Source organism: Roseibium sp. (genome assembly GCF_048260565.1).
Classification (GTDB): Bacteria; Pseudomonadota; Alphaproteobacteria; order Rhizobiales; family Stappiaceae; genus Roseibium.
On record NZ_JBLXGP010000002.1, the window covers coordinates 399,962 to 456,696 of the forward strand.

Genomic DNA, 56,735 nt, shown 5'->3' on the forward strand with positions numbered 1-56,735 from the left:
AGCAACAGAGAAGGCCGGGAAAACGGCTGAGAGTGTTACATTCTGGAGTGGAGTTGAAATCATGATCAAGACCATCCTGTCGGGCGCCGCCCTGCTGAGCCTTCTTGCCGGCTCGGCCATGGCGCAGGACCGCGTCGTCAACGTCTATAACTGGTCGGACTATATCGACGAGTCGATCCTTGAGGACTTTACCAAGGAGACCGGCATCAAGGTCGTCTACGACGTCTTCGACAGCAACGAGATCCTGGAAACCAAGCTGCTCGCCGGCGGCACGGGCTATGACGTCGTGGTCCCGACCGGGTCCTTCCTGTCGCGCCAGATCAAGGCCGGCGTGTTCGAGAAGCTCGACAAGTCCAAGCTGCCCAACCTGAAGAACATGTGGAAGGAAATCGAGGAGCGGGTCCAGAAATACGATCCGGGCAACGATTACTCCATCAACTACATGTGGGGCACCACCGGTATCGGCTATAATGTCGACAAGGTGAAGGCCGCCCTCGGCGACGATGCGCCGGTCGACAGCATGGCAATCGTCTTCGATCCGAAAAACATGGAGAAGCTGAAGGACTGCGGTGTCTTCATGCTGGATGCTCCGACCGAATTGATCCCGGCTGCACTGAACTATCTCGGCATGGACCCGGACAGCAAGGACCCGGCGGACATCGAAAAGGCCGGTGAACTCCTGAAAAGCGTTCGTCCCTACATCCAGAAATTCCATTCGTCGGAATACATCAACGCCCTTGCCAACGGCGACATCTGCCTCGCCATTGGCTGGTCCGGGGACGTTCTGCAGGCGCGTGACCGTGCGGCGGAAGCCGACAACGGCGTGACCGTGGAATATTCGATCCCGAAGGAAGGCGCGCTGATGTGGTTCGACCAGATGGCGATCCCCGCCGATGCGCCTCACAAGGCGGAAGCGCTTGAGTTCCTGAACTACATCATGCGTCCGGAAGTCATGGCCAAGGCATCGAATTATGTCTACTACGCCAACGGCAACAAGGCCTCCCAGGAGTTCCTGAACGAAGACGTGATCGGCGATCCGGCGATCTACCCGAGCGAGGAGACGGTGAAGAACCTTTACACCGTGACCGCCTATCCGCCGAAGGTGAACCGCATCGTGACCCGCGTCTGGACGTCGGTCAAAAGCGGTCAGTAACACGCATCCGGACAGGGCCTGCATTTTGCAGGCCCTGTCTTTTTCGGGGATAAAATCGGGGGCAGGATTTTGGCCAAGAAACCGATCGGTCCGGTGCGTCGCGTGTTCGCGCCGTGGAATGACGCCAATGCGGTGCCGTTCATCGAGTTCCGGAATGTCACCAAGCGGTTCGGTGATTTTACCGCCGTCAACAATCTGAGTCTGAAGGTCTACGAGCGCGAGTTCTTTGCTCTGCTCGGCGGATCGGGCTGCGGCAAGACCACCCTGATGCGCATGCTCGGCGGTTTTGAGACGCCCACGGAAGGCCAGATCCTCCTGGAAGGTCAGGACCTTGCCGGCGTGCCGCCGTTCCGGCGGCCGACCAACATGATGTTCCAGTCCTATGCCCTGTTCCCGCACATGAGCGTGGAGGCGAATATCGCCTTCGGCCTGAAGCAGGACAAGATGGCGAAGGCGGATATCGAGGAGCGGGTCCAGGAAATGCTGCGGCTGACCAAGCTGCAGCCCTTCGCCAAGCGCAAGCCGCATCAGCTTTCCGGCGGCCAGCGCCAGCGCGTGGCGCTCGCCCGGTCTCTTGCCAAGAAGCCGAAGGTGCTGCTGCTCGACGAACCGCTCGGCGCGCTCGACAAGAAGCTGCGCGAGGAAACACAGTTCGAGCTGACGGCCCTTCAGGAAAGCCTGAAGATGACCTTCATGATCGTCACCCACGACCAGGAAGAGGCCATGACGGTGGCGGACCGCATCGCGGTCATGGAAGCCGGTGAGATCATTCAGGTCGCCACGCCCTCCGAAATCTACGAAACCCCCAATTCCCGCTTCGTGGCCGACTTCATAGGCGATGTGAACCTGATCGAGGCGAAGGTCATGGAGACCTCCGACGCGGGGACGAAACTCCAGGCGATCGCGGAGGATTTCCGGATCGAGACCAGCCAGTCGGTCGACGTGAACGTCGGTGACACTGTCTGGTACGCGATCCGCCCGGAAAAGATCCGGATCGCTCTCGGCGAGGAGCCGCTGAACAAGGTCAACGCCACCGGCGCCGTCGTCTGGGATATCGCCTATCTGGGCGACGTTTCCATCTTCCACAGCAAGGTGGGCACGGACCACACGCTGCGGTCCACGGTCGCCAATGTCACACGGCTCGTCGAACGCCCGATTTCCTGGGACGAAAAGGTGGTCCTGTCCTGGGATGGCGACGCCGGCGTGATCCTGACATCGTGACGGGCCGGAGGGATCTCAGGATGCAGGGCTTGGCCGAATCGACTTCGTCATTCCAGACAAGCGCAGCGAAGCCGCGTACCGATCTGGTATCCAGATATCAGCCGCGCTTTAGCGCGCCGGATCTCAGTTTGAAAGCGGTGCTCCCTTGCGCTCGCTCTGTCAGCTGGATCCCGGATCTCGCGATGGCGCTTGCGCGCCACACGGTCTGGAATGACGGGATAATGATGGCTTCGCAAAACGGGGGGAGGGCGCGACCATGAGCATCGACACATCCGCCAAACCGAAGCGCTCCATCAGCGGCAGGCTGCTGATCGCCGTCCCTTACGCCTGGCTGCTGGTGTTTTTCCTGGCGCCGTTCTTCATCGTCTTCAAGATCTCCCTGTCGGAAGTGGCGATCGCGATCCCGCCTTACCTGCCGACCTTCGACATCGCGGCCGGGTGGCGGGATTTTTGGGACGGTCTGTCCCAGCTTTCCTTCGAGAATTACATCTGGCTGACCGAGGACGCGCTTTACTGGAAGTCCTATCTTTCCAGCGTGACCATCGCGGGCATCTCGACCCTGTTGACGCTCCTGGTGGGGTATCCGATCGCCTATGGCATGGCCCGTTGCCCCAAGGCGTGGCGGCCGACGCTGCTGATGCTGGTGATCCTGCCGTTCTGGACCAGCTTCCTGATCCGGGTCTATGCCTGGATCGGCATTCTGAAGAACGAAGGGCTGCTCAACCAGCTTCTGCTTTGGCTCGGCGTCATCGATGAGCCGCTCGTCATCCTGAACACCAACATCGCGGTCTATATCGGCATCGTCTACTCGTACCTGCCGTTCCTGGTGCTGCCGCTTTATGCGAACCTGGAAAAGCTGGACGAGAGCCTCCTGGAGGCGGCCGAGGATCTCGGCTGCCCGGCCTGGAAGGCCTTCTGGAAGATCACCCTGCCGCTGTCGCTGCCCGGTGTCATCGCGGGCTGTTTCCTGGTGTTCATTCCCGCGGTCGGCGAATTCGTGATCCCGGATCTCCTAGGCGGATCCAACACGCTGATGATCGGCAAGACCCTGTGGGTGGAGTTCTTTGCCAACCGCGACTGGCCGGTGTCGTCGGCGGTCGCGGTGATCCTGCTCCTGCTTCTGGTGATCCCGATCGTTCTGTTCCAGAACCAGCAGCAGAAATTGGGGGAGAAGGACGCATGAGAAACGGCCCGACCTGGTTCAACGTCACCTCCATCGCCCTCGGCTTTTCGTTCCTCTATCTGCCGATCGTGCTGTTGGTGATCTTCTCGTTCAACGTGTCCCGTCTGGTGACCGTTTGGGGCGGGTTCTCCACCAAGTGGTATGGCGAGCTCCTGAAGAACGATCAGTTGCTGTCGGCCGCCTGGGTGACCCTCAAGGTGGCGTTCCTCTCGGCCTCGCTGGCCACCGTTCTCGGCACTATGGCGGCCCTGGTCCTGGTCCGTTCGGGCCGGTTCACCGGCCGGTCCCTGTTTTCGGGAATGATCTTTGCGCCGCTGGTGATGCCGGACGTGATCCTCGGCCTGTCGCTGCTGCTCCTGTTCGTCGCCATGGACCAGTCCCGCGGGTTCTGGACGGTCATGCTGGCTCATACGACCTTTGCCATGTGCTATGTGGCGGTCGTGGTCCAGTCGCGCCTCGTCGGCTTCGACAAGAGCATCGAGGAGGCAGCCGAGGACCTGGGCTGCCCGCCGGCAAAGACATTCTTCCTGATCACCCTGCCGATCATCCTGCCCGGCGTGATCGCCGGCTGGATGCTGGCCTTCACCCTGTCGCTCGACGATTTGGTGGTGGCGAGCTTTACGACGGGGCCGGGCGCGACCACGCTGCCGATGAAGATCTATTCCCAGGTCCGCCTTGGCGTGACGCCGGAAATCAACGCGGTGTGCACGATCCTGGTCAGTCTGGTGACCCTTGGCGTCATCGCCGCATCGATCGCGAGCAAACGCCAGCAGATCCAGCGCGAGCAGGACGAGCGGGCCGCCTTCGGCGCGGATTAGAAGCAGGTTCTATGCCCGCGGCGGGCGGACGACATAGATCAAGAGCCAGACCGGCACCACGATGAAGGCGCCGAGCACGATGTTGGGAATGGCCCAGTCGATGAAAAGCTGCAGGTAGATCCAGAGCTGCATCGGGCTGAGGCCGACGGTGTTCAGGATGGTTTCGGCGGAAATATTGAAAAAGGTCAGAATGGCGCCGACGATCAGTGAAGCCAGTGCGATCTTGAAAATGGTCGACAGGAACTGGATCACAGCAAGCTCTCGGGGCCTTCGGGTCTATGCAACATTCCGCACGTTAAGACATTACATACCATAACGCAGCGGCCTGAAAATGCTGCATTGCCGCCAATCCGGCTCTTCGAGAGTCTAAAAAGGTGAATTGGTAAATCCCGGCAGAGCCTGAATTTTTGGGCCGGCGCCTTTCGCAACCGCGAAGGAGGCCTTGACGGCGGGCGCCGCCTGCGGTCAATTGCCGGAATCCTGCCATGGAGTCTTCTGGGAGATTGGTATGAACAAGATATATCCGGACGCAGCCGCTGCGCTGGAAGGACTGGCGTTTGATGGGATGACCATCATGGCTGGCGGTTTCGGTCTGTGCGGCATTCCGGAGAACCTGATCACCGCGCTGCGGGATTCAGGCGCAAAGGACATCACCGCCATTTCGAACAATGCCGGTGTCGACGATTTCGGTCTCGGGCTGCTGCTCCAGACCCGCCAGATCAAGAAAATGGTTTCCTCCTATGTTGGCGAGAACGCCACCTTTGAGAAACAGTATCTGAACGGCGAGCTGGAACTGGAATTCAACCCGCAGGGCACCCTTGCCGAGCGCATCCGCGCCGGCGGCGCCGGGATCCCGGGCTTCTACACCAAGACCGGTGTCGGCACGCTCATTGCCGAAGGCAAGGAGCACAAGGACTTCAACGGCGAGACCTACATCATGGAGACCGGTCTGGTCGCCGATGTCGCGCTCGTGAAGGCCTGGAAGGCCGATGCGGAAGGCAATCTCGTCTACCGCAAGACCGCCCGCAACTTCAATCCGATGATGGCAACCGCAGGCAAGGTGACCGTGGTCGAAGTCGAGCAGCTGGTGGAAACCGGCAGCCTCGATCCGGATCACATTCACACGCCGGGTATCTTCGTGGACCGCATCATTGTCGGCACACACGAGAAGCGCATCGAAAAGCGCACCACGCGCGAAGCCTGAACGAGTTGAGGAGAAACGACAATGGCCTGGACACGTGACGAAATGGCCAAGCGGGCTGCGCAGGAGCTGCAGGATGGCTTTTATGTCAACCTCGGGATCGGTATCCCGACGCTGGTATCCAACTACATTCCCGAAGGCGTCCATGTGACGCTGCAGTCGGAAAACGGCATGCTCGGCATGGGCCCGTTCCCGACCGAGGACGAAATCGACGCCGACCTGATCAACGCCGGCAAGCAGACGATCACCGAACTGCCGCAGACGAGCTTCTTCTCGTCCGCCGACAGCTTCGCCATGGTCCGCGGCGGTCACATCAACCTGTCCATCCTGGGCGCCATGGAAGTCTCCGAAAAAGGCGACCTGGCCAACTGGATGATCCCGGGCAAGATGGTCAAGGGCATGGGCGGCGCCATGGACCTGGTGGCCGGCGTCAAGCGCGTGGTGGTGATCATGGATCACACCTCCAAGGCCGGCGATCCGAAGCTCCTGAAGGAATGCACCCTGCCGCTCACCGGCGTGCATTGCGTCGACCGGATCATCACCAACCTCGGCGTCTTCGACATCACCCCTCACGGCCTGTCGATCGTCGAACTGGCTCCGGACGTGACCGTGGAAGAGGTCAAGTCCAAGACGGAAGCGACCATCGTCTGAGCTTTAGTGCTTCGCTGAAAATGAAAGGCCCGCCGGCTTCGGCGGGCTTTTTTTTACAAGACGTCCGCTCAAATCCTCGACTTTGTCGCTCAGATAAAAACGAGATATGCGGATCACCCAAACCTCTCGGGCGTCATCAACTCTGTTTTGCGAGTCCGTCTCTGAGTTTTGCATTTAGGATGACGATGATGTTTCGCATGACGGCGGATATTGCGACGATCGGTTTCTTACCGTTTTCGACAAGGCGTTGATAGAACTGGCGTAAAGGTCCCTTAGCGCGGCTAGTGGCCAGGGCTGCCATGAACAGGGCGGTTCGGACATTCGCCCGCCCGCCGCGCATTTTCCTGTAGCCTTTGAGCGTTCCGCTGTCTCTTGGGTGCGGGGCCACACCGGCCAGGGAGGCGGCCTGCCTGCGGGTGAGGGTTCCCAACTCCGGCATGGTTGCGGCCAGGGCCACGGCCGTGCGCGGCCCGACACCGGGCAAAGATAGACAGATTTGGACTCTCCGCTTGAGGAACTGACAGCAGTCGATCAGTGCGTCGATCTCTTGATCGATACGTTCCAGAGCTCGGGCAAGGCTTCGCAACAAGACCCTGCAGGAGGCCTGGATCACGTCCTCGCCCGGGGCTTTGAGACGGTTGGTCTCCGCCACCTTGAGGTCGATGAGATCCTGACGCCTGGCCACCAAGGCGGTCAGTCTTTTCTGCTCGGCCTGGACGGGAGCGAACAGGGGCAGCGATGCCCACCGCTCCTGGCCGTAGCGCGCCAGCGCCCTGGCATCGATGGCATCGGTCTTGGCAAGCGTGCCGTAGGAGCGCGAAAAGGCTTTGACTTTCAATGTATCGGCCCGGTGACAGGCAATGCCGGCAGCCGTCAGCTCGTCGATAAGCCGGGCCTCGTGACCTCCGGTCGGCTCACAGACCGCCAGGCTGTCGGGCTCGAGGCGGGCAATCAGTTTACGCAAGGAGCTTCGGTTGTTGTCGACCGTGTTCACCTTGCCGGCTGCACTGTCGAACACGGTGATCGTGTCCTTGGCAACATCGAAGCCAACAACACGCACAGGAGCTTGCTGCAAAACCGCCATGACGATGGTATCCTCTGCATGCTTCGGATTGTTTGCGGGCGTGGTTCAGGCCAGAGGCCCAATCAACTCTCCAAGCGGGAAAAGGAAGCGACAGGGAACCTTGATGACTACGGGCGAAAGCCCGATCCCGGCACGGTCGCCTGTCACTGGTCTCCCGGAATTCCGCTCCGGGAGACCAATCCCATCATAACATCGCTCAAAACAAACAATCCCGGACGAAGCGTCAGCGGAGATCCGGGACCGGCGAGCCCCAGATTGTCCGGTTCTGATCCGATTTCCCACGACAGTCCCCCCGGTCCCGGCTCGCGCTTCGCTTGGCCAGGATGACGATGGAGAGGGCGCGGCCTACTGCGCCGCTTCCGTCTCGCCGGCCTGCCGTTTCGACATCGGGCTGATCGGCGGGAAGTCCTCGCTCGTGATGGTCTCGTGTTCGAGAAGGAGCTGGGCGCCTTTCTCCAGATCCTCATGATGGCCTTTCAGGATCTTGATCGCGTTCTCGAAGGCGGCCTCGACTCGCTCGCGGATGGCGAGATCGACCTCGCGCATGGTTTCCTGGGAAACATCGACCATGTCAGCCACCGGCTGTCCCATGAACTGCTGGCGCTGCTGGGCGTAGATCCGGTTGCCCAGCTTGGCGTCCATGCCGTAGCGGGCGACCATCTCGCGGGCGATTTCGGTCGCCTTTTGCAGGTCGTCGGAGGCGCCGGTCGAGATCTGCTTGAAAATGATCTTTTCCGCTGCCCGGCCGCCCATCAGCACGGTCATCCGGTTTTCCAGGTCCATGGTCGACAACAGGAACCGGTCTTCGGTCGGCCTCTGGATCGTGTAGCCGAGAGCGCCGATGCCGCGCGGAATGATGGACACCTTGTGTACCGTATCGACGCCTTCCAGGTTGGCCGCAACCAGCGCATGACCCATCTCGTGATAGGCGACCGTCTTGCGTTCCTGAGCCGACAGGACCCGGCTCCTCTTTTCGAGCCCGGCAATGACCCGCTCGATGGCTTCGGTGAAATCGGCGAGCGTCACCGAATTCGCGTTTCTGCGGGTTGCCAGAAGCGCGGCCTCGTTGATCAGCGTGGCAATATCCGCGCCTGTGAAGCCCGCCGTCAGCTGCGCCACCTGATCGAGATCGGCCGACGGATCCACCTTGATCTTCTGGATATGGACATTAAGGATCGCCCGACGCCCCTTCTTGTCCGGACGGTCGACCAGCACCTGCCGGTCGAAACGGCCGGCGCGCAACAGGGCCGGGTCGAGGATTTCGGGGCGGTTGGTGGCGGCCAGCAGGATCGTGCCGACCGACGGATCGAAGCCGTCAAGCTCGGTCAGCAACTGGTTCAGCGTCTGCTCCTTCTCGTCGTTCGCCATCATCGGGTTGGACCCGCGGGCGCGGCCGAGCGCGTCGAGCTCGTCGATGAAGATGATCGCGGGGGCCGCCTTGCGCGCCTGCTCGAACAGGTCGCGGACGCGGGCCGCACCGACACCGACGAACATTTCCACGAACTCGGAGCCGGAAATGGAGAAGAACGCCACATTGGCCTCACCGGCAACCGCCCTTGCCAGCAGCGTCTTGCCGGTTCCCGGAGGGCCGACCAGCAGGATGCCCTTCGGCACCCGCGCGCCCAGCCGGCCATAGGCCTTCGGATCGCGCAGGAAGTCGACCACTTCCTGCAGCTCGCGCTTGGCCTCGTCGACGCCGGCCACATCGTCGAACGTGGTCTCGATGCCGCGTTCCACATAGACCTTGGCCTTGGATTTGCCGACGGTCATCATGCCGCCGAGCCCCTGCTTTTCGGCGATGCGGCGGATGAAGAACGCCCACAGGCCGAACAGGAGCAGCATGGGTACGATCCACGACAAGAGGTCGCGCACGAATGTGGACTGGATCACACCGGTGAACTTGACGTTGTATTTCGTCAGCTGCTCGGCAAGCGGCAGATCCACCCGGGTGGTGGTGAAGTAGTCCTTGTTGTTGACCGGCTCGCGGAACTTGCCCTCGATGGTGTTTTCCTTGACCGCGATCTCGTCGATCTTGCCGTCTTTCAGATACTGCTCGAACTGGCTGTAGGGGATCGGTTCGATCGTCTTGTAGGCTTCCCACCAGCTCTGGAACAGGAACAGCGCCATGAGCGCGGCGAACGCGTACCAGAGATTGATTTGATGCTTTTTTTCCATTCCATTCACCGGTTCGTTCCTGGGGCCGCCCCGATAGAGGAACGGACGCCGCCGCTTGTCAATAACGCTGCTGTCCCGGAAGCGGGCTGGCCGGTCAGGCGGTCACGGCGCGTTCGCGCCGGGAAATCCTGGTTCTGAAGGACGATGCGCTTGTGCGCGCCAGATAGACCACCGGCAGCAGGCCGACCAGCACGATGGCGAGCGATGGCAGGGCCGCGTCCTCGAAGGCTTCTCGTGAAGCGGCCTCGAACACCGTGGTTGCCAGTGTTTCGAAGTTGAAGGGTCTAAGCAGGATCGTCGCCGGCAGTTCCTTCATGCAATCGACGAAGGTCAGAAGCAGCGCCGACAGCAGCACGGGGCGGATGATCGGCAGATGGATCTGGGTCAGCGTTTTGGTCGCGGTCCGTCCCAGCGTTCTGGCGGCCATGTCGAGATGGGGCGAGATCTTGCCGAACCCGCCCTCGACCTGGCCATATGAGACAGCCAGAAAGCGGACCATGTAGGCATAGATCAGCCCGGCTCCGCTGCCGAGTAACAAAAGACCGGTGCCGAAGCCGAACAGGGCCTTCATCTGTCCGTCGACAAAATTGTCGAGCGCTGCCAGCGGCACCAGAATGCCGACCGCCAGCACGGTGCCCGGAATGGCGTAGCCGATGGCGGCCAGCCGCACACCGAAACGCAGCACGGGGACGGCCTTCAGCCGCAGGGCATAGGCGAGCGCGACACTGACGATGACCGTCACTACCGATGCGATGGATGCAAGGCTGAGGCTGTTCCACATGGCGCTCAGGAAGGTCTCGCCGAAGAGATCCTCCAGCCGCCGGCTCGCCCGGTCCGCCAGCAGCAACCCGGGAATGACGAAGCCGGCCAGAACCGGCAAAAAACAGAGCAGGAACGCGCCTGCCGCCCGCCATCCGGTCAGGTCGAAGCGGGCGGGCTGGCGGTGCTTGCTGCCGCCCTGGTCGAAGCGCTGCTTCCGCCGGCCGAACCGTTCCACCCACAGGAGCGCGAACACCATGACCAGCATGGCGAGCGCTAGCTGGGCCGCGCCGCCAAGGCTCGATCGGTTGAGCCAGGTGTCATAGACGGAAAAGGTCAGGGTCTTGACGCCGAAGAAGGTCACCGCGCCGATATCGTTGAGGCATTCCATCAACGCGAGCGAGACGCCGACGGCCGCCGCCGGACGGGCGAGCGGCAGGGCGATGCGAAAAAACAACCGGAAAGGGGAGGCGCCGAGGGTGCGCGACACGTCCAGGATCGAGGCGGACTGGATGAGGAAGCTCGCCCGCGTGGTCAGATAGACATAAGGATAGAGCACGGACCCCATGACGAAGATGGCGCCGCCGAGGGACCGGATTTCGGGAAACCAGTAGTCCCGGGACGTCTTGAACCCGAACAGGGCGCGAAGGGCCGACTGGACCGGCCCGGTATAGTCGAGCACCTCCACATAGGCGAAGGCGATGATGTAGGTCGGCACCGCAAGCGGGATCAGCAGAACCCAGTCCATGATCTTCTGGCCGGGAAAGCGGCACATGGTCGTCAGCCAGGCCGTTCCGATGCCGGTTGCCGCTGTCGTCAGTCCCACCCCGAGCATCAGGAGCACCGTCGTCCGCAGCGAGCGCGGCAGAACGGTCTCCAGCAGGTGACCCCAGACCTCGCTGGTCGGCGTGAACGCGATCCAGACGATGGAGGCCAGTGGCAGAAGCACCAGGGCAGCCACCGCGATCGCACCGAATTGCCAGCCGCGTTCGGATAGGGATGTTGTCAAGGGCCGTCAGTCTCCGGCTGCACCGATGGATCTGTATTTCTTTTTACTCAAGCCTAGTTAGCTGGCCTGTCGCAGAAATGCAAAAGGAGCGGTCTTGATTGGCGCGATGACTCCGATTTCATTTCCCGTCATTCCGGACAAGCGCTGCGAAGCTGCGTGCAGATCCGGAATCCTGTGTATTGAAACTGTGCTTAGGTGTGTCCGGGCGGGAGGCCGTTGGAATCCTGGTCTTTTAAGACCGCTTGCTGGCTTGGCCCCCGCCCGTTCCACATACCCAACCTGAACAGTTGATAGAGGCCGTTGGCGCGGACCTCGTAGCACAGGGATAGGCACAATGACTTTACACCCTGACGTTATTGGATGCGACGTTTCAAAAGCGCATCTGGATTTGTTCGACACCGGCACGTGCATTCGGATCAGCAATACGGTCACTGAGATTACGCGTTGGCTCGGTCAGTTGAATGGACGTACGCCCTTCTTCGTTCTGGAGGCCACCGGGCGCTACGACCGGGTTCTGGTCAAGGCTCTGGAGGTTCATGGCATTGGCTATGCCAGGGTCAATCCGGCTCGTGCACGGGCCTTTGCCAAAGCCACCGGGCACCTGGCCAAGACGGACTGTATTGATGCACGCATGCTCGCCCGTCTTGGTCAAAGCCTTGCGCCCAAAGCTGCTTTGCCCAGAGATCCGGACCGTGTCCGCCTTGAAGCGGTACATCGTCGACGCGCCCAGTTGGTCGCCGTCCGGCAAAAAGACAAACAGCGTCTCTGTGAGGCAACCGCTGATGAACGGGACAGCTTGAGGAGACACATCACCTGGCTGGACCGGGAGATCGCGCGTCTGGAAGAAAAGGTGCGAGCGCTTCTGCACAACAGTGCAGTTCTTGCCCGTCAGGAAAAGCTCCTGCGCTCTGTTCCAGGCATCGGTCCGGTGACCGCTGTAACCTTGATGACCCTCTTGCCCGAGCTGGGCACCCTCTCGGCCAAGTCACTCGCCTCCCTTGCGGGGCTTACTCCATTCAACGCCGATAGCGGCCGCTTCTGCGGAAAACGCTCTATCCGTGGGGGACGCAAACCGGTACGAGATGCCCTTTACATGGCAGCTGTGACCGCTTCCCGCTCAAACTCAAGGTTCAAGGCCTTCGCAAACACGCTTGGAAATCGCGGAAAACCATTCAAAGTCAAAACAATAGCTGTCGCCAGAAAGCTGCTGACAACCGCGAACGCAGTCATTCGCGACGAAGTGCCGTTCACCCAGTGAAAACACAGTTGCCAGATATCAGCCGCGCGTGAGCGCGTCATATTTTATATTGAAGAAGGTCCTCGCTTCGCTCGGGCTGTCAGCTGGATCCCAGATCAGCGTTTGGCCGTGCCTCACTTGTCTGGGATGACGGGCTGAGGGGATCTCCCCGGCCCCGGCTCGCGCTTTCGCTTGGCCGGGGCGACTATGGAGAGGTTGAGGCTTGCTACAGCCTGACGGTCAGGTGGCCGGGCCGTCGTCGAAGCGGACGCGGTCGACCATCTCGCTGGCGGCCTTGCGGTATTTGGCAACGTCGCTGAGCGGCATGCTGTCCGGCTTCAGCGTTCCCCAGGCCTTGACCCGGTCGGAGACGGCGACACCTGGCGTGACCGGATATTCGAAGTTGGTCTCCGCATAGATTTCCTGCGCGTCGTGCGAGGTCAGGAATTCGATCAGCTTCAGGGCGTTGTCCTTGTTCGGCGCATGTTTCATCAGCACCACGCCGGAAAGGTTCACGTGGCTGCCGCGGTCTTCCGAATTCGGGAAGATGATCCGCACGGAGGCCGCCCATTCCTTCTGTTCCGGTTCCTTGTCGTTGGTTTCCATCTTGCCCATGTAATAGGTGTTGCCGAGCGCGATGTCGCATTCGCCGGCAAAAATGGATTTCACCTGCGCCCGGTCGTTCCCGGCCGGTTTGCGCGCCAGGTTGTCCCGGACGGCTTCCAGCCATTTTTCCGTTTCCGCTTCGCCGTGATGGGCGATCATCGAGGCGATCAGGCCGATCGTGTAGTCGTGCTGTCCGGAGCGGGTGCAGATGCGGCCCTTCCATTTCGGATCGGCCAGTTCCTCATAGGTGATCTCCGTCTGATCGACCCGGTCCTTCGACGCGTAGATCACGCGCGCGCGGCTGGTCAGACCGACCCACAGACCGTCGGGGTCGCGGAACTCGGCGGGGATATTCGTCGACACGACCGTCGAATCGATCGGCGCGGCGATGCCGAGAGCCCTGGCGCCGTCCAGGCGGCCGATGTCCACGGTCATCATGACGTCGGCCGGGGAATTTTCCCCTTCCGCGGCGATCCGCTGGCCCAGGCCCTTGGAGGAAAAGACCACATTCGTCTTGATGCCGGTCTCCTCGGTGAAGGCGTCGAGCAGCGGCTGGATCAGGAACGGCTGGCGATAGGAATAGATATTGACTTCGCCGTCGGCGAGCGCCGGTGCGGCGGAAAAGAAAGTAGAGGCAAGGGCGAACGCACCCGAAATTGCACACAGGTTCTTTTTCATCTTTGTCTTCTCTCAAGATCAAAGGACATCCAATCGGGTGTCCAAAGTTGATCGGTTTGCAAGTGTTGGAACGCCCTTCGTTCTGATGAACGCTGGATATTCCGTGCGCAGCCGCAGCCCCAACGGATGCGCGTTGATATTCTGGCCGCCGAGACTATGGAGTGGGGTCGGAGGAGAGTCAATAAACCTATTAAAATCAATAGTTTAGAATGATTCAAAACTAACAGGAGTATCAGACTCCGGTTTTCTGGATTTATAAATAAAAACAGGAGTTTGACACTCCTGTTTAAGTCTCGGAACCGTTTCAGATCCAGTCGAACACCCGTTTCAGAAAAGCCTGTCCGCCGGTCCTTTGCCATTCGCCGTGGGCCATGATCACCCGTTCCGGGTTCCAGGCGATCATCCGCTCGCGCGCGGCGCGGGCCTTGACCCGATCGGTGAACGACAGTCGCCATTCCAATGGTGCATAGCCTTTGGCCGTCGTGATGCCCCAGCGCCGGGCGATCCAGACCTGCCACGGCTTCCAGTGATGCTGCAGGAATGTCTCGCTGAAATTCTCCGAAAGGTCGGCGAGGATGACGGTTCGTGACGGGCGGTGGAAAAACACCAGTTCATCCATGAAGAACGAGCCGGAAAACCGGATCATCTCGATCACGCCCTGCCAGCTCTCGGGAACGTCCACTACAAGCGCCGGCTGGAACTTGAGATCCCGCCGTTTGTCGATGGTCGTTTTCGGGCCCCAAAGCAGCGCATCCGGCCATTCCGCGGCCCAGTCCTGCAGATAAATGTGGTGGATCTTGTTCGGGCTGACGAGATGGCGCGGCGCGCCGAGCGCGGACACGGCAGCGCGCAGTTCCTCCGTCAGCCGGATCGGCGACCAGATCCACAAATCACCGTCCGGCAGGCGGGCGATGACGCTCCGGGTCGGATAGGGAAGCCCGTGGAACGAGACGATCTCCCCCTCCGCAATCCAGATGTCGGTATCGACCTGGATAAGCGGTGACATGCGCTTCTCCTATTCGGCCAGAACGCGCTGGGACGGGAAGGAGATTTCCACCAGGGTGCCCTGACCGGGGGTGGAATCGATATGGAAGCTTGCCCGGTTGGCTTCCACCAGCGCTTTCGTCAGCGGCAGGCCCAGGCCGGTGCCGCCGCCGTGACGCGCGGTGTGAACCTGGCGGAACGGTTCAAGGGCCGCTGCCAGATCTTTCGCCGACATGCCCGTTCCCGTATCGCGCACGCGCAGGTAAACCTCGCCGGTGTCCTCCAGCGCGGTGGAGACGATGACCTGGCCGCCCGACTTGTTGAACTTGATGGCGTTGGACAGGAGGTTGAGCACGATCTGGCGCATGGACCTCGGATCGGCGACCACGCTCGGCACGGAGTCCGGCAGGCTCGCGCGGATGATCACCCGCTCCCGGTTCGCCTGCGGCTGCATCAGCGCGACGCATTCGTTGATGACGTCATTGGCCGATACCGCGGAGAACCTGAGATCCAGCTTGCCGGCCTCGATCTTCGACAGGTCGAGAAGGTCGTTGATCAGGCTCATGATATGCGAGCCCGACGTGCGGATGTCCTTCAGGTATTCCTTGTAGCGGTCGTTGCCGATCGCGCCGAAGCGTTCCTCCATCATGACTTCGGAAAAGCCGATAATGGCATTCAGCGGGGTGCGGATCTCGTGGCTGATCTTCGCCAGGAAATCGGATTTCTGCGAGCTGGCGTTTTCCGCCTGGCGCTTGGCCTCGGTGAGTTCCTCCTCGGCCTTTTTCCAGTGAGTGATGTCGCGCAGCACCGCGCAGAACTTGGCATCGCCGTTACCGGACGTGATCCGTCCGATGGTCATGAACAGCGGGATCAGCCCACCGCCGGAGACCCGTCCCAGAACCTCGCGGCCGTCATTGAGAATGCTTGCCACGCCGTTGCGGGCCAGCCCGTCCAGATAGTCCAGGGCCGCGCGATGGCTTTCCGGGGCCAGATAGTCGGTAAGTGGAGCGCCTACGATGTCGGTCCGGCTCGCACTGAACAGCGCCTCCGCGGATCGGTTCGCTTTCGTGATCGTGCCATGGGCATCGATGACGAGGACCCCGTCGGTCGCCGTCTCCAGAATGGCATCCATTTCGGAGATCAGAGCCTGCGCCTTCTGCAGTTCCGGTGTCGGTTCCTCCGGAACCAGTGCGGGAACCGCCATCGGCGCTGCCGGTTTTGCCGGGCGCTCGGTAATGGAAATCATCAGGCCGCGTCCGCCGTTCCAGGGAACGGAATGCATGCGCGCGTCGACGGCCCGGGACCCGCCGCCGGCCAGCCGGACCTTCAGCATTCCGTCGACAACGCCGTCCATGCCTTCCGCGTCGGGCAGGTTGTCTTCCGTATGGTCGGCGAAGACGGCTTCCAGTCCGCCGGCCTCGCCAAGCGCGGCCAGATCCGGGTAGCCGAGTAGATCGAGAAGCGTGTCGTTGGCGTAAAGCACCTCGCGGTCGCTCGCAATCGCAATGCCGATCGGCAGGCGGTCAAGCAGGCGCGGGTGGATCGGACCGGCCGATCGGTCCACGTTCAGTCCCGCCGCCGTTTCCAGCGCCTCCGCCTCTTCGTTCGGGCCGTCCTCCTCGAAGTCGCCTTCGAGCCGCGCCCCCAGGGCCTCCGCGATCTTGCGGAAAGCCTCCCGTTCCGGTTTGGACAGGCGCGAGGTGTCGACGGGCACGAGACGGGGCCGGCTGCGTCCGGTAAGGCGAACCACTTTGGCGTCGTCCTCGGCGACCGGAGCGGGCGGAGCCGCAGGGCCTGACGTTTCCTTCGGCGGTCCGTCGCCGGTGACCAGGGTCAGCTGTGCGGACGTCCCCTTGTCCTTTACGGGTTTTTCCTCTTCCAGGCCCAGATCGAGTTCGACCTCCTTGAAGGCCGCGGTTTCATCGAAGAACTGGCGTTCATCGTCGGCCACGGTCTCCGCCTCTGCCTCTCCGGTCCGGTTAGCAAGCTCTCCGGTCTGATCCTCACCGAGGTCTGCAGAACTTTCAGATATCGGTTCGGCCGGCTCTTCGTCCACGGTAGCGGTCGGTTCCGGTTCCAGGGGCGGGGTTTCATCCTCGATGGCGAAACGGCTGACGTCGGACATCTGCTTGCGCTTCTGGTCGTAGGACTTGGCAAGGGTCTTGACCGCGGTTTCGATTTCAGCCGGCTTCAGTGGGGACGGGCCGGAAATACCCAGCGGTTCGCCGTCGGCTGCGGGTTCGGAGGGCGTTTCCTCCCATTTGTAGTCCGGAACGGTTTCCTCCGAAACGGTCGCTTCGGGGTCCGCCGGGCTCTCTTCCGTGGCGACTTGCGCCGGGGCGGTCTCAGCCCTGTCGGCGGTTGCCTCACCTTCAGCCTCAAGGGCTGTTTCGTCTTCAGGTGCGTCTTCGTTGTCCTGGACGATTGCGGCGTCCGGTTCTTCCGTTTCCGTCGCTTCCGGCTGCGTCTCATCCGCCTTCGGCGTCAGTCCTCCGACAATGGCGGCGACACTGGAGCCGAGAGAGTTCTCGCCGGAAAAGGCGTCGGGCTGCGCAGCCGGTGCTGCGACAGCCTCGGTTTCTTCCGCCAGTTGAACCGTGGTTGTCTCCTCTTCCGCGGGCTCTTCAGCCTCGGCGGCCGGCTCGTCTTCCGAGGACACCGGTTCTGTGGCGGATTCGGCCGCAGCCGGAATTTCAGCTTCGGTCGCCTCGGTTCCGATTTCCGGAGCTTCAGCTTCAGGGACGTCAACTTCGACCGCTTCAACTTCCGGCGCTTCCGCTTCCGCCGCTTCAGCTTCCGGCGCGTTGCTCCCGGCTACGTCATGGAGCGGAGCTTCCGCATTGGCCGCCAAGGTTTCCGGCAACGCATCGGCAACCGGAAGGGAAGCGGGCAGCACCGGACCGTCCGGATCCTCGATGACGTCCGCACTCCGGCAGACGCCGAAACCGCGATAGCCTTCGAAGGCGCGGTTTCGGTTGAAGGCCGGCAGGGCGGCCATGTCGACGGGGACCCTCAGGGCCGCGCCGGAGACCGGCCAGTTGACGGTCTTGCCGCTCCAGGTGTCACGACGGTCGAGCGCTTTTGCGATCTTGCCGTTCTGGTCGATGCCAAAACTGTCGGAGATTTCCGCCCAGGTCCGGCCGACGATATCGGCAGCCGCCGGTCCCATCGTTTCGGCGAATTCATCGGAAATGAAGGTGACCCGCTGGTCGATATCCATCTGCCAGGCAAAACGGACCGGCCTGCGCCGGGCGACGAAATGAAAACTGTTGTCTTCCCTCGCTACCGGTGCGGCTTCTTTTGCCACCGGCGCTTCCGGAGCGGGTGCTGCTTCCTTTAAATACTCCGCCGAAGCTTCGGCGTTCATTTCTACGGCTGTTTCGCCGTCGCCGTCTTCTTCGCCGTCGATTTCGTCTGGCTCGTCCTCCAGCACGTCCTGGGCCCGCACCCAGAGGTTTCGGTCTTTGGAACTGTCTTCGGTTTGGTCAGCAGTCGCGTCTTGGGCTTCCGGAGCGGGAACCTCCGCGTGTGTTTCGCTGACGGCCGGTTCTTCGGACACCGCTGCAACGGCGGGCGGCATGTCTTCCAGGATACCGTTTTCGACAAGCGCGAGCGTGCGCGACGGATCGAGGCGGAAGACGGCGCCATCGTGATAGCCGTCATCCAGGCGCACAGGCGCAAAGCGGACGGTCTCGGAGCCTTCAAGCTTGGCCAATTCCGGCGCACCGGTCAGATCGCCGCTCCGGGCGCCGACGCTGCCGTCCGCTTCGATCAGAAAGGCGCTCCGGTCTGTTCCCGCCATCAGGTTCAGGAACGCCGGGAAGGGCGGTTCGGTCAACGCCAGCCCCTTGTCGCCGCAAACGATCAGGGCGGTGTCATGTCCGTCCGGCAGGACCAGCCGCTGGCACTGGCAGGTCAGAAGCAGGACCCGCAGGCCCCGGTAGAACCGGAGCCGGTCGATGCTCATGCGTTCCGTGTCGCCGGAGGTGGCTATGCGCGCGATGTGCGGGCGCGCGGGGGAGCGCGCCAGACCGCTCAGCCTCGAAAGTCCGGCGACGTCACGCACGGAAAAGAAAGATGCCCCGGCCGCATTCGCCCACAGGATCCGTCCCCCGTCGGCCGACCAGACCCATGCCGCGCGCGCATCCCCCGTCAGTTCCGAAAGTGCAGGAAGCGTGCTGAGCTCTATGAAGGTCTGCAGCTGGTTGTCCAAGGCTCAACTCCACGCGAGTTCGAGAGACGTCTGCGGGCGGTCAGGAGCTCCCGCACCTTACAAGTGGTAAACTCCCCGTTAATACCGCTAAAGGCCGGGGGCGTCCACGCCAAGTGCCGGTCATAAGGCACCCGAGTGAAGGCGTAGTTAATTGACATTGTCGGATTTGCCGTCGCCGCCGCGCCGTGCTACCAAAAATTGCGATGCGCCCGCTCCGGCGGGGGACGTTTCGCAAGGGCACGAGTTTTGAGGACCAGATCCATGGCGGCAGGTAAGAGTGGTTTTGAAATTCCCGAGCAGATGCGTGATTTCGCCGAAAAGAGCGTCGATCAGGCGCGCAAGGCTTTCGATGACTTCATGAACGTCACCCAACAGGCGGTCTCCAAGGTGGAGGATTCCGCCAGCGCGATGCAGACGGGTACGACCGACGTAAACCGCAAGGCGCTCACCTTTGCCGAAGAGCAGGTGGATGCGGCTTTCAAGTTCGCCCAGGATATGGTTCGGGCAAAGGACGTGGAAGAAATGATGTCCCTGCAGCAGGGCTATCTGCGCAAGCAGATGGAAACGCTCGGCGAGCAGGCCCGCGATCTCAGCGATTCTGCGACCAAGGCTGCTCAGGATGCGGCCAAGTCCGCCAAGAGCTGACGCTTTATACCGATCCGGTTTTCAGCGGATCCGATGAATGAACAGATGCGCCGGTTCGACCGGCGCGTTTGCGTTTTAAGGGCGGAAATTTTTTTCTGAAAAGAGCGCGCGGAAAATTCAGCCGCTATTTCAACTCCTTGAGCGCTTGCCAGATAGAAAATTCGGCGGAATTCCGCTAAAAAATAAATTGTGCAGTGCAATATATGTTGCAATGCAACAAGAGATACCCTATCTTGAGGATGCGGATGACGACATGAGCTCGCCACGACACGTTCGGCGGGCAACACGAGATTGTAGATGATCGCATCCGAACATTTAGGAGATGAGATCATGACTGACACAACGACAGCAGCAAAGGCTGCTCCGAAGACCCGTTCGACCAAGACGACCAAGTCTGGTCCGGACTTCGCTTTCCCGAACTTCGAGGCTTTCGCGATGCCGAAAATGGAAATTCCGGCAGCTTTTCGCGAAGCGTCCGAGAAGAGTATCGAACAGGCCCGCGACGCCTATGCCAAGGTGAAGACGGCTGCTGAAGACGCAACCGACCTGATGGAAGACACCTTCGAAACGTCCCGTCAGGGCATTGTCGAATTCAACCACAAGGCTGTCGATGCGGCTAAATCGAACGCCGACGCCACCTTTTCCTTCATGAAGGACCTGATGGCTGCCAAGTCGCTCGCTGAAGTCATCGAACTGCAGTCGACCTTTACCCGTCAGCAGTTCGACGCTCTGAGCACCCAGACCAAGGACATGCAGGAGTTCGCAACCAAGCTGAGCTCCGACGTGACCGCTCCGGTCAAGGAAGCCGTCGAAAAGAACTTCAAGGAAATGAAGGCCGCTTGAGGCGCCTTTCGTTAAATTGAGAAATGCCCCGGCGCCAAGGCGCCGGGGCATTTTTTTGTCTGTCGCGATCCCGCCTGCTGCCGGCGTTGAGGACTTTTTGCTTCCGGAGACAGGTCCGGACCTCACGCAGGCTCTTGATAAAATTCCCGCTTGTGGACAGACTGAAAGCCGGTTAGAAGACCCCCTTGAAACGGGCGCCCGAACCCAATAGGGTCCGCGCCACTTCGACATTTGCAGACGTAGCTCAGTAGGTTAGAGCGTCGGATTGTGGCTCCGAAGGTCGGTGGTTCGAATCCACCCGTCTGTACCACTTCTCAAAAATTATTATTCCTTCGCCCCCGCCGCGTTTTCCGCGGCAAGCCGCTTCACTTTGCCTGCGTCGATACCGGCCGCTTGTCTGTCCGGGCCGAACACCGGCTTGAAGGTAAAGGCCGTGGGCGAGGGGCCGTGGTCGCCGAGGTGTTCCAGGCGGCTGACGGCTTCGCTCCAGTCCGGCCGATGGTCGCCGGCCACCCACCACGCCACATAGTTCGGCCAGCCGTCCGGCTTGACGTTCCAGTCCCGTCCGCGTTTCAGCGCTTGTCCGTGAAGGCCGTGATAGCAGGCGGCCAGGGCGGCCTCGATGCTCTCCCAGAGCGACAGCGTGGAGGGCGCAAAGCCGTCGCCGTTGTCCTGCCAGTATTTGGGAAACACCTGTTCGCCCCACATGGGGATGTCCGGCTCGTTCTCGTAGCCGGACCGGCCGAGAAACCCGGATGCGTTTTCGATTATTGCGAACACATGCGGTTCCGCTTCCCGGAAACCTTTTATTTGTTCGCTTTCGTAAGGGGCCACGAATTGGCCGAAGGTGTAAAGCGCAAGCCGGGGCTCAGACATGGTGCATGACGGTGGTGGTCCTGAAGATAAAGGCGGCGGCCGGCAAGATCGTCGCAATTCAAATCGGCTGCAACCCACCTTGGTACAACCGTGGATCATTCCCGGTCGTTTGTTCTGAAATGGCAACAGTACTGTGTGCTGGCGTTTTGGCCGGTCTCGCCTGTATGGTGCGCGCAAATTCTGGAATTGTGAATCGGAAAGCAAATGGCTGACTTCAGCATGTTCGAGCTGGCGCTTCTGGCGGCGGCACTTCTGGCAACGGGCGTTGTGGCCGGGATCGTTGCGGGACTTCTCGGCGTGGGCGGCGGCATCGTCATCGTGCCGGTGCTCTATTACATGTTCACGGCCCTCAAGATCGACCCGTCCGTCCTGATGCATGTGGCGGTCGGTACGTCTCTGGCCACCATCCTGGCGACGGGAACCTCGTCTGCGCGCGCCCACTGGAAGCGCGGCAGCGTGGACATGGATCTGTTGAAGCGCTGGTGGTGGGCGATCGGCCTCGGCGTGATTGCCGGCGCAACGCTTGCAGGCAACATTTCCGGCGGGTCCCTGACCCTCATTTTCGGGATCGTGGCGCTTGCCGTTTCGGCGAACATGCTCTTCCGAAAGGACGGGGTCGCCCTCACCGAAAAGCTGCCCGGGTCCCCGCTCAAAGAAGTGATCGGTTTCATCATCGGCGGCATCTCGGTCATGATGGGCATCGGCGGCGGTACGCTCGGCGTGCCGACCCTGACGCTGTTCAACTACCCGATCCGCAAGGCCGTCGGCACCGCCGCCGCAATCGGGCTGATCATTGCCGTGCCGGGCACCTTGCTGTCGATCTATTTCGGCCTGGGCGAACCGGGAAGGCCGCCGTTCTCCCTCGGCTACGTCAATCTGATCGGCTTCCTGCTGATCATTCCGGCGTCGACCTTTGCCGCTCCGCTGGGCGCGAAGATCGCCCATACGATCGATCCGTCGAAGCTGAAGCTGGTCTTCGCCCTGTTCCTCGGCTTCACCGGCTTGCGCATGATTTACGGCGTGCTGTTCTAGGCCGCAGCGCATTCTGCGCCGATCCGCTCCAGCAGTGCCGTGAATGATCGGATCACAAGATTTCATTGGTCCGCGGCAGGCCCGCGGGCCATGGTGGTGGGATAATTCCTGCCGGTCCCTCCGCCGGCGCTTCTCTCGATAGAAATCGGAATGACGGACAAACGGATATCTCTGACCGCCAGCGGTTGCGTGCGTGGCGCCCTTTTGTGCCTGCCGATCCTGCCCGGGGTGATCGCCTTCGGTGCCGCCTTCGGCACGGTTGCGGCCCAGAAGGGGCTGACCTTTGCCGAAACGCTGCTGATCAACTCCTTCGTCTATGCCGGCGCCTCCCAGTTCGTGGCCATGGAAGTCTACGGCGATCCGCTGACATGGGCCGGGGCTCTGGCGATGATCGGCGTGACGGCGGCCGTCAATATGCGCATGCTCCTGATCGGGGCAAGCCTCAGGCCCTGGCTCGGTCAGGTGCCGGGCATCCAGACCTATCCCGCACTCTTCCTGCTGACCGACATCAACTGGCTGCTGACGCTCCGCCAATACGATGCCGGCGAGCGCGACTGGGGGATCTATCTCGGCAGCGGCCTCTTCACCTGGCTCGTCTGGAGCCTTGCCGTGATGCCCGGCTACTTTCTCGGCAGCCTGGTCTCCGACCCGAAACTGTGGGGGCTCGACGTCATCATGCCGGCCTTCTTCGTCGCCCTTCTGGTGCCGCTGTGGAAAGGGCGCCGCCAGACGGTGAGCTGGGCCATTGCCGGCGGGGTCGCCATTGCGACCTGGTATCTCGTCGGTGGCTACTGGGGCATCCTGACGGGTGCGGTTTCAGGCGCGATCGCGGGGGCGTTCCTCGATGACTGATGCGGTCTTTTCCGTCGACGGCATGTTCCTGTTCGCCATCACCGGCATGGCATTGGTCACCTATATCATGCGCGCCGGCGGCTACTGGATCATGGGTCGCATTCCACTGACACCGAGGATCCGCCGCGCCCTGGAAGCGCTTCCAGGTGCGATCATCGTCTCCACCATCCTGCCGATCGCCCTGAAAGGCGGCGTGCCCGTCATGATCTGCCTGGTCATATCGGCGGCAGTCATGGCGTGGGTCCGCAAGGAAGTTGTCGCGGTGGCCTTTGCGGTGGCCGCCGCCGCCGCCATGCGCGCCTACGGGCTTTGAAAAACGCCGCACGCCTGCCGCGTCTTCCGCAACGTGTCGTCCAAGCTGCCGGCGGCATCGACGCTCGCCCATTTCATGTCGCCGAGATCATAGGTGAGCTGGCGCGCGACGATTTCGGCGTCTGCATCGGACGCATCGCCCTTGCGGGCTGAAACCCGGTCCTTGAGGACGGCATCCGGTGCGGTGAGCCACACGCCGCAAAAGCCTGCCTCCACACGGGCGGCGACCGCTTCCACGTGGGTTCGTTCCGTCTCGTCTGCGAAGACCGCGTCGAAGATCGCCGAATGTCCGGCGGCGAGCACCGACTGGATCTGCCGGTCGATGGCGGCATAGACTTCGTCGCTCGCTTGCCTGGTATAGGCCTCCGCCGGGGCTTTTTCCGTTTCATCCAGCCCGAGGCGGGCCTTGCGCATGACATCGGTGCGCAGCACCCGTGCGCCCGGCGCCCGGCCGATCTCCGGCGCAAGGCCATAGGCCAGCGTCGTCTTGCCCGTGCCCGAAAGTCCGCCTATGGCGGTCAGCACCGGTTCGCGCGGATCGAGGAAATCGAGCGCATGACGGAAGTAGGCCCGGGCCTGGTCCTCCTGGCGCCGGCGCTCTGCCGGCTCCGACTGGTTGAGTGCTGCACTGGCCGCGATCTTCGCCCGGATTGCGGCGCGCATCATCAGGTAGAAGGGCAGGGCGGCGAGACCGTCGATATCGATCTCCCGTTGCGCCTTGTCGAAATAGCGGTTGAAGACCCGGTTCGCCGCGCGCCTCTGGCCGCGCTCCCAAAGGTCCATCAGCAGGAAGGCGAGGTCGTAAAGCACGTCGCCGGTGGCAATGGCGTCGGAGAATTCGATGGCGTCGAACAGAACCGGCTTGCCGTCCTGAAGCACGATATTGCGCAAATGCGCATCGCCGTGACACAGGCGGATCAGGCCGTGCCGTCCGCGCGTCCGGATCAGGTCGCAGATCCGCTCCAGCCAGCGCCGCGCGCTTTCGTTCAAGTGGGTCGCTTCCTGCGGCGGAAACAGGTCCGGGTGCTCGGCGAAGGCGGCGGCGTTCTGCTCCACGTAGCTTTGAAGTTCGGCGATGAACCCGTCGGCCTCACGCTCGGGCGCGTTGTCATGGGCGTCCACCATCATGGCGGCCAGGTCATCGGCGAGCGCATCGGAAAACGGTCCGGCCTCGGCGAGGTGGTCCAGTTCGTCTTTCCCTGAAAACCGGTTCATGACCACCACCCATTCGATCGGATCGCCGGACCCGTCCAGGGCGAGCGAACCGTCGGCGTCTTCAGTGATCGGGACGGCTTTCAGGTAGAGGTTTTGCGCGAAGCGGGAATTGTAGATGATCTCGCGCTCGCAGGCCTCCTTGCGCAAGGCGAGTGTGGAATAGTCGAGGAAGGGGAAGCGGACGGCTCGTTTGACCTTGTAGGCTTTGGAGCCCACGAGGACGACCGCATTGGCGTGGGTGTCGATCCGCTTCGTCGCAAGTCCGGAGGCATCGTCCGGCGTAAGGCTTTCCAGAAAGGCAAACACACGGTCCTGGGTGGTGTCCGGTTTGTTCATCCTGATTTCCCCTTTTGTGTGTGTCTGATTGGAAACTGTCGCAAGAACGCAGACAAGCGTTTGATCTTTCTCAATGATGTATGTATCGCCTTGCGGTCTAGCTGCTATGACAGTGGCACGGCAGAATTATTTCAAGGAGGACTGTCATGAGTGAATTTCCGGCTTTGAGGAAGATCAGGCTGAATCTGGCCCGGACCAAGGAGTTTCCGCAAGGCTCGGCACACCATGGCTATGAATTTACCGCCCCGCTCGATGAAACCGGTCATATCGATGCCGGAATGTGGAAGAAAGAGCGCGAGCATTGCAGGGTGCGCCGATTCTGGGGCGGAGAAGAAGAGGAAATCGGCCATCTGGTCCACAGGCCGGGCGGTTCCTGGGCGTTCCACTATGATATTGAGGGCGAGGACGACGACGAGGCGGGCTACCGTTTCGGCGCCCACGCCTTCCAGCCCGGAGAATATGTCTCCATCAAGGATGAAGACGGCGACCTTTATACGTTTCAGGTCGTGACGGTTCAGCCCCTCTGACCCTTGAACACCCGAATTCAGACGACGGGGCGCGAAGCGATTCGCGCCCCGTCGTCGTGTCGGGATATGCGGTTCGGTCCCGGGAATTGCGCGCGCACCGTCTAATGGTTGATGTGGGTCAAACGAAACGCTCCGGTTGTCGGGTAAAAAGGGTGAGGGTCGGGGCTCGATCCGTCCGTACCCTAAACAAGACAGCTTGAATCATGTGGTGAGGAAAGGTGGTTCAAATGAGCAATCTGTTGCCTTCGCTATGGGGAAATGACGACAACCCGTTTACATCCCTGCAAAAGGAGATGGACCGGATGTTCCAGGATTTCGGCAGAAAACTGCCGACGGCCGGAGCGCCCGTAACCAGTTTTCCCGCAATCGACGTCCACGAAACGGACAAGGGTCTGGAGCTGACCGCTGAATTGCCCGGGATTGCGGAAAAGGATATTGACGTTTCCGTTTCAGACCGGACGCTGACCATCAAGGGCGAGAAGACGGCCGCAAAGACCGTCGATGAAAAGGATCGCTATGTCAGCGAACGCAGCTACGGGTCATTCCGCCGCGTCCTGACCCTGCCGTTCGAACCGGATGCCGCCAAGGTCGAGGCTCACATGGACAACGGCGTTCTGACCGTCGTTCTGCCGCGCCCGGCGGAAACGACCGAAAAGACCAAAAAAATCGAAGTGAAGCGCAAAGGCTGATCCGAGGGCGGATCTCACCGGCGCGGCAGCTGGAAAAAAGCGCCCCGGATCCGGCCATCGGGCCGTCGGCGTATCGAACAGGCACGCCGCGCCGGGAGCCGGTTTTGTGGCCCGAGGCATTTCGGGTATGACGGCGACAACCTGCTTCCGATGGCTTCGTAATTCTGCAATATGATCCCGTAACGTTAAATTGCCTCCTGCCGAATCTATTGGCGGGTGTTTTGTGTGCATGCCTAAAGGAAAAAAGACATGGGTTTCTTTGATTTTGTGAAGGACGCCGGCAAGAAGCTTTTCGGCGATGACGAAGCGCCGGAAACCAGCGCGGAAGCGATCGAAAAGGAAGTTGCCGAACTCGGTCTGGACGGCGACGTGAAGGTTGAAGTCGATGGCGATACCGTCAAGATCGCAGGTGCGGCGCCGACGCAGGAAGCACGCGAAAAGCTGATCCTCGCGGCCGGAAACGTTCTCGGGATTTCGAAGGTCGAAGAGGAGATTTCGGTCGGCTCGAGCGAGCCGGAAGCGAGTTTCCATACGGTCGCAAAGGGCGATACGCTCTGGAAGATCGCTGAAAAGGCCTACGGCAACGGTGCCAAGTATCAGGCGATCTTCGAGGCGAACAAGCCGATGCTCTCCGATCCGGACAAGATCTATCCGGGCCAGGTCCTGCGTATTCCCGCAGCTTGAGGATATCGCCTGCACCGTCAGGCGGCAAAGAGGATTGGCAAGGGCAGCCATGCGTGGCTGCCCTTTTTTTGTCCTGCGCCCCGTGCCGGTTTGTTCCGGTGTGGAATGAACTCATTGCTAAATTACGTGGCGGATGCCCTGCACCGCTTTGACGATTTGCGTTATACAGATCGGATATTCCACGGATCCGCTTTCCCCGGTCGGGGAAGCCGACTTTGAGGGCGTTTATGAATAATCTTCCGAAAACCGGTGGCCAGTTGCTCGTCGAGGCGCTGGAGCTTCACGGCGCCGAACGTGTCTTCTGCGTTCCCGGCGAAAGTTACCTGGCCGTTCTGGATGCTCTTTATGACGCCGATATTCCCGTGACCGTGTGCCGTCAGGAAGGCGGCGCGGCCATGATGGCGGATACCTACGGCAAGCTCACCGGCAAGCCCGGCATCTGCATGGTGACCCGCGGGCCCGGCGCGACCAACGCGGCCGCCGGCGTTCATGTGGCCGCCCAGGATTCCACACCGATGATCCTGTTCATCGGCCAAATCGAGCGCGGCATGCGCGAACGCGAGGCGTTTCAGGAAGTCGATTACCGGCAGATGTTCGGCGGCATGGCGAAATGGGTCGCTGAGATCGATCACGCCGACCGGGTGCCGGAATTCATTTCAAGGGCTTACCATGTGGCGACCTCCGGCCGCCCCGGCCCGGTCGTGCTCGCCCTGCCGGAAGACATGCTGGTCGAAACGGCAGCCGTCAGCCAGCCCGAACCGTGGCGCCAGGTCGAGACCCATCCGGGCCTGACGCTGATGGCCGATCTGCAGAAGCGGCTCTGGGCGGCGGAACGGCCGATCGCGATCCTCGGCGGCAGCCGCTGGACCGCGGATGCGGTCGCGGCCTTCGCCCGTGTCGCGGAACGCTTCGACCTGCCGGTCGCCTGCTCCTTCCGCCGGCAGATGCTGTTCGACAACCTGCACCCGAACTACGCCGGGGACGTGGGCATCGGCATCAACCCGAAGCTCACCGAGCGGATCAAGGCCTCCGATCTGGTGCTGCTCGTCGGCGGCCGCCTGTCTGAAATGCCCAGCCAGTCCTATTCGCTCTTGAACATTCCCGAGCCGGACCAGGCGTTGGTGCATGTTCATCCGGATGCGGAAGAACTCGGCCGGGTCTACCGGCCGACTCTTGCCATCCATGCGAGCCCGGCGGCCTTCTGCAGGGCGGCCGAAGGGTTGCAGCCGCCGACCGAGCTGAAGGGCGCGGGTGGTGGGGCAAGCGCCCATGAGGATTATCTGGCATGGTCCGGCGCCCGACCGGAAACGCCGGGCGCTCTGCAGATGTCGGGCGTCATGGACTGGATCGAGGCCAACCTGCCCGACGATGCGATCTTCACCAATGGCGCGGGCAACTATGCCACCTGGTTGCACCGTTTCCACCGTTTCCGCGGCTATGGCACCCAGGCCGCTCCGACTTCCGGCTCCATGGGCTACGGCCTTCCCGCCGCCGTTGCCGCCAAGCTGACCTTCCCGGACCGTCCGGTCGTGTGCTTTGCCGGCGACGGCTGCCTGCAGATGACCATGCAGGAATTCGGCACCGCCTGTCAGGAAGGAGCGGCGATCATCGTGCTTGCCATCGATAACGGCATGTACGGCACCATCCGCATGCATCAGGAGCGCAATTATCCGCGCCGTCCGTCGGCGACGAAACTGGTCAATCCGGATTTCGCCGCCCTTGCCCGGTCCTACGGCGCCCATGCGGAGACGGTCGAGAAGACGGAAGACTTCGGTCCGGCCTTCGAGCGGGCGCAGGCTTCCGGCAAGCCGGCGCTGCTGCATCTGAAGCTCGATCCGGAAGCGATCACCCCCGCACGGTCCCTGAGCCAGATCCGCGCCGAGGCGGAAGCCAAATAAGCTTATCCGTCGAGGTCTTCGTCCAGACCCGTTACCGGCAGCGTGACGTCCGCGATGCCGGGGTCGTCCCGCGAGGTCTTGACCGAGAAACCGAGCTTTTCGCACATGGCGAGCATGGAGGTGTTTTCCTTGAGCACCTCGCCCTTGATCGTGGCGATCCCGTCCGCCCTGGCATAGCGGATGATCAGCTGCATCAGGGCCCACCCGAGGCCGATGCCCTTGAGGTCGGAGCGCACGATGACGGCATATTCGCCGGTCAGGTGATCCGGATCCGTGTGCAGCCGGACCACACCGAGCAGGTTGCCGGTTTCCGGATCGATCGCGGCAAAGGCCATGGCGCGCGCATAGTCGAGCTGGGTGAGTTGGGCGAGAAAACGGTGGCTGAAATCGCGGACCGGGGCGAAGAAACGAAGCCGCAGGTCCTCCGGCGCGATCGCCTCGAACAATGTCTTGAACCGGTCCTCGTCATCGGGCCGGACCGGCCTGACGAACACGGTCCGTCCGTCCTTGAGGGTAAGGGATTGCTCCCACTCGCTCGGATAAGGCGCGATCGACAGCCGGGACCGGCCCTGGCGTCCGGGATGCTCGACCGGTTCTCCAAGCGTGATGCGGGCATCGAGCGCAAGCACCCCCTCCTGGCGCGCCACCAGCGGGTTGATGTCGAGTTCCAGGATTTCCGGTATGTCGACGCAGATCTGGGACAGCTTGACCAGTATCAGGGAGACGGCCTCCCGATCAAGGCGCGGACGGGCGCGCGTTCCCGCCAGCAGCCGGCTGATGTGGATACGCCCGATCAGGGCATCGGCCAGTTTGAGATCGAGCGGCGGCAGTTCCAGCGAGACGTCGCCGCTGTCCTCGACCACCGTTCCGCCCTGTCCGAACACGATGAGGGGGCCGAACACCGGCGTGTTGGCAAGGCCTATATAGAGTTCCAGGCCGTTCCGGTCCTCCAGCATGGGATGCACGCTGATGCCGATGATGCTCGCGGCGGGAAACATCTCCCTGGTCTGGTCGAGCAACTGCTGGGCGGCCGCTTCGACGGCTTCCGGACTTTCCAGGCCCAACCGAACCCCGTCGATTTCCGATTTGAACGGCAGGTCGGGGGAGACCAGCTTGACGACACAGTGACGGGCGGAGCGAAAGAAGTGCCGGGCGATCTCGGCCGCCTCCGGCGCCGTTTCGGCAAGTTCGGTCCCGATCAGGGGGATCTGATAGGCCGCCAGAACGGCTGCGACTTCGACCGGGGAAAGCCAGGTCCGGTCTTCGGCCAGAGCCTTGTCGACGATGCGGCGGGCAGACGCCTTGTCCGGCGTGAAGTCGCTCGGCATGCTGGGCGGCACGGCCATGAGGAAGTCGCGCGCCCGGGCGTCGCGCGCCAGATGCATGATGCTGCGCACGGCTTCCCCGGAGCTGAAATAACAGGGAAGCCCGGCCGCATCCAGCGGCGCGCGGATAGTGCTGTCACCGCCGATCAGGCCGGTGACGAGCGCCTTGGATCGCCGTGTGCGCTTGCGGCTTTCGACAGCCGTTTCGGCAATCGCCTTGCCGATCTCGCCAAGCGGCGTGAAGGCCGTTCCCGAGTGCAGCGTCAGCAACCCGTCAACGTTCTTGTCCTGCAGGATCCGGTCGAGGGTGAATTTGAGATCCTCTGCGGGCAGGTCTTCCCTCAGCACGACCTTGCCTCGCGCGCCGATCATGCCTTCCGGATTTCGCGCGGGTCTGCAGAAAGGGGTGATCGCGGCGACGGTCTCCGGGTCGAGCCGGGCAAGATTAGCGCCGAGGTCCGACAAGCGGTCGGAGGCGAAGGCCGCCAGGCTGCGCCCGTTGGCGACCACGGCCAGGGATTCGCATTGGGGAACCCGGATCCGTGACAGGGTTTCGACCGCCTCGAACATTTCGTCCAGGTCATTGACCCTGAGCAGACCGGCCCGGCGGAAGACGGCCTCGTAAACCAGATCCGGATTGGCCAGCCGCCCGGCGTGGGTGCGCCCCGTACCGACGGTTTCCAGGCTGCGCCCGGAGCGGATCACGATCACAGGCTTGCTGCGTGCGGCCGCCCTGGCCGCGGAGATGAATTTCCGCGGCGAGGACAGGTTTTCCAGATGCAGCAGGATCGCTCGCGTTCTGTAATCCTGCGCGAAATAGTCGATCAGGTCGCCGATATCCACATCCATGCGGGCGCCGAGCGACACCACGCCGGAGAACCCGGTCTGGTGGCTGGCGGCCCAGGAGAGGGTTCCGTTCAGGACCGCGCCGGAGCGGGCGAAGAAGGCAATGTCCCCCGGCAGGGGTTTGGCGGCACTCAGGAGCGTGTCCAGGGAAAGGGCCGGAACGGCAACGCCCAGGCTGCCGGGACCGATCATGCGCAGGTTTGCGGGACGGGCGGCCTCCCGGCATTGCTGAAGCAGGTCCTCCGGCCAGTTTTCGAAGCCCGGCGACAGCAGCAGGACGGCGCGCGTTCCACGGGCGGCAAGCCCGGCGATCGTCTGCGGAATATCATCCGAAGGGCCGAGGCAGATCGCGAGATCCGGGCCGGCTGTCAGGTCGTCGATCGAGGCGGCGCTGCCGAAACCGGAAAGTCCGGTTTCGGCTTGCACGCCGATCAGATGCACGGGTCCTTTGCCGGTGAAACCGGACAGGGCCTGCAGCACATAGTCGGTGGCCGCCGGATCGTGGCGGGACGGACCGATGACGGCGATGGACTGCGGGGCGAAAAACCCCTCCAGATTTCTTATGGTCACGCAGACTGCCTCGCCGCCTGTCTATCGATTCAAATGAAGCGGAGAGTTCAGAAAACCCTCCGCCCCTTAAGATTACGTAACGTGACCATCCACGTCACCGGAATAATCCGGCGACCGGGCCTGATCAGTGCGCCATCAGGACCGGTACGGTCATGGCTTCCAGGATCTCGCGGGTTGCGCCGCCGAACAGGAACTCGCGCATCCGGCTGTGGCCGTAGCCGCCCATGACGACAAGGTCGTTGCCATGGTCGGACACGTAGTTGAGCAGCGTATCGGCAATGCCCGTCTGAGGGTTGGTCACCACGTCGATGGTCACGTCGAGGCCGTGGCGGGCGAGATAGGTGGCGATTTCCGCCCCCGGCTGACCACCGGTGCCTTCGGTCTTCTTCTTCTCTACCACGAGAACGGTGATCTTGTCGGACTTGTCCAGCATCGGCAGGGCCGCATGGATGGCGCGGGTCGCGGTCGAGCTGCCGTCCCAGGCGATCAGCACATTGTTCGGCGTGTAGTCGGAAACGCCGATGTAAGGCACGAGAAGGACCGGCACACCGCTTTCGAACAGCACCGTTTCGATCAGGAGTTCGCGCATCGGCTCCGGCGTATCCGGATTGGTCTGGCCGATCACCACAAGGTCGGTGGTGCGGCAATGCTGGAGCACGCTTTCCAGCGGACCGCCGGTCAGAATTTCCTCGACGCGGCTTTCCGACTTGTCGCCGGACAGACGCGCCAGTTCGTCGAACTGCTTCTGGGCATCCTTGGCGGCGCCGACGGCCTGCTCGTGAGCCGCTTCCAGGTAATCCACCGGCATCGGTGCCGCGGCGAAGGCCGGTACCACGGGTTCGAACGCGATCGCCAGACCCGTCACATGGGCATCGTACTGCCGCCCGAGCTCAAGCGCGTACTTCGGCGCAGGTTGAGGTCCGGAAAGGTCAACGATCGTCAGAATGTCCTTGAGTGCCATGGTATTTTCTCCGTCCAGAAAAACAGGCGAGTGCCTGTATTTTATATCGGCAATTTATGCAGGAATTTGAACCCCCTCTTTGAGGAGGATCAACTCGAAGCGGTGTTGGTGCAAAAACTTACATCGCCTTAATTCGACGATGTCGCGAATTTTACGCGGAAACGATAGACGATACCGTCGTCCATCCAGCCTTTCGGCCCATCGGGCCAGGCGACACCGCCCAGTCGCTTTGCCAGGGCATGTGACCGACTGTTCCCGCGCTGGACCTCTGCCATTGCCTCCTTGCAGCCGAACGGTCCGAAAAACCAGGTATTGACCGCTTGTGCGGCCTCATGGGCGAATCCCTTGCCTTCCGCCGCCTCAGACCAGAGGGTCCAGGTCAGCTCGGGCAGGACAGCATCATCGAGCTGCAACGGGCCGACGTGGCCGAGAGCGTCTCCGCTCGTTCTGTCCGTTATTACAAACCGCCCGAAACCGCGGAGGGCCCAATGCCCGATCATTCCGGCGAACTTCTCGAACGCGGCGTGCGGGGGCTTCGGCCCGCCCACGAACCGGCTCCGCTCGGATGTGGAATAGGAAAGAAAGGCCGGAAAGTCCGCTAACGCCGGAGCGCGAAGCACAAGCCTCGGTGTCTGCAGAACAGGCACGTCAGTCAGGACAGGCAAAGCGTTCATAAGGCCCCATTCCAATCAGTTTGCCACACACGGTTCTAAACGGCCTTCATCACCTCCCGGGCGATGATCAGGCGCTGGATTTCCGATGTGCCTTCGTAGATGGTCGTGATCCGGGCGTCGCGGGCGAAGCGTTCCAGCGGATAGTCCCTGATGTAACCGGCGCCGCCGTGAAGCTGCAGGGCCGTGTAAGTGGCGCGCTGGGCGGCTTCGGAGGCGTAGAGTTTCGCCATCGAAGCTTCCTTGGAATAGGGCTTGCCGGCATCCTTCAGCGCAGCCGCCTGCAGGATCAGCAAGCGGGCGGCTTCCAGTTCCGTCTCCCGGTCGGCGATCATCCATTGCAGGCCCTGCATGTCGGCGAGTGGCCGGCCGAACTGCTCGCGTTCCTTGACGAAGGCCTTGGCGGTGTCCATCGCCTTGCGGGCAATGCCGAGCGCCAGCGAGGCGATGCCGATGCGCCCGCCGGCCAGTTCGCCGACGGCAATGCGGAAGCCGTCGTTTTCCTTGCCCATCATGGCCGTTGCCGGAACCCGGCAGTCCTGGAACAGGACCTCGTTGGTCGCAGAACCCGTCTGGCCCATCTTCTTTTCCGCCTTGCCGATCACGAGACCGGGCGTTCCCGCCTCGACCAGGAAACAGGAAATGCCCTTGCCCTTCGGCGCGTCCGGATCGGTGACCGCCCAGACGACGAAGATGCCGGCATATTCGGCGGAGGTGATATAGAGCTTGGCGCCGTTCAGCACATAGTGATTGCCGTCCTTGACGGCGCGGGTCTTCATTGCTGAAGGGTCTGACCCGGCAGACGATTCCGTCAGGCAGAAGCCGCCGGCGGCATAGGTGCCGTCCGTCAGCTTCGGCAGGTAGGCTTCCTTCTGTTCGTCAGAACCCACCGCCTGAATCACTTCGCCGACCATGTTGGTCACCGATACGGTGACGGCGGTGGAGGCGCAGCCGCCCGCCAATGCCTGAACGGCCTGGGAAAAGCCGATGGCGCCGGCTTCCGTGCCGCCGTAGTCGGCGGAAACGTTCAGCCCCATGAAGCCGTTTTCCGCAAGCAGGCGCAGATTGTCGAGGAACTCCGCCCGGCCTTCTCCGGCGTCGACCTTTTCGGCCAACGGTTCCAGACGGTCGGCCGCCAGTCGTTGGGCGGCGTCAGAAATCATCTGCTGTTCTTCAGTCAGTTCGAAGTGCATGGGCGTTTCCGATTATTAAGTTTGCCAGACCCTAACCGCGCTCCCGACGTATTGTCCATGATCTCCTTTCCGGTTTGCGGCCTCGGGCCAAACAGGACATAAGAAAGCATGAGGACCCGTTTCATTCTTCTGGCGCTGCCGCCGCTCGTCTTGCTGCTGATCGCTGCCGTCATCGTGCAGCTGATCGCCGTGCGCGACGAGGAAAGCGTCGACCGCAAGGCGTCCGAACGGCTGACCCTCTACCGCCAGACCATCCTCGGGGAATACGACAAGTACCGCTATCTGCCTTATGTGCTGGCGCGCGATCCGCGGGCGACCATCGTCTTGAACATGCAGCAGACGACGGAATCCGCGAACCGGTTCCTGGAGGAGATGGCGCAGAACTCCGGCGCCTACCTGCTCTACATCATGAATACGGACGGCAACACGCTTGCCGCCAGCAACTGGAGGGATGACCTGTCCCTGGTCGGGCGCAACTACGGTTTCCGGCCCTATTTCCAGGCGGCCATGGCCGGAGAGGAGGGGCGTTTCTTTGCCATCGGGGCGACCATTGGTGAACCGGGGCTGTTCCTGTCGCGGCCGACGCCGGTCGAAGGCACGCCGCGTGGCGTCGCCGTGGTCAAGGTCGACATGCAGCCCCTGGAGCGGGCCTGGGCGGAAGGCGGCGAAATCGTCTTTGCCTCGGATGCCAACGGCGTGATCATTCTGTCCAGCATGTCCGACTGGCGCTACAAGGTGCTGCATGCGCTCAGCGACGACGTGCTGGCGGAGATCCGCAAGACCCGCCAGTTCGCGGGCCTGCCGCTCGAGCCCCTGTCCGATTCATCCGCCAATGAGGAGAACGTCCTGTCGATAGACGGGCACCACTATCGCCACAACCAGGCCGATGTCGGCCTGCTTGGCTGGAAGCTGCATTTCTTGGTCCCGGTTGCGGAGACGAAAGAGAACCTCTGGCCGGTCTGGGTCTCTGCCATCGGCCTCAGCCTGCTTTATGCGGTCGGCGTCCTGGTGTTCCGGGGACGGGCACTGCGCAGGGCATCCGCTCTCTTGCGCCAGGAATCGGAGGAGTTGCGGGAATTGAACCTGCGGCTGACGGATGAGGTCGAAGAGCGCAAGCGGGTCGAACGCGAACTGATCAAGGCCCAGGAGGGGCTGGCGCGATCAAGCCGCCTGGCCGCGGTCGGCCAGATGTCGGCTGCCGTCGCCCATGAATTGAACCAGCCCCTTGCCGCCTTGCGCATGTTCGTTGCCGGAACCCGAAAGTTCCTGGAAAAGCGGAACATCGAGGCGGCAACGGAGAACCTGTCCGAGATCGATTCCCTGCAGCACCGGATGGCGGCGCTCACCCAGGAGCTGAAGCGCTTTGCGCGGCCTGCGGAAAGCCGGATCGAAACCATCGACCTGAAGGAAAACATTCGCGCGGCCGCCAAGATCGCCCTGCCGCGATTTGAGGAAACCGGGGTCGACCTTACGGTCACTCTGCCGGATGAACCCCTGCGTCTGGAAACGGCGCCGCTGCCGGTCGAACAGGTGCTGTTGAACCTGTTGCGCAATGGCGCGGACGCGGCCGCCCAGGTTGCGGACGGCAAGGTGCTGCTGGAAGCGAAACGGTTGGAGGAGGCCATCGTCATCGAGGTGTCCGATAATGGCGCCGGTGTTCCGGAGGACATCCGGGAAAAGATCTTCGATCCGTTCTTCACCACAAAGCTGAGCAGCGGCGGTCTCGGGCTCGGCCTCTCCATTTCGGGTCGGATCGCGGAAGACATCGGCGGCTCCCTGTCGGTTGCGACGAACAGCTTCGGGGGAGCGACCTTCACCCTGTCGCTGCCGGCCACGCGCGAGGTGCGGCCTCGGCGCGAAAGCCAACGTGAAAAGACGACTGAGACAAACGTGGAAGAGGTTCCCGCGGAATGACCGCGCCATCAGCACAGGCCCCGGTTCTGATTGTCGATGACGACCCGTCCATGCGCGCCGCCTTGCGGCAATGGATGGGACTGGCGGACTTCAGCCCGATTGAAACCGCGAGCGCCCAGGAAGCGATCGGCAAGATTTCGTCCAGCTTTCCGGGCTGTGTCGTCTCCGACGTGATGCTGCAGGGAGAAGACGGGGTCAGTCTGATGCGCCGGATCGGGGAGATCGATGCGGAAATCCCGGTGATCCTGATCACCGGTCATGGCGATGTCCCCATGGCCGTGGAGGCGATGCGCAACGGCGCCTATGATTTCGTCGAAAAGCCGTTCGATCCGGACAACATGGCCGAGATCGTGCGCCGTGCCGTGGAAAAGCGGACCCTCGTTCTGGAAAATCGGGCGCTGACCAGGCGCCTGGAGGATGGCTCCAGCCTGGAAAGCCGGCTTCTCGGCAGCAGCCCGGCCATGCGGGCCCTGCGCGAGAGGGTCCTGCATTTCGCCTCCACCGATGCGGCGGTGCTGATCACCGGGGAAACCGGGACCGGAAAGGAAGTCGTCGCCCAGGCCCTGCATGATTTCGGCGGCCGCAAGGGCGGTCCGTTCGTTGCAATCAATGCCGCGGCCCTGCCGGATACCATGGTTGAGGCGGAGCTGTTCGGCCATGAGGCCGGGGCCTTCACCGGCGCGGACCGGATGCGTCAGGGACGGATCGAGGCGGCCAACGGCGGGGTTCTTTTCCTCGACGAAATCGTGTCGATGCCGATGAGCCTGCAGCCGAAGCTTCTGCGGGTGCTCCAGGAAAAGCAGGTCGACAGGATCGGCGGGCGCAAGCCGGTGCCGGTCGACATCCGCATCGTCAGCGCGGCCAACGTCGATCCGCGCGAGGCGGTTGCCACCAGGACCCTGCGCGAGGATCTCCTGTTTCGCCTGAACACCATCGAAGTCACCATCCCGCCCTTGCGCGACCGGGGCAGCGATTGCCTCATGTTGTTCGATACCTTCGTCAACCGGTTCGCCGCCCAGTACGGACTGGAGCGCCCCGAAACGAGCGCGCGCGACGAGGCCTTTTTGCAGACCTACGCCTGGCCGGGAAACGTCCGCGAACTCAGAAATGCGGCAGAGCGCTTCGTCCTGAACGCCGGTGTCGGCCGCCAACCGCTGGAAACGCTGGTAACCGGAAACGGCGCGGCAGAAGAGATCGGCGAGGGCGACACCCTGCGCGCCATCATGGACAATTACGAGCGCAACATCATCGCCAGTGCCTTGCGCCGGCACGACGGCCGGATCGCCGCCGTCATGGAGGAACTCGGTGTTCCGCGGCGGACCCTGAACGAAAAGATGACCCGTCTCGGCCTGACCCGTCCGAAGTCCGGGCTGACGGTCTCTGATGACTAGCGTATGGGCCCATATATATGACGCAGCCGGACCAGAGAGGCCGCGCGCAGACCGGTCGCTCCGGACGGAGGAACTTTATGCAAGCGGAACCAGGTAAACCGGGTGCGGCTCAGACGGCTACGCCCCGCGAGTGGCTTCGCGTGATCCTTGTCCATGTATCCATACCCGTGATCCTGCTGGCCTGCGGCGGGGATATCCGGTGGTGGCAGGCGTGGGTCTATTGCCTGCTCATCGTCGCAGCCGGTGTCGGAGGACGCATCTTGGCGGAAGGACGGCATCCGGGGTTGATGGCGGAGCGAACCCGATCCCTGACGGCTCCGGATGTCAAGGCATGGGACAAAGTCCTGGCGCCGCTCATGGCAGTGACCCTTTCCTTCCCGGTGATCATCGTGGCGGGGCTGGACCATCGCCTTGGCTGGTCGCCTGCGTTTCCCGCATGGCTTACCGTCGCCGGTCTCGTCCTGATTGCAGCAGGATACGCCTTCGCAACATGGGCCCTGGCGGAAAACCGCTTCTTTTCCACCATGATGCGCATCCAGACCGATCGGGGGCACACGGTATGTGACAGCGGCCCGTACCGGATCGTCCGGCATCCGGGATACGCCGGCAATCTTCTGGCATTACCGGGCATCGTCCTGGCCCTGGGTTCTGCCTGGACACTCATACCGGTTGCAGCCGCGCTGGTCGTCGCCGTGATCAGAACCGCATTCGAAGATCGCGTACTTCAGGACGAGTTGCCTGGATATCGGGAGTACACGGGCCGCGTGAGATACCGCTTGTTTCCCGGCGTTTATTAGGAGCTGGTCCTGGAGCCTCTGTCCTGAAACTGACGTTTCCGGCAAGATTTCGCCCATGAGAAAACGGTATCGGCAAAAAATCGCCGATTGACGGAGGCGGCTCAGACGTGCTGCCATCCAAAACTGCGGGGTATTGGGGGAAAATCCCGCCGTGCCACGTGTTGGCACGGGACATGCAAAATAATCCCCAGCTGGATGCGGGCAGAAGCTGCAGGAGGTGGCGTCGCCGGGACATCCAGACTGAAGAGCACTCATTATCTGGGAGGATACACATGCTCACTGTTCGCAAGTTCGCGACCGCTGCATCCGTAGCTGTCTTGGGGATGGTCTTTGCCACCGAAACCTTCGCCGCTGACGTCACCTGGAACGTTTCCGTCTGGGGCAAGCGCCGCGCCTTCACCGAGCACATCGAATACCTGGCGGAGAAGGTCGCCGAAAAGACCGGCGGCAAGTTCGAAATCAAGCTCGCTTACGGCGAGGCGCTGTCGAAATCGCGCGAAAATCTGGACGGAATTTCCTTCGGTGCTTTCGAGATGGCCCAGATCTGCGCTTCCTACCATGCCGACAAGAACCCGACCCTGACGGTTCTCGAACTGCCGTTCCTGGGCGTGAAGGACCTGGACGCGGAAGTAAAGGTCAGCGAAGCGGTTTATCAGCACCCGGCAGTCAAGAAGGATCTTGCCCGGTGGAACGCACAGGTTCTGATGCCGTCCCCGATGCCGCAGTACAACTTCATCGGCAATGGCGACGCTCCGACCTCTCCGAAGGACTTTGACGGAATGCGCGTGCGCGCGCTGGGCGGGATCGGTAACCTGATGTCCGCAATCGGTGCCGTTCCGACCACCGTGACGGCTTCGGAAACCTATCAGGCCATGGAATCCGGAACGGTGCGGGCCGCATCCTTTGCGCCCCATGCTCACCTGGCGTTCAAGACGGTGGAAGTCGGCACCTGGTGGACCGCCAACATGAATCCGGGAACGGTGCAGTGCCCGGTGGTCGTGAACACCGACGCCTACAACGCCCTGCCGGACGAATTCCGCACGGCATTGGACGAGACCGTCCCGGCAGCCGTCGATCATTACCTGGCCACCTATGCCAAGGTCTATGACAAGTGGTGGCCGGAACTGGAAAAGCGCAACATCAAGCAGATCGAATTCTCCGCCGACGACCTTGCTGCCCTGCGGGCCAAGGCTGCCCCGATCCACGAACAGTGGGTCAAGGACATGGATGCCAAGGGCATTCCGGGACAGGAGCTGCTTGATCTGGTGAACACGACGCTCGGCAACGACGGCTGACCGGCCGAGAGCTCGAACTAACCAGTCGATCTTACAACCTCCGGCGTTTTATACGCCGGAGGCCTTCCTTGGGCGTATAAAAATGATCACACCAGATCGGTCCGTCGCGACCGCCGAGGCGCCGCGTTACATCGTGTTCGATGGCGTTCTTGCCAGGATAGAAAACGGCTTCAACCTGATTGCCGCAGCCAGCATCCTGCTCCTGATGCTGCTGGCTGTCGTGCAGATCTTCGGTCGCACCTTCCTCAATCAGCCCATTCCGGGGTTCATTGACATCACCGAACAGGCAATGGCCGTGTTCACCTTCATGGGAATTGCCTATTGCCAGCGTGTCGGCGGCCACATCCGCATGGAAATCCTGCTGGGCAAGCTCAAGGGCCGCGCGCTCTGGACGGCCGAATTCTTGGGGGTTTTCATCATATTCCTGGTGGTCTGCGGACTGATCTACGGCTCCTGGTTCCATTTCGAACGGTCCTGGAGTATCGGCGATTCCACCATTGACGTCGGGCTGCCCACCTGGCCGTCGAAACTGCTCGTTCCGGTCGCTTTGACCCTGCTCGCTCTCCGGCTGTTGTTGCAACTCTACGGCTATTGGCGGCTGATGGCGGATCCGTCACGCACGCCCCTTGCGGTTCCGCTCATCATGGATGTCAAGGAAGCGGCAAAACATGAAATCGAGGAAGCCTTCGGCGAAGACGACGGGGAGACTTCCCGATGACACCATTTGAAGTTGGATTGCTGATGACCGGCGTGCTGCTGGTCCTCGTGCTTATCGGCGTACGGGTCGCCTTCGCCGCCGCCTTTGTCGGGCTCACCGGCCTCATCATCATCTTCTCCATGCGCATGGGTTTCGAAAAAGGCTTCATCACCGCGTTGAAGATGGCCGGCACCGTGCCCCATTCAAAGTCGGTCACCTATTCCTTGTCGGTCCTGCCGACCTTCATCCTGATCGGCTTTCTGGCTTTCTACGCGGGGCTGACCAAGCAACTGTTCGATGCGGCCAAGAAGTGGCTTGGCTGGATGCCCGGCGGCATGGCCGTCGGCACCGTGTTCGCGACCGCCGGGTTTGCCGCCGTGTCCGGCGCCAGTGTGGCAACCGCCGCCGTGTTCGCCCGCGTCGCCATTCCGGAAATGCTGGCGGTGGGCTATTCCAAGCGGCTGGCTTCGGCCGTGGTTGCCGCCGGCGGCACGCTTGCCTCGCTGATCCCCCCCTCGGCGATCCTGGTGATCTACGCGATCCTCGTGGAACAGTCGGTCGGAAAGCTGCTCATCGCGGGCTTCCTGCCGGGGCTTTACTCGGCGCTGATCTACATCCTGATCATCGTCGGCATGGCGGCCTGGCGCGGTGACGCACCGGCGATCAAGGGCTTCACCTGGTCCGAGCGCTTCGCCTCTCTACCGGGAACGCTTCCGATCTTCGCGGTGGTGGCTGTGATCTTCATCGGTCTGTTCGGCATCGAAATCGGCGGGTACCAGTTCGCCGCGACGCCGACGGAAGCCGGTGCGCTCGGGGCCTTCGTCGTCCTGATCACCGCCTTCGTGAAGGGCATGCGCACCAAGCAGCTGGGCCAGGCCCTGCACGAAACCGCCAAGCTGACGGTGATGATCTTCACCCTGATCTGGGGCGTCCTGGTCTATGTGCGCTTCCTCGGCTTCGCCGGTCTGCCCGATGCGTTCCGGGACTTCATCGTCAGCCTGCCGCACGATCCGATGCTGACGATGATCCTGATCCTGAGCGCCTACGCGGTGCTCGGCATGTTCATCGATGCCATCGGTATGCTCGTCCTGACCCTGCCCGTGGTCTATCCGGCGGTCATGGCCCTGAACGGCGGTGAGGCCGTCAGCGCCGCGGACAGCACGCTCGGCATGTCGGGTGAGGCCTGCTCGATCTGGTTCGGCATTCTGGTGGTGAAGATGGCGGAGCTCTGCCTGATCACGCCGCCGATCGGCCTGAACTGCTTCGTGGTCGCAGGTGTGAGGCCGGACATTCCGGTTCAGGAAGTGTTCCGCGGCTGCGTCCCGTTCTTCGTCGCCGACATCATCACGATTGGCGGCCTGCTGGCCTTCCCGTCGATCATCACCTGGCTGCCGTCGATGATGTAGCCGGGAAGGAAGAAACGAAAATGAAGGCTGCGCCGGGAAACCGGCGCGGCCTTTTTCAATCCGGGATCCGTTAGAACTAAAACAGGCTGCCCTGCGACGTCGGCTTCTTGTTCTCCGAAGTCGCCGACTTCTTCGCCTTCCGCGCGGGCCCCGCAGACCCCGACGTGGCGACCGCATCGATGGTGCCATCGGCAAGCTCGATGCTGAGCGCATCGCCGGAGGAGACCGCGCTTGCGGAGCGCACCGGCTGGCCCTTGTCGTCGCGCAGCAGCGCATAGCCGCGAGCGAGCACGTCCTTGTAGGACAGCGACTTCAGCAGCTTTTCCAGCCCGTCCAGACGGTCGCGCGATTTCGTCAGCCGGATGGCATAGGCCCGGTCCATGCGCTCAGACAGGCCGGACAGGCGCTCGTTGCCGATGGTGATCTGATGCTTGAGCCGGATCGGCGTCAGCCGGTCGGAGACGGCCGCATAGCCCTGGCGTTTGTGCCGAACGGCAACCTGAAGCGCGCGCCCCTGGCGCTCACCGAAGGTATCCAGCTGATCGCGCGCCTTGGTGGTGACGCGGGCAAGCAGGAACGGCGACAGGCGGCCGGCCGCGTTCTGATAGGTGCTGCGGTGGCTGCGGGTATTGACGATCAGCGAGCGTTCCAGGCTGCCGGCGGCGGTGTCGAATCGCTGGCGGGGCAGGGCGAGCAGGTCGCGAGGTGCCGGCAGGGCCGCACCTGCCGCCCGCAGTTCCGTGCGCCGGTTGGAAATAAGGCGGTTCAGGCCGGAGAAGAGACGCCGCGACAGGTCGTCCGTCATGGCCATCAGGTCGGCCTTGACCGGTACCGCGATTTCCGCGGCCCCCGTCGGTGTCGGCGCGCGCACGTCGGCGGCCAGATCGATCAGCGTCCAGTCGGTCTCGTGGCCGACCGCGGAAATCAGCGGAATCTGGCTGTCTGCCGCCGCCCGCACGACAGCTTCCTCGTTGAAACCCCAGAGATCCTCGATGCTCCCGCCGCCACGGGCAACGATCAGGAGGTCGGGCCTCGGGATAGGGCCGCCGGGGGGAAGCGCATTGAAGCCGCGAATGCCGTTCGCCACTTCCGCGCCGCAGGTCTCTCCCTGCACCCGGACCGGCCAGACCAATACGTGTAGGGGAAAGCGGTCGGAGATCCGGTGCAGGATATCGCGGATAACGGCGCCGCTCGGCGACGTGACGACTCCGATGACCCTCGGCAGGCTCGGCAGAAGCTGCTTGCGCTCTTCGCCGAACAGGCCTTCGGCGGCGAGCTTCCGCTTCCGCTCTTCCAAGAGTGCCATGAGCGCGCCGGCACCGGCCGGTTCCAGCGCGTCGATCACCATCTGGTATTTCGACTGGCCGGGAAAGGTGGTGATCTTGCCGGTGGCGATCACTTCCAACCCCTGTTCGGGCTGGATTTTCAGTTTGGAGGCGACCCCGCGCCAGATGACGCCGGACAGGACCGCGCGGTCGTCCTTCAGGTCGAGATAGATGTGGCCGGAGCCGGGTCTCGAAATGCGGCCGAGCTCGCCGCGCACCCGCACATAGCCGAAGGAGTCCTCCATCGTCTTCTTGATGGAGAAGGAGATTTCGGAAACCGTGAATTCGGCGGCATTGGAAGCGGAGTCTGACAAGGCTGATTCCCTCTGATCCCTGAAAACTGGCCGTCCCGGAGGATCGGGTCAAGAGGCGGAGCCGGCGGGGGGCGGTGGTTTGCCCGCCTTGATGTAAGACAGAACCTCGTCGACCGTGGAAAAGACGATGCTTTTTCCGAAGGTGTGAATCAGTTGCCGACGGCTGCGGGAGGATGGATCGTCCAGCGTATGGGCGAACAGCAACTCGATGCCCTCGCCGGCAAGATCCTCCTGGATTTTCTTCAAGGCCTGCAGGGCCGTGAAGTCGATGTCGTCGACGCAGGAGAAATCGATGCAGAAGTGCCGCAAGCCGTCCGGAGCGGGTGTAACCAGATCCCTGATCTCCTCTCTCATGAGCTCCGCATTGGCATAATACATGGAGTGCGTGAACCGGTAGACCATCAGGTCCGGGGCCGCCATGGCGCGGGTTTTGAGAGGTTGCACCTGCCAGGTTTCCGCGGTCTCCGGCGTGAGCAGAACGTTGGCCGGGTGATAGCCGTGCCGCGTATGCACGATGAGCGACAGCACGATCGCCAGCACGATGCCGGGCCCGACGCCCGCCACGACAACCACCAGGATCGTTATTGCCGAGACCCAGAATTCGGCCCTCCGGGTGCGGCGGATTTCCCGCAGGCCTCTCAGGTCGATCAGGTCGATGCCGATCAGAAAGACGAGGGCGGAGAGCGCGGCTTCCGGCAGATAGGCCAGGATTTCGGTAAAGAAAAGCAGAACAAGAATGACGATCCCGACCGTAATCAACATGGAAAGCTGGGTCCTGCCGCCCGCACTTTCGACGATCCGGCTTTTGGTCGGACTGCCGTTGACGACGAAAGTTCCGGTCAGCCCGGCGCCGAGATTGGCGAACCCCAAGGCACGCAGGTCCATGCCTTCGTCCGGCGTTTCGTTGTATTTGGTGGCATAGGCGCGGGCGGTGGCTGCACTCTGGGCGAGGATCACCACCAGCATGGCAAGCGCCACCGGGCCGAGCTGCCAGATCAGCGCGAATGACCAGTCGACATCCGGCAGCGCCAGGTCGGGAAGCCCTCCGGGGACGCTGCCGACAACCGCAACGGTGTTGCTGAAGTCAAAAAACCAGCTGACGAATGTGATCAGCCCGAGCGCAACGATCGCGCCTGGAAAGGACCGGGACAGCCCCCTGAAACCGAGGATCAGGAACAGGGCGCTGAGGGAAATGGCTGCCGCCTGAAGGTTCAGGGTCGACAGCAATGGCAGGAGCAACGCGAGTTTTTCCAGCCCGCTGGCATGAGCGATCTTCAGGCCAAGCATGCCGGGCAGGGAGTTCATGGCGACCTGTATGCCGACGCCCGACAGGAAGCCGACCAGAACGGTCCGGGACAGGAAGTCGGCCATGAAACCAAGCCGGGCGACGCTCGCAACCAGCACCAGCACGCCCACCATCAGAGCGATCAGGCCTGCCAGCGCGACGTATTCGGCCGATCCGGTCGCAGCCAGCCCGGCCAGGCTGGTCGCCAGGATCGCTGCGGTCGCCGAATCCGCCCCGACCACCAGATGGCGCGATGATCCGAGCAGGGCGAACAGCGCCATGGGCAGCAGCATGGTGTAGAGCCCGGTGATCACCGGCGTGCCTGCGATTTTCGTGTATCCCATCACCTCGGGAATCGCGACCGCGGCAAGGGTCAGCCCGGCGAGGATCTCCGGCAGGATCCGGCCTTTTTCCATGGGAAGGACGCCGGCGAATAACCACCGTTTCAGGTTTATTCCGGACAAGATGGGCTCCTTTTGCGGAGCGGATAAAGGGTCGACCGCTGTGTCATCTTGTCGAAGTGAATGAAAAAAACAACTCGGCCATCAAAGACAAGGGGGATCACATGTTTGCCACGTTGCCCGGATACCGCTTCTCCGAAATCTGCCGTTGGGGAAAGGGTCAGGGCCTCTTGATCTAAAAAATTTATAAGGGATCCATACCTTTTCAACGAGCGCAAGCCGCACTATTTTGTGCCTAACCCAGTAACCGCCGCGTCCTCCCCGCGGTGAAAAGAGGCATCACGGTATTCATTGACGACGGGCGCCAGAGCGAATGGCTGCGGCGCCCGTCGTCATGGAATTTTTGCATAGACCCTGCGCCAGCGTGACGGGCTGAAACCTGTTAGTATTCATGGCCGGGCGGGGTCGGACGGATAAGGTTCATGATCAAGCGTTTCATCATCGCCATCATTCTGATCGTACTGATCTGCGGCGGGCTGGTTGGTTTCAATCTGTTCAAGGAACAGAAGATCGCCGAGTTCTTTGCCAATCGGCCGAGACCGACCGTAACGGTGTCTACCGTGACCGTGGAAGCCCAGACCTGGAAGCCCGGTATCGAGGCGATCGGGACGGTCGGCGCCCTCCAGGGTGTCGATGTGGCGTCGCGCGCAGCCGGGATCGTGACCGACATCCTGTTCGCCGCCAACGATGAGATCGAAAAAGGGCAACTGCTCGTCCAGCTCGATGACGAAGAAGAACAGGCTACACTGATCGCGGCCAAGGCTAACGAGGCGCGCGATAGTCAGGCGCTGAAGCGTGCGACCACCCTTGTCGACAGGGGTGTGAGTTCGACTTCGGCCCTGGATGATGCCAAGGCCGCCCTCGATGCTTCCCGCTCCGTCATGGAACGGGTCAAGGCGCAGATCAATCTGAAGAAGATCCGGGCGCCGTTTTCCGGAACCATAGGCATTCCGAAGATCGATGTCGGTCAGTATCTTCCGGCCGGTGCCGTCATTGCCACGCTTCAGGATCTCAAGGTGATGAAGGTCGATTTCACGGTCGCCGAACAGCGCCTTTCCGAGGTGCATATCGGTCAGCTCCTTCACCTGGGCCTGTCGGAAGACGCCATGGGCTATGAAGGCAAGATCACGGGTATCGATCCCAAGATTGACCCTCAGTCGCGCCTGGTCTCGATCCAGGCGGAGGTCAAAAATTCCGACGGTGTTCTGCGTCCGGGCCAGTTCGCCTTCGTCCGGATCGATCTGCCTGAGGAAAACAACGTCATCGCGCTGCCGCAGACGGCGGTCGTCCAGAGCCTTTACGGCACCTACGTCTATCGGGTTGCCGAAGACGAAACTGCCCCGGCGGGCGAGGACGGCAAGAAGAAACTGGTGGCGCGCCAGGTGTTCGTGGAGGTCGGCCGCCGCTTCGGCGGCAAGATCGAGGTGACCGAAGGCGTAAAACCGGGAGACGTGATCGTGTCCGCCGGTCAGAACAAGCTGACGGTCGGCAGCCCAGTGACCATCGACAATACGGTCAACCCGGTCGGCGCCACCGAAAAACCGGGAGCCTGATGTGAATTTCTCGGAGATTTTCATCCGCAGACCGGTTCTGTCCACGGTCGTCAGCCTGATGATCCTGCTGCTTGGCGCGCAGGGCATCATGAACATGAATGTCCGCCAGTATCCCAAGATCGAGGAAACGGTGATCACCATCACCACCGTGTTCGTCGGCGCTGGCCCCGATCTCGTTCAGGGTTTCATCACGACGCCCATCGCCAAGGCGGTCGGGTCGGCCGAAGGCGTCGACTATGTCAGCTCGAGCAGTGCGCTCGGCCTGTCGACGGTGTCCGTGCACATGCGGCTCAACACCGATCCGGACAAGGCCCTGACCGAAGTCATCTCCAAGGTTCAGGAAGTCCGGGGGCAACTGCCGGACGAGGCCAAGGACCCGGTCATCAAGAAAGGCACCGGGCGGTCCTTTGCGATCATGTATCTCTCGGTTCTTTCCGACGGCATGTCGCCGCAACAGATCACCGAGTTCGTCTCGCGCGTCATCCAGCCGCAGCTTTCGGTCGTCGACGGCGTGGCCGACGCCCAGATCCTGGGCGAACAGACCTTCGCCATGCGCATCTGGATCGATCCGATCAAGCTGGCCTCGCGCGGTGTGACGGCGGCCGAGGTGCTTACAGCGGTCCAGGGCGCGAACTTCCTGTCCGCGCCGGGCAAGACGGAAGGCGAGTATGTCGCCTACCAGATCGCCGCGAAAACGACGCTCCAGACCCCGGAGGCCTTCGGGGCACTGCCGGTCAGCGGCGAGGGAACGGAGGTCGTCCGTCTCAGGGACGTGGCGGATGTCACGCTCGGCAGCGAGAGCACGGATGTCCGTGTGTCCTTCAACGGCCGGCAGGGCGTGTTCCTCGGCATCATGCCGACGCCGTCCGCCAACCCGCTCGACACCGCCGCCGGCGTCCGGGCGGAGCTGCCGCGGCTTCAGGCAAACATGCCCAAGGGCACGTCGATCCAGGTGGTCTACGATTCCACCAAGTTCATTTCCGCCTCCATCGAGGAAGTCTTCAAGACCATCGCCGAAGCGGTCGTGATCGTCATTCTGGTGATCCTGCTGTTCCTGGGCTCCTTCCGGGCGGTCTTGGTGCCGATCGTGACCATTCCCTTGTCTCTGATCGGGGTCTGTTTCTTCCTCTGGGCGCTCGATTATTCGCTCAATACGCTGACGCTGCTGGCGATGGTGCTCGCGATCGGTCTCGTGGTGGACGACGCCATCGTGGTGGTGGAGAACATCCACCGGCATCTGGAGGACGGTTTAAAACCGCTCGAAGCGGCGATCGTCGGCATGCGCGAGATTTTCGGGCCGGTGGTGGCGATGACCATCACGCTCGGCGCTGTCTATGCGCCGATCGGCTTCACACAAGGCCTGACCGGAGCGCTGTTCCGGGAATTCGCCTTCACGCTGGCCGGCGCCGTGTTCATCTCCGGTTTCGTCGCCGTCACCCTGTCGCCGATGATGTCGGCCCGCCTCCTGTCGGCCCACGGCAGCCGGTTCCAGACCTTCATCGACAAGGTGTTCACGAAACTCACCAACTGGTACGGCCGGCGTCTGAACTTCTCGCTCGACTACAAGCCGGTGACGCTTCTGATCGTGGTGTCGCTGCTGGCGACGTCCGCGTTCCTGTTCCTGAAGACGTCGAGTGAACTGGCACCGGATGAGGACCAGGGCGCGCTGTTTGCCATGGTGACCGCGCCGCAATACGCCACGTCCGATTACACCCAGCTCTATACCAACCAGTTCTACGAAATGACGGACGATGTTCCGGGTGTCGAGGCACGGTTCCAGATCGTCGGAACGGGGGCGACCAATTCCGCCTTTGCCATCTGGGCGTTGAAGCCGTGGGGGGAGCGGGCGCAGTCGCAGGAAGAGATCAAGGGGATGATCCAGGGGCGGATATCGAAGTCCGCCGGTGTCCAGGCCTTCGTCTTCGCGCCGCCGTCCCTGCCCGGATCCGGCGGCGGCCTGCCGATCCAGCTCGTCCTGCAGACGACCGGATCGGCCGAACAGGTCTACGAGATTGCCGAAGAGGTCAAGAACAAGGCGATGGCTTCGGGCAAGTTCATCGTGGTTCAGAACTCCATGTCCTTCGAAAAGCCGCAGGCCACGATCCTGATCGATCGCGAGCGCGCGGCCGCCCTCGGCGTTCCTGTTTCCACCATCGGCGGCACGCTGAACATCCTGGTGGGCAACGCGAGCGTGTCCAAGTTCGACCGGGACGGCCGCTCCTATGACATCATTCCCCAGGTGGCCAAGGAATACCGGATGAACCCCGATCTCCTCGGAGGATTCTATGTCCGCTCGGCGAGCGGGGACATGGTGCCGCTGTCAGCCGTGGTGAAGGTTTCGATCGGGGCGACGGCCGTTTCCATCGAGCAGTTCAACCAGCTGAACTCGGCGACGATTTCGGCGCTGCCGCTGCCGACGGTCACCACCGGCGACGGCCTTGCCGAACTGCAGCAGATTACGAACGAGACGATCCCGTCCGGGTTCTTTGTCGATTATGCCGGTCAGTCGCGGCTCGAGGTGCAGCAGGGCAATACGATCCTGATCGCCTTTGCCCTGGCGGTCATCGTGATCTACCTGGTTCTGGCGGCCCAGTTCGAAAGCTTCCGCGATCCGTTCATCATCATGATGACCGTGCCGCTGTCGATCTTCGGCGCCCTTGTGCCGCTGAACCTCGGGCTCGGCACGCTGAACATCTACACCCAGGTCGGGCTGATCACCCTCGTGGGGCTGATCACCAAGCACGGCATCCTGATGGTCGAGTTCGCCAATGCGCAGCGCGAACAGCACGGCATGTCGAAGCGCGAGGCGATCGTCGAGGCGGCCCGGGAACGGCTGCGGCCGATCCTGATGACGACGGGTGCCATGGTGCTCGGCGTCCTGCCGCTGGTCATCGCCGAAGGGGCAGGGGCCGCCGCTCGCTACTCCATCGGCCTGGTGATCTTCACCGGCATGTCCGTCGGGACGATGTTCACCCTGTTCGTGGTGCCGATGTTCTACATGTATGTCGGCCACGCCGATAAGGCGCCCTCAGAGGCCGAAGACGAAGCCGAACCGGCGGAACCGCCCGCCACCGGTCAGCACGCCTGATTTCGAACGCCGGCCCCCGCCTGACATTGAACGCTGGGGCCGGCGTTCCGGTTTCCCGGGGGACGCAGCCCGCACGGCCATTGAAATCGGCTCCGGTCACGCCTTACCTTGGGGACATGTCCAGATATGACTTCAAAATGCAGCGCCTGTTCGTTCGTCCGCTTCTCGCTCCGGGCGGCTCGATAGAAGCCGACCGCAGTCAGGCGAACTATCTTCTCAATGTCCTGCGCCTCAAGGACACAGACCGGATTCTTGTCTTCAATGGCAAGGATGGTGAGTGGCTTGCGGAAATCGTCGCGACCGGGCGCAAGGCCTGCCTGCTGAAGCTGGTGGAGCAGGTGCGCGAGCAGACGACCGCCATCGACCTGCACTATCTTTTTGCCCCGCTGAAACATGCGCGCCTGGATTACATGGTGCAGAAGGCGGTCGAAATGGGGGCCGGAAGCCTCAGGCCGGTGATGACCCAGTATACCCAGGCGAGCCGGGTCAACCTGGAACGCATGGAAGCCAATATCATCGAGGCGGCCGAGCAATGCGGCGTCATCTCGGTGCCGCAGGTGCTGGAGCCGATGGCCCTCAAGGACCTCGTCGGCACATGGGAGCAGACGCAACCGGGCCGGCGTCTGCTGTTCTGCGACGAAGGCGAGGAAACCAAGAATCCGCTCGGGGCGCTTGCGGATCTGGCGGATCGGGGACCGGCACCTCTTGCCGTTCTGATCGGACCGGAAGGCGGGTTTTCGCCGGAGGAAAGAGAGCTTCTGCGTGCGCAGAGCTTCGTGACGCCGATCCCGCTCGGACCCAGAGTCCTGCGCGCGGACACTGCTGCCGTGGCTGCGCTGGCCATTGTCCAGGCCACCCTGGGCGACTGGAGCTGACACCGGTTCGGGTCTTCGCGAAGAACCGGGAAATCGGCACATTCGGCAAGGGGTTGAACCATCCGGAGAACGATGGGGACCGGCCAGGAGACGTCGGCTTTGAGGCCGCGAACACGCGAAGGCGGTCTTCAGAATTGCGTGAGTTTAATTCCGCGCCATTTGTCTGCCTTGCGTTTCGGACCAATCAGTCCTAAATGCCAGCAGTCGTTCGATATTCACGAGAACGAAATGACTCACTGCGTATGTGCATGGCCCGTCGATTGGCTAATGTATGCATCGACTTGAAATTGAGGACAGTCTGAATGGCTCGCGACACCGTCGATTCGACGCCGATTGAAGGCACTGCTGCGCTTGCCGCGACGCTTGAGGACGGCTGCAAGCCGTCCGACCGGTTCCGGATCGGAACCGAGCACGAAAAATTCGGTTTCCGCCAATCCGATCTGTCCCCGATTCCCTATGACGGACCGCAGGGCGTCGAGGCCGTTCTCACGGGCATGGAAAAGCTGCTCGGCTGGGAACGGATCGAGGATGCGGGCAAGATTATCGGCCTGGCCGATCCGGTCGGCGGCGGCGCTATTTCCATCGAGCCGGGCGGCCAGTTCGAGCTGTCGGGTGCACCCCTCGACAATCTGCATGAAACCTGCCGCGAGACGAACGCGCATCTGGCGCAGGTCCGTCAGGTTGCCGATCCCATGGGCGTCGGCTTCCTGGGAACCGGCATGACGCCGACATGGCGCCGCGAAGACGTTCCGGCCATGCCCAAGTCGCGCTACGAGATCATGACCCGCTACATGCCGAAGGTCGGCAGCCTCGGGCTGGATATGATGTACCGGACCTCGACCATTCAGGTGAATCTCGATTTCTCTTCCGAAGCCGACATGGCGAAGAAGATGCGCGTCGGTCTGGCCCTGCAGCCGATCGCGACCGCGATCTTCGCCAATTCGCCGTTCACCGACGGCAAGCCCAACGGCTTCAAATCCTTCCGCGCGCAGATCTGGACCGATACGGATGCGGACCGGACGGGGGATATACCATTCGCCTTCGAGGACGGTTTCGGTTTCGAGGCTTATGTGGACTGGGCCATCGACGTGCCGATGTATTTCGTCAAGCGCGGAGATGCCTACCACGATGTAACCGGCACAACGTTCCGGGAGTTCATGAACGGCGGGCTCGAGGGCAAGATTCCGGATGCGCGTCCGAACCTCGGGGACTGGAACAATCATCTGTCGACCCTGTTCCCGGATGTGCGCCTGAAGAAATACATCGAGATGCGCGGTGCGGACGGAGGTCCCTGGCGCCGGATCTGCGCATTGCCGGCCTTCTGGGTCGGCCTGCTTTATGACGATGGCATTCTCGATCAGGCCTGGCAGCTTGTGAAGGACTGGACCCAGGAGGAACGCGCCGCCCTGCGCGCGGGCGTTCCCAGGGACGCGCTGCAGACCGCCTTCCGGTCAGGCACGGTTCTGAATATCGCCAAGGAAGCGCTTGCTCTTTCCAGCGAAGGCTTGAAGCGGCGCGCCCGTTTCAGCGACGGCGATCTGGATGAGCGCGTTCATCTGGCGCCGATCGAGGAAGGTTTGGCGGCGGGCATGTGTCCGGCCGATGTCCTGCTGCAACGCTACAACGGCAGCTGGAATGGCGACCTGACACATATCTTCAAGGAATACGCCTATTAGGGCACCGGCCCGAGCCAGTCGCAATTTTCGTCTGTTGAAAAACCGCGAATTGACCTGAGGCAGCCGAACGCCGATCATGCCGGTAGGCGAAACGTTTCAGGGCTTTGGCGATGGCAGATGATTCCGGCTTCACTTATCCGTTTGATCTGGCTGCTGTCGCCGAAGACATGCGGCAGCGTTTCGGCTGGACGAACCAGGACCTGAGCGATGCCATGTCCCGCCTGATGCCCGCCGCGATGGCTGGCTTTCGGCATTTTGGGCCGCAGTCGCCCTTCCAGGCGCCGGCGGAGCCGGTCAATGTCTTCGATCCGCTGAACCTGTTCGGCAAGACGGGGCAGGACATCTCGAACGAGCAGCTTTCGCCGTTCTTCGGCCCTGAATTCGTGCGCAAGGCGGTTGCCGAACAGATTGCCCAGGCAACCGGACTGCAGCAGAAGGCGGTTCAGGAAATGATGCCTGTCGCCGCAACCCTGGCCATGTCGCAGGTCGTCAGACCCTATCTTCACAGGGAGGCGCAGGAGCTTATGGACGCCTTCGTGCGTGGGTTCGTGCGCGGACGGCCGAAGCCGGTTCCCAAGCCGATGGATTACGTCCAGGGCTATACGGAGGCGGTCAACGCGTTCTGGTCCCAGTTCCTCAAACCTCTGGACCGCACGGAAACGGAAGAGGCTCATCCGGAAGACGAGGAAGAGGTTGAAGCCGAACTCGAAGCGGAAGAGGAGGACGCCATCGCCGGTGACGGCGAAACCGGGGACCAGGCAGAGGCGTCCGAATTCGATGCCATGATGGCCAACTGGATGGCCGCGGGCCGGGACTTTCAGTCGAGCCAGTTCGAGGCTTTCGACAGTTTCTTCAATCGCGCGGCCAGAGACCTGGGCAATACATCCGGCAACACGGATTAGGGTACCGCTCCATAAAAAAGGCCCGCCGGGGGTGGCGGGCCAGTGAGGTGTCAGCACAGGTGCCGACGGGGCTGCAGTAGCAGTTCGGATCAGGCGGCCAGTTTGGGCTTGCGCTCTGATAACTTGATGACAGTGCTCTCCGGGGAGGCGGAACGGGTGCCGAACTCGAGCTGCAACCGGTCCTGGACAATCGGGCGGAAGCGCACGCGCTTCTGGTCCGCCCAGGTGTTCAAAACGGGAGTCGGGTCGATGAACAGCGGTAGCTGTAAGGCGCGACGAACGTCGCCTCGGGTCAGACCGATGTCCTCGAGTTGGCTGTCGGACATCTCATACAATTTGACGACTTCGCGCCGGTTCTTGTAAGCGCGCCATGCACGGGCAATCGCATGGCCGATGGTTGCAGTCAGGCTCTGTCTTGCAAAATGCGTCATGGCAAAATTCTCCTGTTACCGGCAAACGGTGTTTGCAGGTCATTCGGCGCCGCCGGTCCGGCGGTTCGTCTTCTTGGGACAATTGGAAGATGGCGTGTTCGCTTTAATTTATCCAACGAATGTTTTTTATTGGAACAATCACATATCGTTATGAGTTTATAAGATATTGAAATTTAAAGTGTGATTTCCTTGTGGCGCGGATTTTCTCGAGCGGGATCCATACAATTTCCTCAAATCCATCTCGGCTCTGAAGCGTTTCGGCAGGGGCCTGAACACCCCTCTTGGTGCGCAAACGCTATTGATGTATAATGTTCAAACAATCAAAATCCCTTATAAGAATATCTGTCGGCAGGTCTCTCATGAATCATGTGCTGGACATCGATCAGCTGAGAACGTTCCTTGCGATCGCGGAACTCGGAAGCTTCACCAAGGCCGGGGAGGCCGTGCACAAGACCCAGTCGGCCGTGTCCATGCAGATGCGCCGCCTGGAAGAACGCCTTGGCCTTCCGATTTTCGCCAAGGACGGCCGGCAGTCGCGCCTGACGGAAGATGGACAGCGCCTGCTGGAATATGCCCGGCGCATGATAAGCCTCAATGACGAGACCCTGTCCGCATTCGGAAACCGCAAGGAAGTCGGCCAGGTGAAGCTCGGCGTGCCGGACGACTATGCCGATCGTCTGTTGCCCCAGGTTCTTGCGGCCTTCAACAGGCTTAATCCGTCGATCGAGATTCAGGTGGAATGCGCAGGCAGCACGAATCTGGGGACTGCGATCCACGATGGTAAGCTGGATGTAGCCATCGTCACCTCCGATGATCAGTCGGAATCCCGAGGCGAAGTCATCCGTCGCGAGCCGCTGTACTGGGTATCGTCCAGCCAGCATTGCGCTCACACCATGGAAGTGGTCCGGCTGGCGGTGGGACCGTCCACCTGCTCCTGGCGGCGCCTGTCCATGGAAGCGCTGGACCGCGTCAACCGCGCCTATAATGTCGCCTATGTCAGCTCCAGCGCATCGGCGCTGGTCGGTGCCGTCCAGGCGGGGCTGGCCGTTACGATTTTTCCTGAAAGCGCGGTCCGGGACGGCATGCGCATTCTGGAGGAAAAGGATGGCTTCCCGGCCCTTCCGCCGTGCGAGATCAGCCTGCTGCGCTCCGTGTCCGCGCGCCAGCCGATGCACGACACTTTGTGCAATCACATCGTTGCGGCCATCGGCAACGTGGCGAACCAGATCGCAGCGGAATAGGGTCTGGCAGGGGTAGCTATCGTTTCCTCAGCATCATGACGTTGCCGGTCAGCACCAGAAGCAGGCCGGCGAAGCCGCTGCCTGTCCAGTGATAATCTTCGAACACGGTTGAAACCGCGAGAGCGATGACGGGAAAGATGACCGTGGCATAGCCGGCGCGCGCCGAGCCGATGCGCCCGAGCAGTCTCAGATAGGAGGCAAAGGCGATCACCGAGGCGATGACGGCGAGATAGACGAGGCTTCCGAGATAGGTGACGGTCCACTCGACCGTGAAACTATTGCCCCTGACGGCCGCGAAGACCCCGAGGAAGACAGCACCGTAGAACATGCCCCAGGTGGTGGCCGGCGTGACCGTGATGCCTGTCCGCTGGGTCGATGCCGACAGCATGTTTCCCAGGCAGAAGGAAACCGTTCCCAGCGTGCAAAACAGCAGCCCAAGGGCGGCCTGGTAGTCGATGTCCGCACCCATGATCTGCGGCCAGAACATCAGGGCGACCCCGAAAAAGCCGATCAGGCCGGCTGAGAGCGTGGCAAGCCCGGGTTTCTGCCGGAACAGCACGAAGGCGAGGAACAGGTTGAACACGGAGGTCAGTGAAAACACCACCGCAAGCAGACCCGACGGAAGCAACCGGGCTCCGTAGTAAAACAGGGTGAAGTTCGTCGAAAAGATCAGGGCTCCGAGACCTGCGAAACGCAAATGTGCCTTCCATCCGAAACGAAGGTCGTGGCGCCGGTAGAGGCTCCAGCCGAACATCACGGCGGATGCCAGTACGAAGCGCCAGAAGACGGAGACTTCGGGTTCGATAGCGGCGACCTGCCCCTTCATGGCAATCCAGCTGAAGCCCCAGGCAAGGACCGTTGCGCCATAAAGGCCGTAGTCGGTGGCCGACAGAGCCGGCTCCCGGCCGGTGTCGATGGATGTGGAAACGGACATGGAGATCCCGGTCAGATTTGTGTGCCGCAATCTGCGCCTAAAATCGTTTCACGACAAATGATTGTTCGTGATCGAATGATCAGATTAATTGAACATTATCCGAGCGCGGCCTCTGCGCTTGGATGCCAGTGCGGCCGGTAGCCGTTGGCAAGCGCTTCGCAGATGCATTTCGGTGTCAGCACCGTGATCTCTCCCTCGGATGTGTTCGGGGCGGCGGACCTGTAACCGTCGACCGTCCAGGCAATCAGGCGCCGGTCCAGGAGCGCATATGGCGCGTCGCCGATGGCGACAAAGGCGCCGTCAGGAAGGTCGGCAAGGCGGGCCTGGAAATGCCGCTGATGCCGTCCGTCTAGCCGGTCCCCGTGCAAGACCTTGTCCAAAGTGGCGGTGGAAGAGGTGCCTTGCGCCAGCCGGCTCCAGGGGAAAGCCTGGGCGAAGGCTTTGGCGTCGTCTCTGCGGCACTCGAAGCAGGGGCGGTGGCCGGCGGCAAGCGCGGTCGGCTCATCCAGAAAGAACAGCTCCGTGTAGCCGTCGCCCATGATCTCCCGGCTCCGGCCCTTGAAATCGGTGACGCAGCAGATCCAGCGCTGAGATGCCCAGCGGCGGTTCGTCAGGGTCCTGGTTTCCGGGTCATGGATCCTGCCGCCCCGGTTGCCCATGTAAAGGCCGCGCGCCGAAGTGGCGATGATGTCGCCGGTGGGCG

Annotated in this window: 47 protein-coding genes and 1 tRNA gene (1 of these 48 cut by a window edge); 30 read left to right on the top strand and 18 right to left on the bottom strand. The window is 62.0% G+C overall.

What is annotated here, in order from left to right; genetic code table 11:
* Window positions 1-61: 61 nt before the first annotated feature.
* The 4 genes from ACN0SO_RS06300 (at window position 62) to ACN0SO_RS06315 (ending at window position 4,375) form a co-directional block, all read left to right on the top strand.
* Entirely contained in the window at window positions 62-1,153 is a 1,092-nt protein-coding gene (locus tag ACN0SO_RS06300; RefSeq protein WP_417675679.1) for a polyamine ABC transporter substrate-binding protein, read from the top strand.
* A 69-nt stretch (window positions 1,154-1,222) separates the two neighbouring features.
* Entirely contained in the window at window positions 1,223-2,374 is a 1,152-nt protein-coding gene (locus ACN0SO_RS06305; protein WP_417675681.1) for an ABC transporter ATP-binding protein, read from the top strand.
* Window positions 2,375-2,630: 256 nt separating this feature from the next.
* On the top strand, window positions 2,631-3,557 hold the full coding sequence (locus tag ACN0SO_RS06310) for an ABC transporter permease subunit (protein WP_417675683.1): 927 nt from the start codon (window positions 2,631-2,633) through the stop codon (window positions 3,555-3,557).
* Window positions 3,554-4,375: an ABC transporter permease gene (locus tag ACN0SO_RS06315; RefSeq protein ID WP_417675685.1), complete on the top strand. Its 822-nt coding sequence runs from the start codon at window positions 3,554-3,556 to the stop codon at window positions 4,373-4,375. The genes ACN0SO_RS06310 and ACN0SO_RS06315 overlap by 4 nt, the downstream gene beginning before the upstream one ends.
* Before the next feature lie 9 nt (window positions 4,376-4,384).
* On the opposite strand, the gene ACN0SO_RS06320 is transcribed toward ACN0SO_RS06315, so the two are convergent.
* The gene (locus ACN0SO_RS06320; RefSeq protein ID WP_417675687.1) at window positions 4,385-4,627 is read right to left on the bottom strand and encodes a DUF6460 domain-containing protein; all 243 of its coding nucleotides are present in this window, start codon (window positions 4,625-4,627) and stop codon (window positions 4,385-4,387) included.
* Between the two features lie 256 nt (window positions 4,628-4,883).
* On the opposite strand from ACN0SO_RS06320, the gene ACN0SO_RS06325 reads away from it, so the two are divergent.
* Window positions 4,884-5,579, top strand: coding sequence for a CoA transferase subunit A (locus ACN0SO_RS06325; protein ID WP_417675689.1), 696 nt, complete (start codon window positions 4,884-4,886; stop codon window positions 5,577-5,579).
* A 21-nt stretch (window positions 5,580-5,600) separates the two neighbouring features.
* Window positions 5,601-6,227, top strand: a complete 627-nt coding sequence (locus tag ACN0SO_RS06330) for a CoA transferase subunit B (RefSeq protein WP_417675691.1) — start codon at window positions 5,601-5,603, stop codon at window positions 6,225-6,227.
* Between the two features lie 136 nt (window positions 6,228-6,363).
* On the opposite strand, the gene ACN0SO_RS06335 is transcribed toward ACN0SO_RS06330, so the two are convergent.
* From ACN0SO_RS06335 to ACN0SO_RS06345, 3 genes are all read right to left on the bottom strand, one after another.
* The gene (locus tag ACN0SO_RS06335; protein ID WP_417675693.1) at window positions 6,364-7,311 is read right to left on the bottom strand and encodes an IS110 family transposase; all 948 of its coding nucleotides are present in this window, start codon (window positions 7,309-7,311) and stop codon (window positions 6,364-6,366) included.
* Window positions 7,312-7,656: 345 nt separating this feature from the next.
* Window positions 7,657-9,486, bottom strand: a complete 1,830-nt coding sequence (gene ftsH, locus ACN0SO_RS06340) for an ATP-dependent zinc metalloprotease FtsH (protein WP_417675695.1) — start codon at window positions 9,484-9,486, stop codon at window positions 7,657-7,659.
* Window positions 9,487-9,580: 94 nt separating this feature from the next.
* A complete protein-coding gene (locus ACN0SO_RS06345) occupies window positions 9,581-11,254 on the bottom strand; it encodes an ABC transporter permease (protein WP_417675697.1) in 1,674 nt (557 codons plus the stop codon).
* A 334-nt stretch (window positions 11,255-11,588) separates the two neighbouring features.
* On the opposite strand from ACN0SO_RS06345, the gene ACN0SO_RS06350 reads away from it, so the two are divergent.
* Entirely contained in the window at window positions 11,589-12,512 is a 924-nt protein-coding gene (locus tag ACN0SO_RS06350; RefSeq protein ID WP_417675699.1) for an IS110 family transposase, read from the top strand.
* A gap of 219 nt (window positions 12,513-12,731) precedes the next feature.
* Here the strand turns inward: ACN0SO_RS06350 and ACN0SO_RS06355 are convergent, their stop codons facing one another.
* The 3 genes from ACN0SO_RS06355 to ACN0SO_RS06365 all read right to left on the bottom strand — a co-directional run bounded on the left by ACN0SO_RS06355 (window position 12,732) and on the right by ACN0SO_RS06365 (window position 18,972).
* Entirely contained in the window at window positions 12,732-13,775 is a 1,044-nt protein-coding gene (locus tag ACN0SO_RS06355; protein WP_417675701.1) for a Fe(3+) ABC transporter substrate-binding protein, read from the bottom strand.
* 304 nt (window positions 13,776-14,079) lie between these two features.
* A complete protein-coding gene (locus ACN0SO_RS06360) occupies window positions 14,080-14,781 on the bottom strand; it encodes a DUF4336 domain-containing protein (RefSeq protein ID WP_417675702.1) in 702 nt (233 codons plus the stop codon).
* A 9-nt stretch (window positions 14,782-14,790) separates the two neighbouring features.
* Window positions 14,791-18,972, bottom strand: coding sequence for an ATP-binding protein (locus ACN0SO_RS06365; protein ID WP_417675703.1), 4,182 nt, complete (start codon window positions 18,970-18,972; stop codon window positions 14,791-14,793).
* A gap of 261 nt (window positions 18,973-19,233) precedes the next feature.
* Here ACN0SO_RS06365 and ACN0SO_RS06370 point away from each other — a divergent pair, with 261 nt between their 5' ends.
* From ACN0SO_RS06370 to ACN0SO_RS06380, 3 genes are all read left to right on the top strand, one after another.
* The gene (locus ACN0SO_RS06370; protein ID WP_417675705.1) at window positions 19,234-19,617 is read left to right on the top strand and encodes a phasin; all 384 of its coding nucleotides are present in this window, start codon (window positions 19,234-19,236) and stop codon (window positions 19,615-19,617) included.
* Window positions 19,618-19,947: 330 nt separating this feature from the next.
* The gene (locus ACN0SO_RS06375; RefSeq protein ID WP_417675707.1) at window positions 19,948-20,460 is read left to right on the top strand and encodes a phasin; all 513 of its coding nucleotides are present in this window, start codon (window positions 19,948-19,950) and stop codon (window positions 20,458-20,460) included.
* Window positions 20,461-20,693: 233 nt separating this feature from the next.
* Window positions 20,694-20,770: transfer RNA gene (locus ACN0SO_RS06380), tRNA-His, on the top strand.
* Window positions 20,771-20,784: 14 nt separating this feature from the next.
* On the opposite strand, the gene ACN0SO_RS06385 is transcribed toward ACN0SO_RS06380, so the two are convergent.
* A complete protein-coding gene (locus tag ACN0SO_RS06385; RefSeq protein WP_417675709.1) occupies window positions 20,785-21,336 on the bottom strand; it encodes a DUF3291 domain-containing protein in 552 nt (183 codons plus the stop codon).
* Window positions 21,337-21,341: 5 nt separating this feature from the next.
* Here ACN0SO_RS06385 and ACN0SO_RS06390 point away from each other — a divergent pair, with 5 nt between their 5' ends.
* From ACN0SO_RS06390 to ACN0SO_RS06405, 4 genes are all read left to right on the top strand, one after another.
* The gene (locus ACN0SO_RS06390) at window positions 21,342-21,548 is read left to right on the top strand and encodes a hypothetical protein (protein ID WP_417675711.1); all 207 of its coding nucleotides are present in this window, start codon (window positions 21,342-21,344) and stop codon (window positions 21,546-21,548) included.
* Window positions 21,541-22,368, top strand: a complete 828-nt coding sequence (locus ACN0SO_RS06395) for a sulfite exporter TauE/SafE family protein (RefSeq protein ID WP_417675713.1) — start codon at window positions 21,541-21,543, stop codon at window positions 22,366-22,368. Before ACN0SO_RS06390 ends, ACN0SO_RS06395 begins: the two co-directional genes overlap by 8 nt.
* 150 nt (window positions 22,369-22,518) lie before the next feature.
* On the top strand, window positions 22,519-23,220 hold the full coding sequence (locus ACN0SO_RS06400; protein ID WP_417675715.1) for an AzlC family ABC transporter permease: 702 nt from the start codon (window positions 22,519-22,521) through the stop codon (window positions 23,218-23,220).
* Entirely contained in the window at window positions 23,213-23,533 is a 321-nt protein-coding gene (locus ACN0SO_RS06405) for an AzlD family protein (RefSeq protein WP_417675717.1), read from the top strand. Before ACN0SO_RS06400 ends, ACN0SO_RS06405 begins: the two co-directional genes overlap by 8 nt.
* On the opposite strand, the gene ACN0SO_RS06410 is transcribed toward ACN0SO_RS06405, so the two are convergent.
* On the bottom strand, window positions 23,521-25,083 hold the full coding sequence (locus ACN0SO_RS06410; RefSeq protein WP_417675719.1) for an AAA family ATPase: 1,563 nt from the start codon (window positions 25,081-25,083) through the stop codon (window positions 23,521-23,523). The genes ACN0SO_RS06405 and ACN0SO_RS06410 overlap by 13 nt on opposite strands.
* Before the next feature lie 146 nt (window positions 25,084-25,229).
* Between ACN0SO_RS06410 and ACN0SO_RS06415 the strand changes: the two genes are divergently transcribed.
* The 4 genes from ACN0SO_RS06415 (at window position 25,230) to ACN0SO_RS06430 (ending at window position 28,881) form a co-directional block, all read left to right on the top strand.
* Window positions 25,230-25,610 (top strand): hypothetical protein, encoded by a 381-nt coding sequence (locus ACN0SO_RS06415; protein ID WP_417675720.1) that lies wholly within the window; start codon window positions 25,230-25,232, stop codon window positions 25,608-25,610.
* Between the two features lie 227 nt (window positions 25,611-25,837).
* A complete protein-coding gene (locus tag ACN0SO_RS06420; RefSeq protein ID WP_417675721.1) occupies window positions 25,838-26,299 on the top strand; it encodes an Hsp20/alpha crystallin family protein in 462 nt (153 codons plus the stop codon).
* A gap of 249 nt (window positions 26,300-26,548) precedes the next feature.
* The gene (gene lysM / locus ACN0SO_RS06425; RefSeq protein WP_417675723.1) at window positions 26,549-26,983 is read left to right on the top strand and encodes a peptidoglycan-binding protein LysM; all 435 of its coding nucleotides are present in this window, start codon (window positions 26,549-26,551) and stop codon (window positions 26,981-26,983) included.
* A 227-nt stretch (window positions 26,984-27,210) separates the two neighbouring features.
* Complete coding sequence (locus ACN0SO_RS06430; RefSeq protein WP_417675725.1) at window positions 27,211-28,881, top strand: thiamine pyrophosphate-binding protein; 1,671 nt, start codon at window positions 27,211-27,213, stop codon at window positions 28,879-28,881.
* A 2-nt stretch (window positions 28,882-28,883) separates the two neighbouring features.
* Here ACN0SO_RS06430 and ACN0SO_RS06435 read toward each other — a convergent pair whose 3' ends face one another.
* The 4 genes from ACN0SO_RS06435 to ACN0SO_RS06450 all read right to left on the bottom strand — a co-directional run bounded on the left by ACN0SO_RS06435 (window position 28,884) and on the right by ACN0SO_RS06450 (window position 34,447).
* Window positions 28,884-31,622 carry a bifunctional acetate--CoA ligase family protein/GNAT family N-acetyltransferase gene (locus ACN0SO_RS06435; protein WP_417675727.1) on the bottom strand — a complete coding sequence of 913 codons (2,739 nt, stop codon included), beginning with the start codon at window positions 31,620-31,622 and terminating at the stop codon, window positions 28,884-28,886.
* A gap of 124 nt (window positions 31,623-31,746) precedes the next feature.
* On the bottom strand, window positions 31,747-32,583 hold the full coding sequence (locus tag ACN0SO_RS06440) for a universal stress protein (RefSeq protein WP_417675729.1): 837 nt from the start codon (window positions 32,581-32,583) through the stop codon (window positions 31,747-31,749).
* A gap of 128 nt (window positions 32,584-32,711) precedes the next feature.
* A complete protein-coding gene (locus tag ACN0SO_RS06445; RefSeq protein WP_417675731.1) occupies window positions 32,712-33,257 on the bottom strand; it encodes a GNAT family N-acetyltransferase in 546 nt (181 codons plus the stop codon).
* A 35-nt stretch (window positions 33,258-33,292) separates the two neighbouring features.
* The gene (locus ACN0SO_RS06450; protein WP_417675733.1) at window positions 33,293-34,447 is read right to left on the bottom strand and encodes an acyl-CoA dehydrogenase family protein; all 1,155 of its coding nucleotides are present in this window, start codon (window positions 34,445-34,447) and stop codon (window positions 33,293-33,295) included.
* 108 nt (window positions 34,448-34,555) lie between these two features.
* On the opposite strand from ACN0SO_RS06450, the gene ACN0SO_RS06455 reads away from it, so the two are divergent.
* From ACN0SO_RS06455 to ACN0SO_RS06480, 6 genes are all read left to right on the top strand, one after another.
* Window positions 34,556-36,361, top strand: coding sequence for a sensor histidine kinase (locus ACN0SO_RS06455; RefSeq protein WP_417675735.1), 1,806 nt, complete (start codon window positions 34,556-34,558; stop codon window positions 36,359-36,361).
* On the top strand, window positions 36,358-37,752 hold the full coding sequence (locus ACN0SO_RS06460) for a sigma-54-dependent transcriptional regulator (RefSeq protein ID WP_417675737.1): 1,395 nt from the start codon (window positions 36,358-36,360) through the stop codon (window positions 37,750-37,752). The genes ACN0SO_RS06455 and ACN0SO_RS06460 overlap by 4 nt, the downstream gene beginning before the upstream one ends.
* Window positions 37,753-37,829: 77 nt before the next feature.
* Complete coding sequence (locus ACN0SO_RS06465) at window positions 37,830-38,549, top strand: methyltransferase family protein (protein WP_417675739.1); 720 nt, start codon at window positions 37,830-37,832, stop codon at window positions 38,547-38,549.
* Window positions 38,550-38,821: 272 nt separating this feature from the next.
* Window positions 38,822-39,844 carry a C4-dicarboxylate TRAP transporter substrate-binding protein gene (locus ACN0SO_RS06470; RefSeq protein ID WP_417675741.1) on the top strand — a complete coding sequence of 341 codons (1,023 nt, stop codon included), beginning with the start codon at window positions 38,822-38,824 and terminating at the stop codon, window positions 39,842-39,844.
* A gap of 82 nt (window positions 39,845-39,926) precedes the next feature.
* A complete protein-coding gene (locus ACN0SO_RS06475; protein ID WP_417675743.1) occupies window positions 39,927-40,562 on the top strand; it encodes a TRAP transporter small permease subunit in 636 nt (211 codons plus the stop codon).
* Window positions 40,559-41,947 (top strand): TRAP transporter large permease, encoded by a 1,389-nt coding sequence (locus ACN0SO_RS06480; RefSeq protein WP_417675745.1) that lies wholly within the window; start codon window positions 40,559-40,561, stop codon window positions 41,945-41,947. The genes ACN0SO_RS06475 and ACN0SO_RS06480 overlap by 4 nt, the downstream gene beginning before the upstream one ends.
* 76 nt (window positions 41,948-42,023) lie before the next feature.
* Here ACN0SO_RS06480 and xseA read toward each other — a convergent pair whose 3' ends face one another.
* Together xseA and ACN0SO_RS06490 are read right to left on the bottom strand one after the other, a co-directional pair.
* Window positions 42,024-43,586: an exodeoxyribonuclease VII large subunit gene (gene xseA / locus ACN0SO_RS06485; RefSeq protein ID WP_417675747.1), complete on the bottom strand. Its 1,563-nt coding sequence runs from the start codon at window positions 43,584-43,586 to the stop codon at window positions 42,024-42,026.
* Between the two features lie 48 nt (window positions 43,587-43,634).
* A complete protein-coding gene (locus tag ACN0SO_RS06490; protein WP_417675749.1) occupies window positions 43,635-45,335 on the bottom strand; it encodes a SulP family inorganic anion transporter in 1,701 nt (566 codons plus the stop codon).
* Between the two features lie 419 nt (window positions 45,336-45,754).
* On the opposite strand from ACN0SO_RS06490, the gene ACN0SO_RS06495 reads away from it, so the two are divergent.
* From ACN0SO_RS06495 to ACN0SO_RS06515, 5 genes are all read left to right on the top strand, one after another.
* The gene (locus tag ACN0SO_RS06495; RefSeq protein ID WP_417675751.1) at window positions 45,755-46,885 is read left to right on the top strand and encodes an efflux RND transporter periplasmic adaptor subunit; all 1,131 of its coding nucleotides are present in this window, start codon (window positions 45,755-45,757) and stop codon (window positions 46,883-46,885) included.
* Window position 46,886: 1 nt separating this feature from the next.
* Window positions 46,887-49,973 carry an efflux RND transporter permease subunit gene (locus ACN0SO_RS06500; RefSeq protein WP_417675753.1) on the top strand — a complete coding sequence of 1,029 codons (3,087 nt, stop codon included), beginning with the start codon at window positions 46,887-46,889 and terminating at the stop codon, window positions 49,971-49,973.
* Between the two features lie 116 nt (window positions 49,974-50,089).
* Complete coding sequence (locus ACN0SO_RS06505; protein ID WP_417675755.1) at window positions 50,090-50,848, top strand: 16S rRNA (uracil(1498)-N(3))-methyltransferase; 759 nt, start codon at window positions 50,090-50,092, stop codon at window positions 50,846-50,848.
* Window positions 50,849-51,150: 302 nt separating this feature from the next.
* Window positions 51,151-52,524, top strand: coding sequence for a glutamate--cysteine ligase (locus ACN0SO_RS06510; RefSeq protein WP_417675757.1), 1,374 nt, complete (start codon window positions 51,151-51,153; stop codon window positions 52,522-52,524).
* A gap of 110 nt (window positions 52,525-52,634) precedes the next feature.
* Window positions 52,635-53,426 (top strand): hypothetical protein, encoded by a 792-nt coding sequence (locus ACN0SO_RS06515; protein ID WP_417675759.1) that lies wholly within the window; start codon window positions 52,635-52,637, stop codon window positions 53,424-53,426.
* Window positions 53,427-53,515: 89 nt separating this feature from the next.
* Here ACN0SO_RS06515 and ACN0SO_RS06520 read toward each other — a convergent pair whose 3' ends face one another.
* Complete coding sequence (locus ACN0SO_RS06520; RefSeq protein WP_417675761.1) at window positions 53,516-53,857, bottom strand: DUF1127 domain-containing protein; 342 nt, start codon at window positions 53,855-53,857, stop codon at window positions 53,516-53,518.
* Between the two features lie 359 nt (window positions 53,858-54,216).
* On the opposite strand from ACN0SO_RS06520, the gene ACN0SO_RS06525 reads away from it, so the two are divergent.
* A complete protein-coding gene (locus ACN0SO_RS06525; RefSeq protein ID WP_417675763.1) occupies window positions 54,217-55,098 on the top strand; it encodes a LysR substrate-binding domain-containing protein in 882 nt (293 codons plus the stop codon).
* A gap of 16 nt (window positions 55,099-55,114) precedes the next feature.
* Here ACN0SO_RS06525 and ACN0SO_RS06530 read toward each other — a convergent pair whose 3' ends face one another.
* Together ACN0SO_RS06530 and ACN0SO_RS06535 are read right to left on the bottom strand one after the other, a co-directional pair.
* On the bottom strand, window positions 55,115-56,032 hold the full coding sequence (locus tag ACN0SO_RS06530; protein WP_417675765.1) for a DMT family transporter: 918 nt from the start codon (window positions 56,030-56,032) through the stop codon (window positions 55,115-55,117).
* 95 nt (window positions 56,033-56,127) lie between these two features.
* Window positions 56,128-56,735 carry the 3' portion of a hypothetical protein gene (locus tag ACN0SO_RS06535; RefSeq protein ID WP_417675767.1) on the bottom strand. Its footprint extends 34 nt past the window's final position, so the window shows 608 of its 642 coding nt (coding positions 35-642); the start codon falls outside the window, past its right edge — the gene reads right to left on this strand; it ends in the stop codon at window positions 56,128-56,130.

What these genes read in the sequence shown, in the direction of transcription:
- ACN0SO_RS06370 (WP_417675705.1), top strand. Translation starts at nt 19,234, where the DNA reads ATGGCGGCAGGTAAGAGTGGTTTTGAAATTCCCGAGCAGATGCGTGAT.
- ACN0SO_RS06470 (WP_417675741.1), top strand. Translation starts at nt 38,822, where the DNA reads ATGCTCACTGTTCGCAAGTTCGCGACCGCTGCATCCGTAGCTGTCTTG.
- ACN0SO_RS06325 (WP_417675689.1), top strand. Translation starts at nt 4,884, where the DNA reads ATGAACAAGATATATCCGGACGCAGCCGCTGCGCTGGAAGGACTGGCG.
- ACN0SO_RS06465 (WP_417675739.1), top strand. Translation starts at nt 37,830, where the DNA reads ATGCAAGCGGAACCAGGTAAACCGGGTGCGGCTCAGACGGCTACGCCC.
- ACN0SO_RS06520 (WP_417675761.1), bottom strand. Translation starts at nt 53,857, where the DNA reads ATGACGCATTTTGCAAGACAGAGCCTGACTGCAACCATCGGCCATGCG.
- ACN0SO_RS06510 (WP_417675757.1), top strand. Translation starts at nt 51,151, where the DNA reads ATGGCTCGCGACACCGTCGATTCGACGCCGATTGAAGGCACTGCTGCG.
- ACN0SO_RS06420 (WP_417675721.1), top strand. Translation starts at nt 25,838, where the DNA reads ATGAGCAATCTGTTGCCTTCGCTATGGGGAAATGACGACAACCCGTTT.
- ACN0SO_RS06480 (WP_417675745.1), top strand. Translation starts at nt 40,559, where the DNA reads ATGACACCATTTGAAGTTGGATTGCTGATGACCGGCGTGCTGCTGGTC.
- ACN0SO_RS06385 (WP_417675709.1), bottom strand. Translation starts at nt 21,336, where the DNA reads ATGTCTGAGCCCCGGCTTGCGCTTTACACCTTCGGCCAATTCGTGGCC.
- ACN0SO_RS06395 (WP_417675713.1), top strand. Translation starts at nt 21,541, where the DNA reads ATGGCTGACTTCAGCATGTTCGAGCTGGCGCTTCTGGCGGCGGCACTT.
- ACN0SO_RS06335 (WP_417675693.1), bottom strand. Translation starts at nt 7,311, where the DNA reads ATGGCGGTTTTGCAGCAAGCTCCTGTGCGTGTTGTTGGCTTCGATGTT.
- ACN0SO_RS06350 (WP_417675699.1), top strand. Translation starts at nt 11,589, where the DNA reads ATGACTTTACACCCTGACGTTATTGGATGCGACGTTTCAAAAGCGCAT.
- ftsH (WP_417675695.1), bottom strand. Translation starts at nt 9,486, where the DNA reads ATGGAAAAAAAGCATCAAATCAATCTCTGGTACGCGTTCGCCGCGCTC.
- ACN0SO_RS06410 (WP_417675719.1), bottom strand. Translation starts at nt 25,083, where the DNA reads ATGAACAAACCGGACACCACCCAGGACCGTGTGTTTGCCTTTCTGGAA.
- ACN0SO_RS06375 (WP_417675707.1), top strand. Translation starts at nt 19,948, where the DNA reads ATGACTGACACAACGACAGCAGCAAAGGCTGCTCCGAAGACCCGTTCG.
- ACN0SO_RS06530 (WP_417675765.1), bottom strand. Translation starts at nt 56,032, where the DNA reads ATGTCCGTTTCCACATCCATCGACACCGGCCGGGAGCCGGCTCTGTCG.
- ACN0SO_RS06440 (WP_417675729.1), bottom strand. Translation starts at nt 32,583, where the DNA reads ATGGCACTCAAGGACATTCTGACGATCGTTGACCTTTCCGGACCTCAA.
- ACN0SO_RS06330 (WP_417675691.1), top strand. Translation starts at nt 5,601, where the DNA reads ATGGCCTGGACACGTGACGAAATGGCCAAGCGGGCTGCGCAGGAGCTG.
- ACN0SO_RS06475 (WP_417675743.1), top strand. Translation starts at nt 39,927, where the DNA reads ATGATCACACCAGATCGGTCCGTCGCGACCGCCGAGGCGCCGCGTTAC.
- lysM (WP_417675723.1), top strand. Translation starts at nt 26,549, where the DNA reads ATGGGTTTCTTTGATTTTGTGAAGGACGCCGGCAAGAAGCTTTTCGGC.
- ACN0SO_RS06400 (WP_417675715.1), top strand. Translation starts at nt 22,519, where the DNA reads ATGACGGACAAACGGATATCTCTGACCGCCAGCGGTTGCGTGCGTGGC.
- ACN0SO_RS06390 (WP_417675711.1), top strand. Translation starts at nt 21,342, where the DNA reads ATGACGGTGGTGGTCCTGAAGATAAAGGCGGCGGCCGGCAAGATCGTC.
- ACN0SO_RS06360 (WP_417675702.1), bottom strand. Translation starts at nt 14,781, where the DNA reads ATGTCACCGCTTATCCAGGTCGATACCGACATCTGGATTGCGGAGGGG.
- ACN0SO_RS06405 (WP_417675717.1), top strand. Translation starts at nt 23,213, where the DNA reads ATGACTGATGCGGTCTTTTCCGTCGACGGCATGTTCCTGTTCGCCATC.
- ACN0SO_RS06525 (WP_417675763.1), top strand. Translation starts at nt 54,217, where the DNA reads ATGAATCATGTGCTGGACATCGATCAGCTGAGAACGTTCCTTGCGATC.
- ACN0SO_RS06310 (WP_417675683.1), top strand. Translation starts at nt 2,631, where the DNA reads ATGAGCATCGACACATCCGCCAAACCGAAGCGCTCCATCAGCGGCAGG.
- ACN0SO_RS06430 (WP_417675725.1), top strand. Translation starts at nt 27,211, where the DNA reads ATGAATAATCTTCCGAAAACCGGTGGCCAGTTGCTCGTCGAGGCGCTG.
- ACN0SO_RS06495 (WP_417675751.1), top strand. Translation starts at nt 45,755, where the DNA reads ATGATCAAGCGTTTCATCATCGCCATCATTCTGATCGTACTGATCTGC.
- ACN0SO_RS06455 (WP_417675735.1), top strand. Translation starts at nt 34,556, where the DNA reads ATGAGGACCCGTTTCATTCTTCTGGCGCTGCCGCCGCTCGTCTTGCTG.
- ACN0SO_RS06460 (WP_417675737.1), top strand. Translation starts at nt 36,358, where the DNA reads ATGACCGCGCCATCAGCACAGGCCCCGGTTCTGATTGTCGATGACGAC.
- ACN0SO_RS06315 (WP_417675685.1), top strand. Translation starts at nt 3,554, where the DNA reads ATGAGAAACGGCCCGACCTGGTTCAACGTCACCTCCATCGCCCTCGGC.
- ACN0SO_RS06450 (WP_417675733.1), bottom strand. Translation starts at nt 34,447, where the DNA reads ATGCACTTCGAACTGACTGAAGAACAGCAGATGATTTCTGACGCCGCC.
- ACN0SO_RS06355 (WP_417675701.1), bottom strand. Translation starts at nt 13,775, where the DNA reads ATGAAAAAGAACCTGTGTGCAATTTCGGGTGCGTTCGCCCTTGCCTCT.
- ACN0SO_RS06445 (WP_417675731.1), bottom strand. Translation starts at nt 33,257, where the DNA reads ATGAACGCTTTGCCTGTCCTGACTGACGTGCCTGTTCTGCAGACACCG.
- ACN0SO_RS06300 (WP_417675679.1), top strand. Translation starts at nt 62, where the DNA reads ATGATCAAGACCATCCTGTCGGGCGCCGCCCTGCTGAGCCTTCTTGCC.
- ACN0SO_RS06505 (WP_417675755.1), top strand. Translation starts at nt 50,090, where the DNA reads ATGTCCAGATATGACTTCAAAATGCAGCGCCTGTTCGTTCGTCCGCTT.
- ACN0SO_RS06515 (WP_417675759.1), top strand. Translation starts at nt 52,635, where the DNA reads ATGGCAGATGATTCCGGCTTCACTTATCCGTTTGATCTGGCTGCTGTC.
- ACN0SO_RS06415 (WP_417675720.1), top strand. Translation starts at nt 25,230, where the DNA reads ATGAGTGAATTTCCGGCTTTGAGGAAGATCAGGCTGAATCTGGCCCGG.